Source organism: Erwinia sp. ErVv1, assembly GCF_900068895.1.
Lineage (GTDB): Bacteria > Pseudomonadota > Gammaproteobacteria > Enterobacterales > Enterobacteriaceae > Erwinia.
The window spans coordinates 161,888-218,951 of record NZ_CDPK01000002.1; the positions used below are offsets into that span (position 1 = coordinate 161,888).

General features: G+C 54.6%; 54 protein-coding genes and 7 pseudogenes (1 of these 61 only partly in view). 30 read left to right on the forward strand and 31 right to left on the reverse strand.

Annotation, left to right across the window (positions count from 1 at the left end; all coding sequences use genetic code 11):
- Positions 1–706: 706 nt before the first annotated feature.
- The 6 genes from A1830_RS02215 to A1830_RS02240 all read right to left on the reverse strand — a co-directional run bounded on the left by A1830_RS02215 (position 707) and on the right by A1830_RS02240 (position 5,854).
- Positions 707–1,804 (reverse strand): glycerol dehydrogenase, encoded by a 1,098-nt coding sequence (locus A1830_RS02215; protein ID WP_067701108.1) that lies wholly within the window; start codon positions 1,802–1,804, stop codon positions 707–709.
- Between the two features lie 249 nt (positions 1,805–2,053).
- Positions 2,054–3,022, reverse strand: coding sequence for a tRNA 5-methoxyuridine(34)/uridine 5-oxyacetic acid(34) synthase CmoB (gene cmoB / locus A1830_RS02220; protein WP_067701110.1), 969 nt, complete (start codon positions 3,020–3,022; stop codon positions 2,054–2,056).
- Positions 3,019–3,759: a carboxy-S-adenosyl-L-methionine synthase CmoA gene (gene cmoA, locus A1830_RS02225; protein ID WP_067701113.1), complete on the reverse strand. Its 741-nt coding sequence runs from the start codon at positions 3,757–3,759 to the stop codon at positions 3,019–3,021. The genes cmoB and cmoA overlap by 4 nt, the downstream gene beginning before the upstream one ends.
- Positions 3,760–3,876: 117 nt before the next feature.
- Entirely contained in the window at positions 3,877–4,272 is a 396-nt protein-coding gene (locus tag A1830_RS02230; RefSeq protein ID WP_067701116.1) for an MAPEG family protein, read from the reverse strand.
- A gap of 105 nt (positions 4,273–4,377) precedes the next feature.
- Positions 4,378–5,202 carry a DUF72 domain-containing protein gene (locus A1830_RS02235; RefSeq protein WP_067701119.1) on the reverse strand — a complete coding sequence of 275 codons (825 nt, stop codon included), beginning with the start codon at positions 5,200–5,202 and terminating at the stop codon, positions 4,378–4,380.
- 88 nt (positions 5,203–5,290) lie between these two features.
- Positions 5,291–5,854 carry a hydrolase gene (locus A1830_RS02240; protein WP_067701122.1) on the reverse strand — a complete coding sequence of 188 codons (564 nt, stop codon included), beginning with the start codon at positions 5,852–5,854 and terminating at the stop codon, positions 5,291–5,293.
- Between the two features lie 282 nt (positions 5,855–6,136).
- Here A1830_RS02240 and aspS point away from each other — a divergent pair, with 282 nt between their 5' ends.
- The 6 genes from aspS (at position 6,137) to ruvB (ending at position 11,502) form a co-directional block, all read left to right on the forward strand.
- Positions 6,137–7,936 (forward strand): aspartate--tRNA ligase, encoded by a 1,800-nt coding sequence (aspS, locus tag A1830_RS02245; protein ID WP_067701125.1) that lies wholly within the window; start codon positions 6,137–6,139, stop codon positions 7,934–7,936.
- Entirely contained in the window at positions 7,937–8,383 is a 447-nt protein-coding gene (nudB, locus tag A1830_RS02250; protein WP_067701128.1) for a dihydroneopterin triphosphate diphosphatase, read from the forward strand.
- Positions 8,384–8,472: 89 nt separating this feature from the next.
- Complete coding sequence (locus tag A1830_RS02255; protein ID WP_067701131.1) at positions 8,473–9,216, forward strand: YebC/PmpR family DNA-binding transcriptional regulator; 744 nt, start codon at positions 8,473–8,475, stop codon at positions 9,214–9,216.
- Positions 9,217–9,259: 43 nt separating this feature from the next.
- Complete coding sequence (gene ruvC / locus A1830_RS02260) at positions 9,260–9,784, forward strand: crossover junction endodeoxyribonuclease RuvC (RefSeq protein WP_067701134.1); 525 nt, start codon at positions 9,260–9,262, stop codon at positions 9,782–9,784.
- A gap of 87 nt (positions 9,785–9,871) precedes the next feature.
- Positions 9,872–10,489 (forward strand): Holliday junction branch migration protein RuvA, encoded by a 618-nt coding sequence (ruvA, locus tag A1830_RS02265; protein WP_067701137.1) that lies wholly within the window; start codon positions 9,872–9,874, stop codon positions 10,487–10,489.
- An 8-nt stretch (positions 10,490–10,497) separates the two neighbouring features.
- Complete coding sequence (ruvB, locus tag A1830_RS02270; RefSeq protein WP_067701141.1) at positions 10,498–11,502, forward strand: Holliday junction branch migration DNA helicase RuvB; 1,005 nt, start codon at positions 10,498–10,500, stop codon at positions 11,500–11,502.
- Positions 11,503–11,662: 160 nt separating this feature from the next.
- On the opposite strand, the gene znuB is transcribed toward ruvB, so the two are convergent.
- The gene (znuB, locus tag A1830_RS02275; protein ID WP_067701144.1) at positions 11,663–12,448 is read right to left on the reverse strand and encodes a zinc ABC transporter permease subunit ZnuB; all 786 of its coding nucleotides are present in this window, start codon (positions 12,446–12,448) and stop codon (positions 11,663–11,665) included.
- Positions 12,445–13,197, reverse strand: a complete 753-nt coding sequence (gene znuC / locus A1830_RS02280) for a zinc ABC transporter ATP-binding protein ZnuC (protein WP_067701147.1) — start codon at positions 13,195–13,197, stop codon at positions 12,445–12,447. Before znuC ends, znuB begins: the two co-directional genes overlap by 4 nt.
- Before the next feature lie 77 nt (positions 13,198–13,274).
- On the opposite strand from znuC, the gene znuA reads away from it, so the two are divergent.
- From znuA to lpxM, 3 genes are all read left to right on the forward strand, one after another.
- Positions 13,275–14,222, forward strand: a complete 948-nt coding sequence (gene znuA, locus A1830_RS02285; protein ID WP_067701150.1) for a zinc ABC transporter substrate-binding protein ZnuA — start codon at positions 13,275–13,277, stop codon at positions 14,220–14,222.
- A 13-nt stretch (positions 14,223–14,235) separates the two neighbouring features.
- A complete protein-coding gene (gene mepM, locus A1830_RS02290) occupies positions 14,236–15,561 on the forward strand; it encodes a murein DD-endopeptidase MepM (RefSeq protein WP_067701153.1) in 1,326 nt (441 codons plus the stop codon).
- Positions 15,562–15,690: 129 nt separating this feature from the next.
- Entirely contained in the window at positions 15,691–16,659 is a 969-nt protein-coding gene (lpxM, locus tag A1830_RS02295) for a lauroyl-Kdo(2)-lipid IV(A) myristoyltransferase (RefSeq protein ID WP_067701156.1), read from the forward strand.
- Positions 16,660–16,749: 90 nt separating this feature from the next.
- Here the strand turns inward: lpxM and pyk are convergent, their stop codons facing one another.
- Both pyk and A1830_RS02305 read right to left on the reverse strand, forming a co-directional pair.
- Complete coding sequence (pyk, locus tag A1830_RS02300; protein ID WP_067701157.1) at positions 16,750–18,192, reverse strand: pyruvate kinase; 1,443 nt, start codon at positions 18,190–18,192, stop codon at positions 16,750–16,752.
- A 111-nt stretch (positions 18,193–18,303) separates the two neighbouring features.
- Entirely contained in the window at positions 18,304–19,164 is an 861-nt protein-coding gene (locus A1830_RS02305) for a MurR/RpiR family transcriptional regulator (RefSeq protein WP_067701161.1), read from the reverse strand.
- 382 nt (positions 19,165–19,546) lie between these two features.
- Between A1830_RS02305 and zwf the strand changes: the two genes are divergently transcribed.
- A complete protein-coding gene (gene zwf / locus A1830_RS02310; protein WP_067701163.1) occupies positions 19,547–21,022 on the forward strand; it encodes a glucose-6-phosphate dehydrogenase in 1,476 nt (491 codons plus the stop codon).
- A gap of 129 nt (positions 21,023–21,151) precedes the next feature.
- Here zwf and purT read toward each other — a convergent pair whose 3' ends face one another.
- Positions 21,152–22,330 (reverse strand): formate-dependent phosphoribosylglycinamide formyltransferase, encoded by a 1,179-nt coding sequence (purT, locus tag A1830_RS02315; RefSeq protein WP_067702194.1) that lies wholly within the window; start codon positions 22,328–22,330, stop codon positions 21,152–21,154.
- Between the two features lie 138 nt (positions 22,331–22,468).
- On the opposite strand from purT, the gene A1830_RS02320 reads away from it, so the two are divergent.
- Positions 22,469–22,894: a YebG family protein gene (locus tag A1830_RS02320; protein WP_067701166.1), complete on the forward strand. Its 426-nt coding sequence runs from the start codon at positions 22,469–22,471 to the stop codon at positions 22,892–22,894.
- Positions 22,895–23,028: 134 nt separating this feature from the next.
- On the opposite strand, the gene A1830_RS02325 is transcribed toward A1830_RS02320, so the two are convergent.
- The gene (locus A1830_RS02325) at positions 23,029–23,856 is read right to left on the reverse strand and encodes a sugar phosphate isomerase/epimerase family protein (protein WP_067701169.1); all 828 of its coding nucleotides are present in this window, start codon (positions 23,854–23,856) and stop codon (positions 23,029–23,031) included.
- A gap of 220 nt (positions 23,857–24,076) precedes the next feature.
- Here A1830_RS02325 and A1830_RS02330 point away from each other — a divergent pair, with 220 nt between their 5' ends.
- Positions 24,077–26,143 (forward strand): prolyl oligopeptidase family serine peptidase, encoded by a 2,067-nt coding sequence (locus A1830_RS02330; RefSeq protein WP_067701172.1) that lies wholly within the window; start codon positions 24,077–24,079, stop codon positions 26,141–26,143.
- Here the strand turns inward: A1830_RS02330 and exoX are convergent.
- The 3 genes from exoX to A1830_RS02345 all read right to left on the reverse strand — a co-directional run bounded on the left by exoX (position 26,140) and on the right by A1830_RS02345 (position 27,888).
- The gene (gene exoX / locus A1830_RS02335) at positions 26,140–26,802 is read right to left on the reverse strand and encodes an exodeoxyribonuclease X (protein ID WP_067701175.1); all 663 of its coding nucleotides are present in this window, start codon (positions 26,800–26,802) and stop codon (positions 26,140–26,142) included. The genes A1830_RS02330 and exoX overlap by 4 nt on opposite strands.
- A gap of 27 nt (positions 26,803–26,829) precedes the next feature.
- Positions 26,830–27,573, reverse strand: coding sequence for a carbon-nitrogen hydrolase family protein (locus tag A1830_RS02340; protein ID WP_067701178.1), 744 nt, complete (start codon positions 27,571–27,573; stop codon positions 26,830–26,832).
- An 84-nt stretch (positions 27,574–27,657) separates the two neighbouring features.
- Complete coding sequence (locus tag A1830_RS02345) at positions 27,658–27,888, reverse strand: DNA polymerase III subunit theta (protein ID WP_067701181.1); 231 nt, start codon at positions 27,886–27,888, stop codon at positions 27,658–27,660.
- A gap of 157 nt (positions 27,889–28,045) precedes the next feature.
- Here A1830_RS02345 and yobA point away from each other — a divergent pair, with 157 nt between their 5' ends.
- From yobA to A1830_RS02360, 3 genes are read left to right on the forward strand one after another with little or no spacing between them, the layout of a single operon-like run.
- Positions 28,046–28,414: a CopC domain-containing protein YobA gene (gene yobA, locus A1830_RS02350; RefSeq protein ID WP_067701184.1), complete on the forward strand. Its 369-nt coding sequence runs from the start codon at positions 28,046–28,048 to the stop codon at positions 28,412–28,414.
- Between the two features lies 1 nt (position 28,415).
- Entirely contained in the window at positions 28,416–29,291 is an 876-nt protein-coding gene (gene copD / locus A1830_RS02355; protein WP_067701187.1) for a copper homeostasis membrane protein CopD, read from the forward strand.
- A 56-nt stretch (positions 29,292–29,347) separates the two neighbouring features.
- Complete coding sequence (locus A1830_RS02360) at positions 29,348–29,686, forward strand: YebY family protein (RefSeq protein ID WP_067701190.1); 339 nt, start codon at positions 29,348–29,350, stop codon at positions 29,684–29,686.
- A 427-nt stretch (positions 29,687–30,113) separates the two neighbouring features.
- Here the strand turns inward: A1830_RS02360 and A1830_RS23840 are convergent.
- The 3 pseudogenes from A1830_RS23840 to A1830_RS21045 form a co-directional block, all read right to left on the reverse strand.
- Positions 30,114–30,233 (reverse strand): annotated as a pseudogene (locus tag A1830_RS23840) (integrase); the annotation flags it as partial.
- Positions 30,234–30,408: 175 nt separating this feature from the next.
- Positions 30,409–30,931 (reverse strand): annotated as a pseudogene (locus A1830_RS02365) (transposase); the annotation flags it as partial.
- Positions 30,932–31,005: 74 nt separating this feature from the next.
- Positions 31,006–31,227, reverse strand: a pseudogene (locus A1830_RS21045) (DUF2931 family protein); the annotation flags it as partial.
- Between the two features lie 158 nt (positions 31,228–31,385).
- On the opposite strand from A1830_RS21045, the gene A1830_RS02370 reads away from it, so the two are divergent.
- Positions 31,386–31,874, forward strand: coding sequence for an Hcp family type VI secretion system effector (locus tag A1830_RS02370; protein ID WP_067701193.1), 489 nt, complete (start codon positions 31,386–31,388; stop codon positions 31,872–31,874).
- Between the two features lie 247 nt (positions 31,875–32,121).
- Here A1830_RS02370 and A1830_RS02375 read toward each other — a convergent pair whose 3' ends face one another.
- Positions 32,122–32,640 (reverse strand): DUF2778 domain-containing protein, encoded by a 519-nt coding sequence (locus A1830_RS02375; RefSeq protein ID WP_067701196.1) that lies wholly within the window; start codon positions 32,638–32,640, stop codon positions 32,122–32,124.
- Positions 32,641–32,878: 238 nt separating this feature from the next.
- Between A1830_RS02375 and A1830_RS22460 the strand changes: the two are divergent.
- A pseudogene (locus A1830_RS22460) lies at positions 32,879–32,962 on the forward strand (IS6 family transposase); the annotation flags it as partial.
- A 3-nt stretch (positions 32,963–32,965) separates the two neighbouring features.
- On the opposite strand, the pseudogene A1830_RS02380 reads toward A1830_RS22460, so the two are convergent.
- From A1830_RS02380 to A1830_RS02390, 3 genes and pseudogenes are all read right to left on the reverse strand, one after another.
- Positions 32,966–34,093, reverse strand: a pseudogene (locus tag A1830_RS02380) (IS256 family transposase); the annotation flags it as partial.
- 240 nt (positions 34,094–34,333) lie between these two features.
- Positions 34,334–34,648: a DUF1493 family protein gene (locus A1830_RS02385; protein ID WP_067701203.1), complete on the reverse strand. Its 315-nt coding sequence runs from the start codon at positions 34,646–34,648 to the stop codon at positions 34,334–34,336.
- A gap of 7 nt (positions 34,649–34,655) precedes the next feature.
- Positions 34,656–35,099 carry an STM2901 family protein gene (locus tag A1830_RS02390; RefSeq protein WP_067701206.1) on the reverse strand — a complete coding sequence of 148 codons (444 nt, stop codon included), beginning with the start codon at positions 35,097–35,099 and terminating at the stop codon, positions 34,656–34,658.
- Between the two features lie 224 nt (positions 35,100–35,323).
- Here A1830_RS02390 and A1830_RS21055 point away from each other — a divergent pair.
- Positions 35,324–36,434, forward strand: a pseudogene (locus A1830_RS21055) (IS3 family transposase).
- Between the two features lie 433 nt (positions 36,435–36,867).
- On the opposite strand, the gene mchS3 reads toward A1830_RS21055, so the two are convergent.
- Positions 36,868–37,275: an MchS3 family protein gene (gene mchS3 / locus A1830_RS02405; RefSeq protein ID WP_067701211.1), complete on the reverse strand. Its 408-nt coding sequence runs from the start codon at positions 37,273–37,275 to the stop codon at positions 36,868–36,870.
- Between the two features lie 506 nt (positions 37,276–37,781).
- Between mchS3 and A1830_RS02410 the strand changes: the two are divergent.
- From A1830_RS02410 to A1830_RS02420, 3 genes and pseudogenes are all read left to right on the forward strand, one after another.
- A pseudogene (locus A1830_RS02410) lies at positions 37,782–38,437 on the forward strand (IS6 family transposase).
- A gap of 257 nt (positions 38,438–38,694) precedes the next feature.
- Complete coding sequence (locus A1830_RS02415; protein ID WP_067701214.1) at positions 38,695–38,994, forward strand: hypothetical protein; 300 nt, start codon at positions 38,695–38,697, stop codon at positions 38,992–38,994.
- Positions 38,995–39,261: 267 nt separating this feature from the next.
- Positions 39,262–39,909, forward strand: coding sequence for a metallophosphoesterase (locus A1830_RS02420; protein ID WP_067702197.1), 648 nt, complete (start codon positions 39,262–39,264; stop codon positions 39,907–39,909).
- A gap of 4 nt (positions 39,910–39,913) precedes the next feature.
- Here the strand turns inward: A1830_RS02420 and rsmF are convergent, their stop codons facing one another.
- The 3 genes from rsmF to yebS form a co-directional block, all read right to left on the reverse strand.
- Complete coding sequence (gene rsmF / locus A1830_RS02425; RefSeq protein ID WP_073980936.1) at positions 39,914–41,353, reverse strand: 16S rRNA (cytosine(1407)-C(5))-methyltransferase RsmF; 1,440 nt, start codon at positions 41,351–41,353, stop codon at positions 39,914–39,916.
- 87 nt (positions 41,354–41,440) lie between these two features.
- Positions 41,441–44,074, reverse strand: coding sequence for a PqiB family protein (locus A1830_RS02430; protein WP_067701218.1), 2,634 nt, complete (start codon positions 44,072–44,074; stop codon positions 41,441–41,443).
- Positions 44,043–45,287, reverse strand: a complete 1,245-nt coding sequence (gene yebS / locus A1830_RS02435) for a membrane integrity lipid transport subunit YebS (RefSeq protein ID WP_067701221.1) — start codon at positions 45,285–45,287, stop codon at positions 44,043–44,045. Before yebS ends, A1830_RS02430 begins: the two co-directional genes overlap by 32 nt.
- Positions 45,288–45,514: 227 nt before the next feature.
- Between yebS and A1830_RS02440 the strand changes: the two genes are divergently transcribed.
- The 4 genes from A1830_RS02440 to htpX all read left to right on the forward strand — a co-directional run bounded on the left by A1830_RS02440 (position 45,515) and on the right by htpX (position 49,968).
- Complete coding sequence (locus A1830_RS02440; RefSeq protein WP_067701224.1) at positions 45,515–46,015, forward strand: GAF domain-containing protein; 501 nt, start codon at positions 45,515–45,517, stop codon at positions 46,013–46,015.
- Between the two features lie 96 nt (positions 46,016–46,111).
- Entirely contained in the window at positions 46,112–46,786 is a 675-nt protein-coding gene (gene proQ / locus A1830_RS02445; RefSeq protein ID WP_067701228.1) for an RNA chaperone ProQ, read from the forward strand.
- Between the two features lie 19 nt (positions 46,787–46,805).
- The gene (gene prc / locus A1830_RS02450; RefSeq protein ID WP_067701232.1) at positions 46,806–48,845 is read left to right on the forward strand and encodes a carboxy terminal-processing peptidase; all 2,040 of its coding nucleotides are present in this window, start codon (positions 46,806–46,808) and stop codon (positions 48,843–48,845) included.
- A gap of 241 nt (positions 48,846–49,086) precedes the next feature.
- Positions 49,087–49,968: a protease HtpX gene (gene htpX, locus A1830_RS02455; protein ID WP_067701234.1), complete on the forward strand. Its 882-nt coding sequence runs from the start codon at positions 49,087–49,089 to the stop codon at positions 49,966–49,968.
- A 98-nt stretch (positions 49,969–50,066) separates the two neighbouring features.
- Here htpX and A1830_RS02460 read toward each other — a convergent pair whose 3' ends face one another.
- Positions 50,067–51,440 carry an MFS transporter gene (locus A1830_RS02460; protein WP_067701237.1) on the reverse strand — a complete coding sequence of 458 codons (1,374 nt, stop codon included), beginning with the start codon at positions 51,438–51,440 and terminating at the stop codon, positions 50,067–50,069.
- A 103-nt stretch (positions 51,441–51,543) separates the two neighbouring features.
- The gene (locus tag A1830_RS02465) at positions 51,544–51,780 is read right to left on the reverse strand and encodes a YobH family protein (protein WP_067701240.1); all 237 of its coding nucleotides are present in this window, start codon (positions 51,778–51,780) and stop codon (positions 51,544–51,546) included.
- A 245-nt stretch (positions 51,781–52,025) separates the two neighbouring features.
- On the opposite strand from A1830_RS02465, the gene A1830_RS02470 reads away from it, so the two are divergent.
- From A1830_RS02470 to rlmA, 5 genes are all read left to right on the forward strand, one after another.
- A complete protein-coding gene (locus A1830_RS02470) occupies positions 52,026–52,298 on the forward strand; it encodes a YebO family protein (protein ID WP_067701243.1) in 273 nt (90 codons plus the stop codon).
- Positions 52,299–52,316: 18 nt separating this feature from the next.
- Complete coding sequence (locus A1830_RS02475) at positions 52,317–53,327, forward strand: MBL fold metallo-hydrolase (RefSeq protein ID WP_067701246.1); 1,011 nt, start codon at positions 52,317–52,319, stop codon at positions 53,325–53,327.
- A gap of 553 nt (positions 53,328–53,880) precedes the next feature.
- Positions 53,881–53,949 carry a DUF2627 domain-containing protein gene (locus A1830_RS23155; RefSeq protein WP_231877563.1) on the forward strand — a complete coding sequence of 23 codons (69 nt, stop codon included), beginning with the start codon at positions 53,881–53,883 and terminating at the stop codon, positions 53,947–53,949.
- Between the two features lie 81 nt (positions 53,950–54,030).
- Positions 54,031–54,240 (forward strand): transcription antiterminator/RNA stability regulator CspE, encoded by a 210-nt coding sequence (gene cspE, locus A1830_RS02480; RefSeq protein WP_001062678.1) that lies wholly within the window; start codon positions 54,031–54,033, stop codon positions 54,238–54,240.
- A gap of 169 nt (positions 54,241–54,409) precedes the next feature.
- Positions 54,410–55,243: a 23S rRNA (guanine(745)-N(1))-methyltransferase gene (rlmA, locus tag A1830_RS02485; protein WP_067701249.1), complete on the forward strand. Its 834-nt coding sequence runs from the start codon at positions 54,410–54,412 to the stop codon at positions 55,241–55,243.
- 16 nt (positions 55,244–55,259) lie between these two features.
- Here rlmA and A1830_RS02490 read toward each other — a convergent pair whose 3' ends face one another.
- The 3 genes from A1830_RS02490 to A1830_RS02500 all read right to left on the reverse strand — a co-directional run.
- Positions 55,260–55,730: a DUF986 family protein gene (locus A1830_RS02490; protein WP_067701252.1), complete on the reverse strand. Its 471-nt coding sequence runs from the start codon at positions 55,728–55,730 to the stop codon at positions 55,260–55,262.
- A gap of 89 nt (positions 55,731–55,819) precedes the next feature.
- Complete coding sequence (locus A1830_RS02495) at positions 55,820–56,683, reverse strand: PTS mannose transporter subunit IID (protein WP_067701255.1); 864 nt, start codon at positions 56,681–56,683, stop codon at positions 55,820–55,822.
- Positions 56,684–56,699: 16 nt separating this feature from the next.
- On the reverse strand, positions 56,700–57,064 hold the end of the coding sequence (locus tag A1830_RS02500; RefSeq protein WP_067701258.1) for a PTS mannose/fructose/sorbose transporter subunit IIC. It continues 436 nt past the right edge of the window; 365 of the gene's 801 nt are visible here — the last part of the coding sequence; its start codon lies beyond the right edge, outside the window; its stop codon occupies positions 56,700–56,702.

The window sequence follows — 57,064 nt, forward strand, 5'->3', positions numbered from 1 at the left end:
GCGTCCTGCCCGCCGCTCCCTGAGTGCAGCATCCCTGCTGCCCTCGCCTGGCCCTCCGTCTCTGCCGCAGCGCTGCGGAATGCCCGTCACCCGCTGGGATTGTCCACCTCTCAGGCTTCTGAGTCGTTTCAGATAAGACCTTTTATCAATACGCAGGGTTCTTTCCACAATAAAACCGGGCAAGGAGTTTCCTGTCACCCCGGAACCGCCCTTACCCTCAGCCAGCACAATGTAGTAAGCCGGCGGGTGGGGCCCGGTGACAGGCAATCCGCAGCGCTGAGTGGAGGGAGGAAGACCCGGATGGGCCAGCAGGGATGCTGGCCCAAGGGCATGCCGGGACAGGGATGTCACGTCATGCCCGGTCCGAAAGGTCGACGAGCGGAGCGAAGGNCGGATGGGCCAGCAGGGATGCTGGCCCAAGGGCATGCCGGGACAGGGATGTCACGTCATGCCCGGTCCGAAAGGTCGACGAGCGGAGCGAAGGGACCGCGCCATGCGCGGCGCGAGGACCGCCAGGCACCGGGCCCCACCCGTAGGCGACGGCCCCAGACCCGTAGGCGACGGCACCAGACCTGTAGGCGACGACACCAGACCCGTAGGCGACGGCACCAGACCTTTAGCCAGCCGGGCCCCACCCCCAGGCGACACCTCCAGCTTTTGTAGCACCGGGCCCCGCATGCCAGCGACGGGCTTAACCTAAAGGACGCTATTTAACCGTCTGACTGAAGGCATCAACGGCCAAAATGGCGCTGGCGATATCCTCTGCGCTGAGATTCGGATTGAGATTCTTAAGCGTATCCCCTTCGTTATTGGCCAGTGCGCCAATCTTCACCAGATTCTCCCAGCTCTCATTTTCCAGATGCAGCTCCTTCAGCGTAACCGGCATCTTAATCGCGCGATAAAAACGAATATAGCGGGCAATCTCCTCATCCGGACGCTGCTCAAGCACCATCTGCGTCAACGTGCCATAGGCTACCTTCTCACCGTGGGTAAGATGATGAATATCGCCTTCGATGGCGGTAAAACCATTATGGATCGCGTGTGCGCCTGCCAGTCCTGCATTCTCAAACCCCAGTCCGGAAAGCAGCGTATTCGCCTCAACCACGGCCTCCACGGCGGGCGTCACCAGCTTTTTCTCGACGGCCTGGTAAGCGCTGAACCCATAGGTCAGCAGCGTTTTTTCACAGGCCTCGGCAATAGCCATGCCCGCAATGGTCGGATCGCCATTGACCATCGACTTACTGTGCGAGCGTTTTACCGCCTGCGCCTCAACAAAGGTCGCCAGCCCATCGGCGATACCGGAAGCGAACAATCTGACCGGTGCGCGGGCGCAAACCTGAGTATCTACCAGCACCAGGTCAGGGTTTTTACTGTAGAAACGGTAGCTTTCAAACACGCCGCTATCCGAATAGATCACCGACAGTGCGCTACAGGGGGCATCCGTTGATGCAATCGTCGGAACGATAACCACAGGCTGCTTCAGTTCATCCGCGACGGCTTTCACGGTATCCAGGGTTTTCCCACCGCCGAGACCGACGACCAGGCTGGCTCCGCCGTTTTTTGCCAGTCCTGCCAGGCGGGTAATTTCATTACTGGAGGCTTCACCATTGAACTGCTGATAGTGAAACGCAATGTTGTTCTGCTTCAGTGAGATTTCGACATCTTTTCCAATCAGCCCCCAGACGATGTCGTCCGCGACCACAAACGCGTTATTGCCAAGCTCAGCGACGTACTCGCCCAGCTGGGCCAACACGCCTGCACCCTGAACATATTTCCGCGGTGAAGAGAATACAAACTTACTCATGCAAGACTCCTTGTAATGAAATAAAACAGAAGTGTGTCTCCTTTATCCTGGTCTTTTTATCGCGTCGTGGCTTGTTAAAAAACGCTTTTCGGAAAGTTTCACATAAGTTGAAACTGCTGAAAACTACGCCAGGGTGTCGGAGCGAAATCGAACGAGGGTTGAAGGGCAACATCACCCGGAATAGCCTTAATCTGAGGCGGCACAGGGCGTGCCGCCTCGACGGGTACGGGGCAAAACGCGGGCGCGGGCTTAAGGCTTGCGCGCCACCAGTACCGCGCGCAGCGGAGCCGGGTAGCCCTCGACGGTTTTAGAACTGTCATCGGGGTCAAGGAACTCCGCGAGTGAGCCGGTCACCATCCAGTCGGTACGGCGCTGTTCGTCCGTCGTGGTACGCGAATAATCCACAATACGCACATCCTCGAATCCGCACTTCTCCAGCCACCCTTTCAGCGCACCGGTAGAGGGAATGAAATAGACGTTGCGCATCTGCGCATATCGCTCGCCCGGCACCAGGACATCCCGCTCGCCGCCCTCAATCACCAGCGTCTCCAGCACCAGCTCACCGCCGCTCACCAGCTGGTTTTTCAACTGGAGCAGATGATCAAGCGGTGAACGGCGGTGATACAACACGCCCATAGAGAAAACGGTATCAAACGCCTTGAGTTCGGGAAGCTGCTCAATACCTAACGGCAGCAGATGCGCGCGCTGATCGCTGCCCAATAGCTTACGTACCGCCTCGAACTGGCATAAAAACAGCTGCATCGGATCGATGCCCACCGCCAGGCTGGCGCCAGCACCCACCATCCGCCACAGGTGATAGCCGCTGCCGCAGCCCACGTCCAGAATTGTCCTGCCTGCCAGCGGTGAAATGTGCGGCAGCACGCGCGTCCATTTCCAGTCCGAGCGCCACTCGGTATCAATGTTCACGCCGTAGAGCGAAAACGGACCCTTACGCCAGGGCATCAGATTACGCAGCAGTTTCTCAATACCGTCGCGCTGGCGATCGCTCAGCTGGCTGCTGTCAGCGCTGACGCCGTGCAGCAAATCCAGACTCTCGGGCGTCAGCGCAGGCAGGTACTCCACCGATCGATCCCAGTATTTGAAATGACCGTGCAGCTGCTCGCGTTGCCAGGCGGCAAGCTGGGCAGGGAGCGTTTCCAGCCAGTGGGCCAGTGGACCTTTGGCAATAAGCTGGTAAAAATTTCCAAAATCCATCAGGCAGATCCTGCTTTAAGCGCGATCAGCGAGCCGAAATTAAAACACTGGAACCAGAGTTCAGCATGTTCAAAACCGGCGGTACGCAGCCGCTGTTTATGGGTTTCCACGCTGTCCGTCAGCATAACGTTTTCCAGCATACTGCGCTTCTGGCTGATCTCGAGCTCGCTGTAGCCATTGGCTCGTTTGAAATCGTGATGCATGTTAAACAGCAGCTCACCGACGTCCTGGTCGGCAAAGCTGAACTTCTCCGACAGGACCAACGCGCCGCCGGGACGCAGCCCCTGCCAGACGTTGTTCAACAGCTGCTGCCGCTCGGCAGGCTCCAGAAATTGCAGGGTGAAGTTCAGCACCACCATTGAGGCATTTTCAATGGTGATATCACGGATATCCGCTTCGATAACCTCAACCGGCGTGTCGGCCCGGAAAGCATCGATATGGCGGCGGCAGCGCTCAACCATGGCCGGCGAATTATCAACGGAGATAATCTTACAGCCATTAACATGAATATTACGGCGCACGGAGAGCGTCGCCGCGCCCAGCGAGCAGCCCAGGTCATAGATCTGCGTGTCGGGCTGGACAAAACGTTCGGCCAGCATGCCGATCATCGAAATTATATTCGAATAACCCGGCACCGAGCGCTGGATCATATCGGGAAAAACTTCAGCCACGCGCTCGTCAAACGTCCAGTCACCCAGTTTGGCAATTGGCGCGGAGAACAGCATATCGCGGTTAGACATAGTGGTAAGTCCGAAAGGAAAACGGAAAGGCGGTATTCTGGCAGAAAGCAGCGCAGGCTGCACCCTTTCTGCCACGCGGGGCGATCGGCGGGGCGGTACCGCCTGCCCGTTTTAGCGTTAGCGCAGCGTCAGAACCAGGTCCCAGGGCAGATAAATCAAATTGATAATCACCATTCCCAGCAGCGAAAGGATGGAAATAGTGGTGCCATTTTTGCGCCACAACCGGGTGCTGGTGCGCAGGCCATAGATATGCAGCAGGCGGCCCAGGAAAAAAAACAGCGCGGTAAGGTGCAGCAGCCAGATATCAGCGCCGTTCATTTCCATACTAATTAGCAGCAGGGCAGCGATCGGGATAAATTCCACCGCACCGCTGTGAATGCGCAGCGCGATTTGCAGCTCGTAAAACCCGCCGTCACCCCAGGCAACCCGATACTGCTGACGCAGCCGTGAAACGTTTAAAGACAGCTTGATAAGAAACAGGGCACCAAGCACAACATACAGGGCGCTGACCATTCCAACTCCATCGTTTTATTAAAAATATCTGGCAACATCATAGCGATGAAAGTGCAATCTGTCAGGGAAAGGCGACAGGTTGAGGATGATTTCGGACGTTCAGCGTCAGAACAGCTGCGCCTGCTGCGGCCAGTCCGGCGCTTCTCCGCACTGCGGCAGGATCGCCTGCAGGGTGGGCCAGAGAGCCTGAACCAAGTCGGGTGCAAAGCCAATGTCGGGGGTATGGATGAACAGCCAGGGCTGGCCCTGTTCGGCCCATCGCGGCAGCAGCGCCCGCCAGGATTGAAACCAGGCCAGATTAGCCCCGGGATCGTCACCGCCGATAAACCGAATCATCGGCTGATCGGCGGTCTTCACCGCATGTACCGGCAGTACCGGTTTCTTGCGCTGTGCTTCGATAATGGCTGGATTACTCGGTTTTGCCGAATGTACGCCGCGCGTATCGAGGATCACCCGGTTAACGCTACGATCGTGCAACCCACGGTTAAGCGCCCGTTCAGCGTCTCCCTTGGTGAAAAATGCCGGATGACGGACCTCCACGCCGTAGCGAAAGCCAGAGGGCAGGGTATCCAAAAATGCCCAGAGTACCGGTAGCTCATCCGGGCCGAAAGCCGGAGGCAGCTGCAGCCAGTACTGACCCATGCGCGTATCAAGCGGGGCGAGCAGGCTAAAAAATTCTGCGGTGAGATCCTGACAGTTGCGCAGAGCCGACTGATGGCTGATGGTCGCCGGGAATTTAAAGCAGAAACGGAAGTCGTCGTGCGTCATGTCGTACCAACGCTGCACGATCTCCGGCCTCGGCAGGGCATAAAGCGTGGTATTACCCTCTACGCAGTTAAAATAGCGGGCATAGTCCGCAAGGGTAGCAATACCCAGCTTCTTCCACTGAGGATGCTGCCACTGCGGCAGTCCAAGATAAAAAGGCTTCACCGGCGTTCCCTCTCGTATCGTCCAGCAGGAAATGTAACGAGGCCAGCAGCGGAGTGCAACCCGTCAGCAGGCGTGACGGGCTGTCAGCTTATAATGCGGCGATAATGTCCGCGGAGTGACGGACACGGCCCAGGCGCGGGAAAATATTTTTCATGCTGCCCTCGTGCTGGTCGGTGCTGCCCGCGCTGCAAACGTCCTCAGCGACGATCAGGTTGAAACCCAGCTCCCAGGCGTTACGCGCGGTGGACTCCACGCCAATATTGGTGGAGATACCGCCCAGCACGATGGTATCAATACCCCGGCGGCGCAGCTGTAACTCCAGGTCGGTGCCGTAGAATGCGCCCCACTGATGCTTGGTTACTTCGATGTCGCTCTCCTCTTTGCCCAGCGCGGCGGGGTAGACCCACCAGTTCTCGGGCAGGGCACCGCCGTGGCTGACATCGACCGGCTGCTTCGGCGCGTCGCCGAAGTCTTTGGCCCAGCCCACGCGCACCAGCACTACCGGGGCATTGACGGCGCGAAACTTCGCGGCAAGCGTTGCGGCGCGGGCGACTACCTCAGATGCGCTGTGTGGTCCACCGGCAAAGGGCAGTATCCCTTCCTGAAGGTCGATTAATACCAGTGCGGTTTTGGCTGTATTTATCTCTAACATCGTCTCTCCGGTGCAAAAGGGAAACCATTGAGAATACAGCTAATCCTGCTTTTTCTGCGATAAGAACAATGTTCGCAAAGGGTGAAATTTGTTAGCGTTTATGAGAGGCGGGGTGTCTGCGGGCTATTTTGCCCGCTTTCGGGGGCGTTGATGCGGTTACGGCTCTTATCGCGCCGGGCTTTTTCAATTATAATGGCCGCCATTTTTCGCGACAGCATCGCCTGCATGGGCAGAGACAACAAAACTGCTGCGCGTGAGCGGCGAAGTTTAAAGGATATCGTTATGCGTACTGATTATTGCGGACAGCTCAATCTGTCCCACGTAGGCCAGCAAGTGACACTGTGCGGTTGGGTCAACCGCCGCCGCGACCTGGGCAGCCTGATCTTTATTGATATGCGCGATCGCGAAGGTATCGTACAGGTATTTTTCGATCCGGACCGTCAGGAAGCTTTCCAGCTGGCCTCTGAACTCCGTAACGAATTTTGCATTCAGCTCACCGGCACCGTCCGCGCTCGCGACGATAAAAATAAAAACAGCGAGATGCCGACCGGTGAGATCGAAGTGTTTGCCACCGACCTGAGCATTATCAACCGCGCCGAGCCGTTGCCGCTGGATTCCAATCAGGTCAACAGCGAGGAAGCCCGTCTTAAGTACCGCTACCTCGATCTGCGCCGCCCGGATATGGCTCAGCGCCTGAAGGCGCGCGCTAAAATCACCAGCTTCGTCCGTCGCTTTATGGATGACAACGGCTTTCTGGATATCGAAACGCCGATGTTGACCAAGGCCACGCCGGAAGGCGCGCGCGACTACCTGGTACCCAGCCGCGTGCATAAAGGCAAGTTCTATGCTCTGCCGCAGTCGCCTCAGCTGTTTAAACAGCTGCTGATGATGTCGGGCTTCGACCGCTACTATCAGGTGGTCAAATGCTTCCGCGATGAAGATTTACGCGCCGATCGCCAGCCTGAATTTACCCAGATCGATGTTGAAACCTCGTTTATGACCGCCCCGCAGGTGCGTGAGATCATGGAACGTCTGGTGCGCGAGCTGTGGCAGGACGTGAAGTGCGTTGATCTGGGTGATTTCCCCACAATGACCTTCGAAGAGGCGATGCGTCGTTACGGCTCTGACAAGCCGGACCTGCGCAATCCGATGGAGCTGGTGGACGTTGCTGACCTGCTGAACACCGTTGAGTTTAAGGTGTTCTCCGGGCCGGCTAATGACCCTAAAGGTCGCGTGGCGGCGCTTCGTGTGCCGGGCGGCGCTCAGCTCAGTCGTAAACAGATTGACGAATACGGCAAGTTTATTGAAATCTACGGCGCGAAAGGCCTGGCTTATATCAAGGTCAATGAGCGCGCGAAAGGCCTGGAAGGCATCACCAGCCCGGTGGCCAAGTTCCTGAATGCGGACATCGTTGAGTCCATTCTGGCCCGGACCGACGCCGCCGACGGCGATATGATCTTCTTCGGCGCTGACAGGGCGAAAGTGGTGGCTGATGCGCTGGGTGCGCTGCGCCTGAAGCTGGGCCGCGACCTGGCCATCACCGATGCTGCCGCCTGGAAGCCGCTGTGGGTTATCGACTTCCCGATGTTTGAGGATGACGGTGAAGAGGGTCTGACCGCGATGCACCATCCGTTCACCGCGCCGAAAGAGCTGACGCCGGACGAGCTGAAAGCGGCTCCCGAAGCGGCTATTGCCAACGCGTACGATATGGTCATTAACGGCTATGAAGTCGGCGGCGGCTCCGTGCGTATTCATAATGGGCAGATGCAGCAGACGGTGTTTGGCATTCTCGGCATTACCGGGCAGGAACAGCGTGAGAAATTTGGCTTCCTGTTGGATGCGCTCAAATACGGTACGCCGCCGCATGCGGGTCTGGCATTTGGCCTCGACCGTCTGGTGATGCTGCTGACCGGTACGGATAACATCCGTGACGTGATCGCGTTCCCGAAAACGACGGCGGCAGCCTGCCTGATGACCGAGGCCCCAAGCTTCGCGAACCCAGCATCGCTGGGCGAACTGGGCATTGAAGTCGTGAAAAAACAGCAGGCCCGCGCGTCTGATTCGTCATCAGAGAGCGAGTAAATGGCTTTTAAGCATCCGGTATCGGTGCTGGTGGTGATTTACGCCAGCGATACCCGGCGGGTGCTAATGCTGCAGCGGCGGGATGACAGCAGCTTCTGGCAGTCGGTTACCGGCAGTCAGGAGCCTGCGGAAACGCTGGCCGAAACCGCCGTGCGCGAAGTGTGGGAGGAGACGGGAATTAACGTCAACGCTGAGCAGCTCACAGTCAGCGACTGCCAGCGTCAGATAGAATTCGAAATCTTCGCGCATTTCCGCCACCGCTATGCGCCTGATATCACGCATAACGCCGAGCACTGGTTCAGTCTTGCTCTGCCAGCGGAGCGGGATATCGTGCTGAGCGAACACCTGGCGTTTTGCTGGCTGCCCGCCGAAGAGGCCGCGCAGCTGACGAAATCCTGGAGTAACCGCCAGGCAATTGAAGAATTTGTTGTATCACTTTTGGATTAACTTTCTGACCGCAAGACGGTTTTAAATTATCTGACTATCCAGGCGTTATCATTGAGGTAGCCTGTGAGGGATCGAGGAGAGAGGAATTAATGGCTGGTCACAGTAAATGGGCAAATACCAAACACCGCAAAGCGGCTCAGGATGCCAAACGCGGTAAGATTTTCACCAAAATTATCCGCGAGCTGGTCACGGCGGCCAAGCTGGGCGGCGGCGATGCCGCCTCCAACCCGCGCCTGCGTGCGGCAATGGATAAGGCGCTGTCAAACAACATGACGCGCGACACCATGAATCGTGCGATTGCGCGCGGCGTGGGCGGTGAAGATGACAGCAACATGGAAACCATCATCTATGAAGGTTACGGCCCCGGCGGCACGGCTGTGATGGTCGAGTGCCTGAGTGATAACCGTAACCGTACCGTTTCCGAAGTGCGTCACGCGTTTACCAAAACCGGCGGCAACCTCGGCACGGACGGCTCCGTCGCCTACCTGTTTACCCGTAAAGGTGTGGTGTCATTTGCGCCGGGTCTGGAAGAAGACAGCGTAATGGACGCAGCGCTGGAAGCGGGTGCGGAAGATGTGGTGACCTATGATGACGGCGCCATTGACGTGTTCACCGCCTGGGAGTCGCTGGGTGAGGTGAAGGATGCGCTGGAAGCGGCGGGACTGGCCGTGGAATCCGCCGAGGTCACCATGATCCCATCAATGAAGGCCGATATGGATGCTGAAACGGCACCTAAACTGCTGCGCCTGATTGATATGCTGGAAGACTGTGACGATGTGCAGGAAGTCTACCATAACGGTGACATCTCTGATGAGGTGGCGGCAACCCTTTAATGGCGTTGCACTCACTTAAAATCCCTCTGGCCGGAGACGCGTGATGGCGATCATTTTAGGTATCGATCCAGGTTCACGCATAACCGGCTATGGCGTTATTCGTCAGGTCGGACGGCAGCTGACCTATCTGGGCAGCGGCTGTATACGCACCTCGGTGACTGATTTACCCACCCGCCTGAAGCTGATTTATGCAGGAGTCAGCGAGATTATTACCCAGTTCCAGCCGGAATATTTTGCCATTGAGCAGGTGTTTATGGCGAAGAATGCGGACTCCGCGCTAAAGCTTGGTCAGGCGCGCGGTGCGGCAATCGTGGCGGCGGTAAATCAGGACCTGCCGGTGTTTGAATACGCCGCCCGGCAGGTGAAACAGACCGTGGTCGGCACGGGCAGCGCGGAAAAAAGCCAGGTGCAGCATATGGTCAGAACGCTGCTTAAGCTGGCCGCTAATCCCCAGGCGGATGCCGCCGATGCGCTGGCCATTGCCATCACCCACTGTCACGTTAGCCAGAATGCTAACCGCATGGGAGAAGGGCAGCTTAACCTGGCGCGTGGTCGCCTGCGTTCCTGAGAGGCTGGATATCCATCCAGCTTTTTTTATGCTATAACCCCGCACTGATGCTCATCAGCAGGTAGCCTAAAAGATAAGGGGTAAGATGTGATTGGTCGTTTACGAGGCATTATTCTTGAGAAGCAGCCGCCGCAGGTATTGCTGGAAGCCAACGGCGTGGGCTATGAAGTACATATGCCGATGACCTGCTTTTATGAGCTTCCCGAACTGAACCACGAAGCGGTGATCTTCACCCACTTTGTGGTGCGCGAAGATGCCCAGCTGCTGTTTGGTTTTAACAGCAAGCAGGAGCGCGCGCTGTTTCGCGAGCTGATCAAAGTGAACGGCGTGGGGCCTAAGCTTGCGCTGGCTATCCTCTCCGGCATGTCTGCCCAGCAGTTTGTGACCGCCGTAGAACGGGAAGAGATTGCCGCACTGGTTAAACTGCCTGGCGTGGGCAAAAAAACCGCCGAGCGGCTGGTGGTGGAAATGAAAGATCGCTTCAAAGGTATGCATGGCGATCTGTTTGCTGCTGATGCACCTTTCGCACTGACCAGCGAAGTGCAAAACGCCGCAGTATCCAATGATGCGGAAAGTGAAGCGGTTGCTGCGCTGGTATCGCTGGGGTATAAACCTCAGGAAGCCAGCCGGATGATCGCAAAAGTGGATCGCCCGAATGCCGACTGCGAAACGCTTATTCGCGAAGCCCTGCGCGCAGCTATCTGAGGTAAAGCATGATTGAAGCCGACCGCCTGGTCTCGCCGGGAACCATCAATGAAGAAGAGGTCATTGATCGGGCTATTCGCCCCAAACTGCTTGAGGAGTATATCGGCCAGCCGGTCGTTCGCGAGCAGATGGAGATTTTTATCCAGGCAGCCAAAATGCGCGGCGATGCGCTCGATCACCTGCTGATTTTTGGCCCGCCGGGGCTGGGTAAAACCACGCTGGCGAATATCGTTGCCAACGAGATGGGCGTAAACCTGCGCACGACCTCCGGGCCGGTGCTGGAGAAGGCAGGCGATCTGGCGGCCATGCTGACCAACCTTGAACCGCACGACGTGCTGTTTATTGACGAAATCCACCGGCTGTCACCGGTGGTGGAAGAGGTGCTCTATCCGGCGATGGAGGACTACCAGCTGGATATTATGATTGGCGAAGGCCCTGCCGCGCGCTCAATCAAGCTGGATCTGCCGCCCTTCACCCTGATTGGCGCCACCACGCGGGCGGGATCGCTAACCTCACCCCTGCGCGATCGCTTCGGCATCGTGCAGCGGCTGGAGTTCTACCGCGTTGAGGATCTCCAGTATATCGTGGCGCGCAGCGCGGCCTGCCTGGGTCTGCCGCTCAGCGAGGAGGGGGCGCTGGAAATTGCCCGTCGCGCCCGCGGCACACCGCGTATCGCAAACCGACTGCTGCGGCGCGTACGGGATTTCTCGGAGGTGCGCGCCGCGGGCAGCCTGAGTGGCGAGGTGGCATCCCGCGCGCTGGATATGCTGAGCGTCGATACCGAAGGGTTTGACTATATGGACCGTAAGCTGCTGCTGGCGATCATCGACAAATTTACCGGTGGTCCGGTGGGGCTGGATAACCTTGCTGCGGCAATTGGTGAGGAGCGCGAAACCATCGAAGACGTACTGGAGCCTTATCTGATCCAGCAGGGATTTATCCAGCGTACCCCGCGCGGGCGCATCGCAACTCAGCATGCTTATAAGCATTTTGGCATCACCCGGGAAGAGTAGATCCCGGTTCCGGAGAGTGCGAGAGCGGGCGCGACGGTGATAAGCCGACCGTCGGGCGCATCAACGTGGAGCGGTATTGCGCGCATGCCCGGGTCAGATGAGACCGAAAAAAAACACCCTGACAGCATAACGCTGGCAGGGTGTTTTTTTGTGTGTTATCTCAGACGCGGGGTTTGACCGCCATGCTGAGTAAAAACATCAGTGAGGCCCCAAGAACCACCGACGGCCCCGCCGGAGTATCCCAGGTAGCAGAGAAGCTCAGGCCCGCCGACACGGCCACTATCCCCACCAGCACGGCAACGCCGGCCATCTGTTCCGGCGAACGCGCAAAGCGACGGGCGGTGGCCGCCGGGATGATCAGCAGCGACGTGATGATCAGCGCGCCGACAAACTTCATTGCCACGCCGATGGTCAGCGCGGTCACCAGCATTAACACCATTTTGCTGCGCTGGATATTCACGCCATCCACCTGCGCCAGTTCCGGGCTAATGGTCATTGACAGCAGCGAACGCCAGTTAAATGCCAGTACCGTAAGCACCACGGCCACGCCCGCCGCAATGCTGTAGAGATCGGTTGGGGTCACCGACAGCAGATCGCCAAACAGATAGGCCATTAAATCCACCCGCACGTTTGACATCAGGCTGACCACCACCAGCCCCAGCGACAGCGCGCTGTGCGCCATAATGCCCAGAAGCGTATCGATCGCCAGGTGGGGACGACGCTCCAGCCAGACCAGCACCATCGCCAGTAACAGCGTGACCGCGATAACCGCATAAAACGGACTGACGTTAAGCAACAGGCCAAACGCGACGCCCAGAAGGGAGGCGTGGGCTAAGGTATCGCCAAAATAGGACATACGACGCCAGACCACAAATGACCCCAGCGGGCCAGCCGCCAGCGCCAGTAACACTCCAGCCAGCCAGCCGGGTAAAAGCAGTTCAATCACTGACCTGTTCCTCTGCGTAGAACGATACGTCCCTGGAGATCGTGCCGATGGTTATGATGGTGGCGATAAATTGCCAGCTGCTGGGCTCCCTGAGAGCCAAACATGGCGATAAATTCAGGATGCTGTGACACGGCTTCCGGCGTGCCGGAGCAGCAAATATGCTGATTCACGCACAGCACCTCGTCGGTCTTGGCCATCACCAGATGCAGATCGTGCGATACCATCAGCACGCCGCAGTTCAGCTCATGACGCAGCTGGTCTATCAGATCGTAGAGGGCGACCTGACCATTAACGTCAACGCCCTGAGTCGGCTCATCCAGCACCAGCAGCTGCGGATCGTTGAGCAGGGCGCGGGCAAGCAGTACGCGCTGCATCTCCCCACCAGAGAGTTTTTGCAGCGGGTAGTTCAGCAGCTGGGCGGCCTGGACACGGCTAAGCGCCGGGACGATATCCGCGCGCCGCACACCGCCGCGCAGCAGCATAAAGCGCTCAACCGTCAGCGGTAGCGTGGAATCCAGATGGATCTTTTGTGGAACGTAACCGATACGGAGCTGGGCAGGGCGGTGGATGCTACCCTGGTCGGGTTTTATTAACCCCAGCACTACGCGAACCAGGGTAGATTTCCCTGCCCCGTTAGGGCCGAGCAGCGTCAGAATACGCCCCGGCTTAAGCGTAAGCGACACATCGGAGAGGACGCGACGAGCACCAAAGCTGACCGAAATTTTTTCAAGACTTATCAGTGAGGTCATAGTGATTACAGGTTGCAGAAGTTTTAGAATGTTATAATATCACATTCCATCGACCCCTCACGATGGAATGACGCATTATGTTACATAAAATTAAGCCCGCCTTCGCCTCCCTTGCGGGGCTTGCTTTTGCCGCTTCGCTGACCCTGCCTGCCCAGGCGGCGGTTGTCGCCTCGGTTAAACCCCTTGGCTTCATTGCTGCTGCCATTGCTGACGGCGTGACGCCTGTCCAGGTTTTGCTGCCTGATGGCGCATCCGAGCATGATTATGCCCTGCGGCCTTCTGATGTCAAACGCCTGCGCAGCGCGGATTTGGTGGTGTGGGTGGGGCCGGAAATGGAGGCGTTTATGCCGAAAGCGGTGGGACAATTGCCCGCCGGGAAATCCATTGAACTGGCCGCGCTGCCGGCGGTAAAACCCCTGCTTATTCGCGGTGCCGATGATGACGATAGCGGGCATGAAGAGGGGTCACAAGCCCATGAAGAGTCGGGACATTCTCATCATCATGGCGAGTACAATATGCACCTGTGGATGTCCCCAGAAATCGCAAGGCAATCTGCGGTTGCAATCCACGCAAAATTGTTGGAACTTATGCCGCAAAGCAGAGACAAACTAGACGCGAACCTGCAGCATTTTGAGGCAGAATTGGCTACCGCCGATTCGCAAATCCAGTCTCAGCTTGCTCCGGTGAAAGGAAAGGGTTATTTCGTTTTTCACGATGCCTACAGCTACTTTGAAAAACATTTCGGATTGACCCAAACGGGACATTTTACCGTTAACCCTGAGATCCAACCCGGCGCGCAGCGACTACATCAAATACGAACAGAGCTGGTTGAGCGTAAGGCCGTTTGCGTCTTTGCTGAACCACAGTTCAGGCCAGCCGTGATTGAGGCCGTTGCCCGCGGGACTGACGTACGTTCTGGTACGCTGGACCCACTGGGCACCGCCATCACTCCGGGCAGAGACAGCTATGTGAAATTCCTCTCACAGCTGTCCACCCAGTACGCGAGCTGCCTGAAAGGAGACTAGAGGAATATAATACGTGCAGCAGATTGCCCGCGCTGTCGCCATGGCGTTCAACACATTGCCAAGAACCCACCGCATTATGCTGGGTTCACTTACCGCTGTTACTCTGGCCGTCTCTGTCTGGCGGCCTTATGTCCATCATCCCGCTGATGAAAATCCCATCGTAAAAACGATTGAGATGGATAAAAATCAGCTGCGTAAGCTGTTGCCGGAGGCCAGTGAACCTCTCGATCAGGATACGCCCGCCCCTGAAGATGACGTACCTAAAGATGAAATAGATGAAGACGTGCAGAATGAAACCGGTACGCACGACTATGTCGTGTCCTCCGGCGATACCCTGAGCAGTGTTCTGAATCAGTACGGCATTGATATGGGCGACATCGCTCAGCTGGTTAAAGCCGATAAAGACCTGCGTAATTTACAGGTAGGCCAGCAAATTTCCTGGACGCTGACCGATGACGGCCAGCTACAGCGCCTCACCTGGGAAGCCTCCCATCGCGAAACCCGCACCTACGATCGCTCGGGCGATACCTTTAAAGTCAGTTCTGAAATGCTGAAAGGCGAGTGGAAAAGCAGCGTACTTTCCGGCACGGTTGAAGGCAGCTTCGTCACCAGCGCCAAACAGGCAGGACTGAGCAGTGGTGAAATCAGTGCGGTGATCAAAGCCCTCCAGTGGCAGATGGACTTTCGCAAGCTGCGCCACGGTGACAAATTTTCGGTATTGATGTCCCGCGAGATGATGGATGGCAAGACCCAGCAGAGTCAGCTCAAAGGGGTACGCCTGGAGAGCGGCGGCAAGGATTATTATGCCATTCGTGCCGATGACGGTAAGTTCTACGATCGCAGCGGCGCCGGGCTTGCCCGCGGCTTTATGCGCTTCCCCACGGTGAAACAGTATCGCATCTCCTCAAACTATAACCCCCGTCGTCTGAACCCGGTAACGGGGCGCATTGCGCCGCATAAAGGCGTTGATTTCGCGGTGCCAATCGGCACGCCAGTGCTGGCGGTGGGCGATGGTGAAGTTATCGTCTCTAAGCGCAGCGGTGCGGCAGGGAACTACGTTGCCATCCGTCACGGTCGCCAGTATATGACCCGCTATATGCACCTGAAAACGCTGCTGGTGAAGCCGGGTCAGAAGGTCAAGCGCGGCGATCGTATCGCCTTAACCGGCAACACCGGACGCTCAACCGGCCCCCATCTGCATTATGAAATCTGGATCAATAATCAGGCGGTCAATCCACTGACGGCGAAGCTGCCAATGATGGAAGGCCTGACCGGCAGTGAGCGCAGTGCTTATCTGGCCCAGGTCCGGGAAGTGATGCCGCAGCTGCGCTTCAAATAGGCTTAGCGGATTTTTCTTAAGCCGACGGGATGCTCCCGCCGGCTTTTTCGTTTTATCCGTAAAATGATGGGGCATTGCATTATCGCCCGTCGGCACTATCATAGGCCGGTTATTGTTTGAGGCGAGTGCATGGAAAAGAGCAAAAAAAGCAGCATTGAATTTATCCCCGTTTTTCAGAAATCCTTTCTGATGCCGCGCTACTGGGGCAACTGGCTGGCGATTGGCTGCTGTGCCGGACTGGCCTGGGTGCCAGCCCGCCTTCGCGATCCGCTGCTGGGCGCGCTGGGGCGGCTGGCGGGAAAATTTGCGAAAAGCGCACGACGTCGGGCACAGATTAATCTGTATTACTGCCTGCCTGAGCTTCCTGAAGCAGAAAGGGAAAAAATCATCGACGATATGTTCGCCACTGCACCACAGTCAATGGTGATGATGGCAGAGCTGGCGTTGCGTCCTGCGCATACCCGTCCGCGCATTAAGTGGCATAACCGCGAAATCATTGACAGCTGTCGCGATGCGGGGGAGAACGTGATTTTCCTTGTCCCGCACGGCTGGGCGGTCGATATTCCGGCTATGGTGCTGGCCTCGGAAGGGCAGAAAATGGCGGCGATGTTCCATAACCAGCGCAATCCGCTGATGGACTACGTCTGGAACGCGATCCGCCGTCGCTTTGGTGGCAGAATGCATGCCCGTAATGACGGCATCAAACCCTTTATCAGCTCGGTCCGTCAGGGATACTGGGGCTACTATCTGCCCGATCAGGATCACGGTGCTGAACACAGTGAGTTTGTCGATTTCTTTGCCACCTACAAGGCGACGCTGCCTGCCGTAGGGCGGCTGATGAAGGTATGCCGTGCCAGAGTGGTGCCGCTGTTTCCGGTTTATAACAGCAAAACGCACCAGCTGGACGTCCTGCTGCGGCCACCGATGGATGACCTGCTGGAGGCCGACGATACCACGCTGGCCCGGAGGATGAACGAAGAGGTGGAGGTGTTCGTGCGCCCGCATCCCGAGCAGTACACCTGGATCCTCAAGCTGCTGAAAACGCGTAAAGAGGGGGATATCGAACCTTACCGGCGTAAGGACCTCTATCCTAAGTAGTGCGCAGTAAAAAGGGCGGAAATTCCGCCCTTAATCGTCTCCAGCGCCGTGCGGGTTAAAGCTGCACGACATCGCCTGGCTATCGCGCCGCTACTCCACGCGCAGCACACGGCTGGTATTGGTGGTACCGGTCGTGCTCATCACGTCGCCCTGGGTAATAATCACCAGATCCCCGGACATCAGAAAGCCCTTATCGCGCAGCAGGTCGGTGGCGTCATGCGCTGCGGCGACGCCATCCTTGTCACTGTCGAAAAACACCGGCGTCACGCCGCGATACAGTGCGGTCAGATTCAGCGTGCGTTCATGGCGGGACATGGCGAATATCGGCAGGCCGGAGGTAATGCGTGAGGTCATCAGCGCGGTACGCCCCGACTCGGTCATGGTGATAATGGCCGTAACGCCCTGGAGATGGTTAGCGGCATACATCGCCGACATGGCGATGGCTTCTTCGATATTATCAAACTGCACGTCGAGCCGGTGTTTGGACACGTTGATGCTGGGGATCTTTTCCGCCCCCAGGCAAACTTTTGCCATTGCGGAGACGGTTTCCGCCGGATACTGTCCGGCAGCCGTTTCGGCGGAGAGCATCACCGCATCGGTGCCATCAAGCACGGCGTTGGCCACATCCATTACCTCTGCGCGGGTCGGCATCGGGTTGGTGATCATCGACTCCATCATCTGGGTGGCGGTAATTACCGAGCGGTTAAGCTGACGGGCGCGGCGGATCAGGGCTTTCTGGATACCGACCAGCTCGGGATCGCCGATCTCTACCCCTAAATCGCCACGGGCAACCATCACCACGTCTGAAGCCAGAATGATATCGTCCATCGCCTCCTGGCTGGCAACGGCTTCGGCACGCTCCACTTTGGAGACGATTTTTGCATCACAACCGGCATCACGCGCCAGGCGGCGGGCATAGTTGAGGTCTTCACCACAGCGCGGGAAGGAGACGGCCAGGTAGTCACAGCCGATTTTGGCCGCGGTCAGGATGTCCGCTTTGTCTTTTTCGGTGAGGGCTTCCGCTGACAGGCCGCCGCCCAGCTTATTGATCCCCTTGTTGTTGGAGAGGGGGCCGCCCACCGTGACTTCGGTAAAGACCTTCATGCCCTGGACCTCGCGCACTTTAAGCTGCACGCGGCCGTCGTCCAGTAGCAGAATATCCCCCGGCACGACGTCGGCGGGCAGACCTTTATAGTCGATACCCACCTTCTCGCTGTCGCCTTCACCTTTCCCCAGGCTGGCGTCGAGCAGGAAGCGATCGCCAATGCTCAGGAACACCTTGCCCTCTTTGAAGGTGGAGACGCGAATTTTTGGCCCCTGCAGGTCGCCGAGGATCGCCACATGACGCCCCAGCTTCGCGGCGATTTCACGCACTTTATTCGCCCGGAGAAGATGATCTTCAGCCGTACCATGCGAGAAGTTCAGACGGACAACGTTGGCACCCGCGGCGATGACTTTTTCGAGGTTATTATCGCGATCGGTAGCGGGACCCAGCGTGGTAACGATCTTGGTTCTTCTGAGACGTCTTGACATGTATAACTCCATTGACGTTATAAGGGGGTGTTGCAGCAGCAACCCCGGTAAAGGTGAGCGCTTGTTATCGGGCGGGCCACGGATGATTAACCTCTGTGCCTCTTCGGGCGGTTAACCCGGCGTGAGCGGCTCTTTTTCAAAACGTGACTCTTTTAGCGCCGACTTTACCCGCTTGAGGTTATCACGAAAACTGGCTCCCCGACGCAGCGTAAACCCCGTCGCCAGCACGTCCACCACCGTGAGCTGTGCCAGCCTGGAGACCATCGGCATATAGATGTCGGTGTCCTCCGGCACGTCCAGCGTCAGTGCCAGCGTGGCTGCCAGCGCTAAGGGCGACCCCGGCGAGGTAATAGCCAGCGCGGTAGCATCATTTTCCCGCGCAAGCTGCGCCAGTTCGACTAAATTTTTAGTACGCCCGGTGTGCGAGATAAGCACAATCACGTCGCCTTCCGCACTGTTAATGCAGCACATGCGCTGCATCACAATATCATCGGAATAGATCACCGGTACATTGAAGCGGAAAAATTTATTCATGGCATCGTGAGCCACGGCGGCGGACGCGCCAAGACCAAAAAAGGCGATCTTTTTCGACTGCGTAAGCAGGTCGACGGCGCGATTGACGGCCACGGCGTCCAGGCTGTTTTTCGCTCTGTCGAGACCGGCCATGGCCGATTCAAAAATCTTTTGCAGATACGCTCCGGCGCTATCATGTTCTTCGACATGCCGGCTGACATAGGGGGTACCGTTCGCCAGGCTTTGCGCCAGTACCAGTTTGAAGTCGGGAAAGCCTTTGGTACCCATTCTGTGACAAAAGCGGTTCACGGTCGGTTCACTTACCGCCGCCTCGCGGGCCAGCAGGGCAATACTGACATGGATGGCCGATTCCGGGGCGGCCAGAATCACCTCCGCGACCTTACGTTCGGATTTGCTCAGGTGGAGCAGGGTGACCTGAATTTTTTCCAGCATATTCATGGCGTGCTTCGCTCATCTTTTCTGACGATTTCATTCAAAGGAGAAATCGATGTCAATTTGTAGAGAATATACAATGGGCTAAACAGGCAGCGGCAGCATTGAGACGGCAATCGCAGTTTATTTTGTCAGAGTTTGAGCTACATCGTATTTTTAGCGCGGACAACAGACACAAAACCGTTGAAAAGAACGAATGAACTAACCGACCTGAGGGCGGTATCGTCGATATAATCGGCTTAAATGGCATACTCTGTGCTGTTACAGAGCGGTCAGGTTTACGTGGACCGGCCAAAAGCAGTACATTGTATTGAAAGAGAATGATAATAAGAGCCTGGATGTTTATGGAATCAGCAGGTCAGGCTCGTCCTGCAACGAGGAGATTATAATGGCGGTTACACAAACGGCTCAGGCATGCGATCTGGTTATTTTCGGTGCCAAAGGCGATCTCGCGCGCCGGAAACTATTGCCTTCCCTGTATCAGCTGGAAAAAGCCGGCCAGATCCACGAGGAGTCGCGCATTATTGGCGTGGGTCGCGCTGACTGGGATAAGGCCGCTTATACCAAGGTGGTTCGCGAAGCGCTTGAAACCTTCATGAAGGAGAAGATTGACGAGGCGCTGTGGGACAAGCTCAGCAATCGTCTGGACTTCTGCAACCTCGACGTTAATGACTCTTCGCATTTTCCTAAACTGGGTAAAATGCTCGACCAGAAAAACCGCGTCACCATCAACTACTTCGCCATGCCGCCAAGTACCTTTGGGGCGATTTGTAAAGGCCTGGGCACCGCGAAGCTCAACGCCCAGCCCGCTCGCGTGGTAATGGAAAAACCGCTGGGGACGTCGCTGGACACCTCACGCGAAATTAACGACCAGGTTGGCGAATATTTCGAGGAAAACCAGGTGTTCCGTATTGACCACTACCTGGGCAAAGAGACGGTTTTAAACCTGCTGGCGCTGCGCTTTGCCAACTCGCTGTTCGCGTCTAACTGGGACAACCGCACCATCGATCACGTGCAGATCACCGTGGCGGAGGAAGTGGGAATAGAAGGGCGCTGGGGCTATTTCGACAAAGCTGGCCAGATGCGGGATATGATCCAGAACCACCTGTTACAGGTTCTGACGATGATTGCCATGTCGCCGCCGGCCGATCTCTCGGCTGACCGCATTCGTGACGAGAAAGTGAAAGTTCTGCGCTCGCTGCGCCGCATCGATCATACTAACGTGCGCGAGAAAACCGTGCGGGGCCAGTATACCTCCGGCTTTGTGCAGGGCAAAAAAGTGCCTGGCTACCTGGAAGAAGAGGATGCTAACAAATCCAGCAGCACCGAAACCTTCGTTTCTATCCGCGTGGATATTGACGACTGGCGCTGGGCAGGCGTGCCTTTCTACCTGCGTACCGGTAAGCGTCTGCCGACCAAGTGCTCCGAAGTGGTGGTCTATTTTAAAAACCCCGCGCTGAACCTGTTCAAGGAGTCCTGGCAGGAGCTGCCGCAGAACAAGCTGACCATCCGTTTGCAGCCCGATGAGGGCGTGGATATTCAGATCCTCAACAAGGTGCCAGGGCTTGATCATAAGCATAACCTGCAAACTACCAAGCTGGACCTGAGCTTCTCGGAAACCTTTAACCAGTCGCACCTGGCAGATGCCTATGAGCGGCTGTTACTGGAAACCATGCGGGGTATTCAGGCGCTGTTCGTGCGCCGTGATGAGGTGGAAGAGGCCTGGAAGTGGGTAGATTCCATCATGGACGCATGGGCAGCCGATAAAGAAGCACCTAAGCCGTATCAGGCAGGAACCTGGGGGCCCGTTGCTTCTGTCGCGATGATCACCCGCGACGGACGCTCCTGGAACGAGTTCGAGTAGCGCCTCTTCGCGCAGCGTCATGGCACGCTGCGCGAGTTTTACGGGGCAGGCCCTTTATGGGGGCTATCCGACTGGCTCCACCAACGGCTATCAGGGACTGCCCTGCGCCGCCGGAATCTGTTTGATGTATCAGCCGCTAACCTTAATGCCTGCCGCACAGGCGACAGCGCGCTGAACGGCATCGTCGCAATCCTGACCCGTCGCCAGCGCGACGCCCAGCCTGCGCTTACCCTGAATCTCAGGCTTACCGAACAGGCGGATCTGCAAACCGGCCCCCAGTACCGCGCCGAGATTTGCAAACCGCACATTATCGCTCTCCAGCTCCCGAAGGATCACCGCAGAGGCCGCGCAGCCATACTGGCGGATCCCGCCAATCGGCAGGCCGAGGAAGGCGCGAACGTGCAGGGCGAATTCGGAGAGATCCTGAGAAATCAACGTCACCATGCCGGTATCGTGTGGCCGCGGTGACACTTCGCTGAATACCACCTCATCGCCGCACACAAACAGCTCCACGCCAAACAGGCCGTGGCCGCCAAGGGCGCTAACCACTTTTTCGGCTATCTGCTGCGCGCGCTGCAAGGCCAGATCGCTCATCTGCTGCGGCTGCCAGGACTCACGGTAGTCGCCGTCTTCCTGACGGTGGCCAATGGGGGCGCAAAAATGGATGCCGTCAACCGCGCTCACGGTCAAAAGGGTGATTTCAAAATCGAACTTAACCACGCCCTCCACGATGACGCGTCCGGCACCCGCCCGTCCACCCTGTTGAGCATACTGCCAGGCAGCGCTCAATTGTGAGGCATCGCGGATAAAACTCTGACCTTTACCCGATGAGCTCATTACCGGCTTAATGATGCACGGGAAGCCAACTTCATCGGCGGCCTGCAAAAAAGCGGCTTCACTGTCGGCAAAACGATAGGAAGAGGTGGGTAAGCTGAGCTCTTCCGCAGCCAGACGACGAATACCTTCACGATTCATCGTCAGACGCGCCGCGCGGGCGGTTGGCACCACATGCTGACCCTGTTTCTCCAGCTCAACCAGCATATCCGTGGCGATGGCTTCAATTTCCGGCACGATATAGTCAGGGCGCTCCAGCGCAACGAGTGATTTTAGCGCCTCGCCGTCCAGCATATTGATCACATGGCTGCGATGGGCCACGTGCATTGCGGGCGCATCGGCATAGCGATCGACGGCAATCACCTCGACGCCAAGACGCTGGCATTCCAGCGCGACTTCCTTACCCAGTTCACCTGATCCTAACAGCATTACGCGGGTTGCGGCAGGGCGCAGCGCGGTTCCGAGAGTGGTCATAGTTGCTACCTGATTGGAGGAAAAAAACGCGCGCAGTATAAACGAAAACGTTTGCGTATTCATCTGCTTTTCCGGGCTTGAGCTAAAAATAGCCTGCTGCTATACTGTATAAAAATACAGTTAAATGAGGTGAGCGGAATGGCTGTTGAGATAAAATACGTTGTCGTTAGAAAAGGTGAGGAAAAGATGACATTCGCCAGTAAAAAAGACGCGGACGCCTACGATAAAATGCTTGATATGGCTGAAGTCTTCAGCGACTGGCTGAGTGAAGGGCCGGTGGCGCTTGATGAGCAGCAGCGTGAAGCCTTTGGCCTGTTCCTGGCAGAGAACAAGGATGCCGTACAGCATATTGTGAAGACCAGCAAAATGCCGGAAGGGGCAAAAACAGAGGCGAATCACGCTTCTGCCCGCGCAGAGGCTGATAGCGCTGACCCTGTTGAAGTGAGTGAGCAGCAGCCTACAGACGTGCAGGCATCCGCGGATGAATTGGATGAAGAAACCGCTGAGGGTGCATCCGCTAACGCGAGCAAACGTAAGTCTGCCCGTACGCCAAAAGCGGCATAACGGTCAGTCGCCCCAGCGGCAGGCCGGGGCGAATAATCATACGAGGTCGTGCGGCGAACCAACCGGCATCGGAAGGGGTTTGCAGCCGTTATGCTACCCTAAGCGGTTACGCGACCCGCCGGGCTGAGCGGGTTTTACTGGCCCCGCTGGGCAATACAGCGTTTCAGGGCGTGCATCGCCTCTTTCGCAACTTCATCAGGAGCCTGCTGGTGGTAGCTGTCGTTAAAGACCTCCAGTCCAAGCGGGCCTGCATAACCCTGAGTTTCCAGGTAGTCCAGCAGCGTGTAGAGCGGGAAATTTCCCTGGCCAGGCAGCAGTCGGCTGTGGCGGGCGGTATCTATCAGCTGGTCCTGCCCGGGTAGGGTGCTAAGATCTGAAAGCTGGACGAGGAAAATCTTTTCCATCGGGATCCCCGCAAGATCGGCAATGGTACGGTTGCGGGCAAAGATATGAAACGCATCGACGACCAGCCCGAGGTTGGGCGCATTGATTCGCTGCACCATCTGCCATGCCTGAACGGTGGTATTGATATGCGTGCTCCACGCCATCGCTTCAAACGCCACGCGCAGCCCACGTTTATCTGCCTCCTTCACCAGCCAGCGCAGGTCATCTTCTTCCCGATGGGCCACGCAGGCATGATGCGTAGATGCCGGGGTGAGTAGCGTGGTTGCGCCCAGGCTGACGGCCGTATCCAGCATCTCAAGGGCCAGCCTGCGCTTATCTTCACGCTCGCCATCCGGCGCACCGTCAAAATCCAGCAGCACCTGGTAATCCGTCAGAGAAAGTTTTTGTTCCCGGGTAAACGTCCCTACGTCCTGTGCATTGCCTTTCGCGTTTTCCACGTCCTGACGCCAAAGCTCAACCTGCTGAAAGCCAGCTTTAGACGCAGCAATCAGCTTCTCTTCAGGCGTGCCACCCAGCAAAACAGTGTTGATAAACAGTGGGTTATTACTAAAGCGCATATCTGCTCCCTTTTAAAAATGTGCAGTAAAATCTGCGGGCCGTCGTCAGGCCTCGCATCTGCCTGATATCGCCCTGGCGAGGGTCTGAGGTTGCTGGCAGAGTAATGAGTATAGTCATCGCTTCAGAACGTGCTTCAGATCACACTTTATCGTTACCTGGCATTCATCGCAGCAACATGCCACCCTTAGTGCATATGTTTTAGTGAGCGGAACAGATGTGATGAAAACACCACCGATAGCCAGAAAAAAACCTTTCGAGATGACGCTGCATGGCGATACGCGAACAGATAATTATTACTGGCTGCGCGATGACCAGCGTGACGATCCCGACGTGCTGGACTATCTTCATGCCGAAAATGATTACGGCAGGGCGGTGATGCAGTCGCAGCAGGCGCTTCAGGACCGGCTGTTAAAAGAAATTGTCGATCGCATTCCACAGCGCGATCGCTCGGTGCCCTATATCAAAAATGGCTACCGCTACCAGCGCCGCTATGAAGAGGGGAATGAGTACGCTATCTATACCCGCCAGCCTGAAAATACTGATGCGCCCGACGTATGGCAGACGTTGATAGACGGTAACCAGCGCGCCGCACGCAGTGAATTTTACACGCTGGGCGGGCTGGGTATTTCTCCGGACAACACCATTATGGCGCTGGCTGAAGACTTTCTTTCCCGCCGCCAGTACGGCATCCGCTTCTGCAATCTGGAAACGGGGCACTGGTACGATGAAGTGCTGGAAAATGTGTCATCAAGCTTTGTCTGGGCCAACGACAGCACGACGCTTTACTATGTCCTGAAGGACAAGCAAACCCTGCTGCCCTGGCAGGTATGGCGACACAGGCTGGGCACCCCGCAGCAGGAAGATGAGCTGGTGTATGAAGAGAAGGATGACACGTTTTACGTCAGCGTGCATAAGACCACCTCCGAGCACTTTATCCTTATTGCGCTGAACAGCAGTACCACCAGTGAAATTCTGCTGCTGGATGCCGAATATGCGGACACCGCACCCCAGGTGTTCAGCCCGCGCCGCAAAGATCACGAATATACCCTCGACCATTATCAGCATCACTTCTATGTGCGGTCGAATCGTGAAGGAAAAAACTTCGGGCTCTACCGCACCGATCACTTCCGTGAAAATAGCTGGGAAACGCTGATCCCCGCACGCGAACACATTGTGCTGGAGGATTTCAGCCTGTTTCGCGACTGGCTGGTGGTGGAAGAGCGGCAGCGCGGCCTAACCAGCCTGCGGCAGATCGACAGGAAAAGCGGCGAGTCCTTTGGTATCGCCTATGACGATCCGGCCTATGTGACCTGGCTGGCCTACAACCCCAACCCCGAGACTAACAGACTGCGCTACGGCTACTCCTCGATGACCACGCCAGACACCCTGTTTGAGATGGACATGGACAGCGGCGAGCGTCGGGTGCTTAAGCAGGCTGAAGTGAAAGGGTTCGATGCCAGCCACTATAAAAGCGAGCACCAGTGGATCAAGGGGCGCGACGGCGTGGAGGTGCCGGTTTCGCTGGTCTACCACCGGGAGCATTTCCGTCCCGGTAAAAACCCGATGCTGGTTTATGGCTATGGTTCCTACGGCAGCAGTATGGATGCCGACTTTAGCGCCAGCCGCCTGAGCCTGCTCGATCGCGGCTTTGTGTTTGTACTGGCGCATGTTCGCGGCGGCGGCGAATTGGGGCAGCAGTGGTATGACGATGGCCGGCTACTGAATAAGTTGAATACCTTCCACGACTTTATTGATGTCACCAACGCGCTGGTGGATCGCGGCTATGGCGATCCACAAAAGCTCTATGCCATGGGCGGTAGCGCGGGTGGCCTGCTGATGGGGGCCGTTATCAATATGGTGCCGGACCGTTTCCACGGCGTTGTGGCGCAGGTCCCTTTTGTCGATGTCGTCACCACCATGCTGGACGAGTCCATTCCGCTCACCACCGGTGAATATGACGAGTGGGGCAACCCAGCGGAGGAGCAGTACTATCGCTACATATCTCAGTACAGCCCCTACGACTGCGTTAGCCGTCAGGCCTATCCGCATATGCTGGTGACCACCGGTCTGCACGACTCACAGGTTCAGTACTGGGAGCCTGCTAAATGGGTGGCGAAGCTGCGCGAGCTGAAAACGGATGACAACCTGCTGCTGCTGTGCACGGATATGGATGCCGGACACGGCGGGAAATCAGGCAGGTTCAAATCTTATGAAGGGGTGGCAATGGAGTATGCCTTTATCATTGCGCTGGCGCAGGAGACGCTCAGCGCGGGTAATGCACACTAGTCTGCTGACAACGCCCGTTCCATCGCACCGCGAAGGTCGGGCTTCAGGTCGGGGATGTTTTTCAGCATCCATTTAAGATAGCCGGGGTCGCGCTTTGCCACCTCGTCGATTTTACTGCCGCGATATTTGCCAAAAGGGAAGGTGCTGCTCGAGCCGCGAACGTTCATCCGGCGAACCAGTTCCGCCTCATCCCAGCCGGAAAAATCCATGATGCGGACCAGCAGTGCCGCCGTTACATAGCAGTCATACAGCGCCCGGTGGGCATGCAGGCCCGGCGGCGTCTCCACCTCCAGCTGCAACGATTCGCGCAGTGCCTGATTACCATACTTACGCCCCGGCCACAGGCCGCGTGCCAGCGTCATAGTGCAAATCCATTCTCCGTGCATCTCCGGCAGCATTCTGCGGTCAAAGCTGGCGTTATGCGCTACGTAAAACGCGCTGCCGTGATAGCGGCTGATAACCTGCTCAATGGGTGGTTTATCGGCAACCATCGCTTCCGTAATGCGATGAATCGCCATCGCCTGGCGGCCGATGGGGCGATCCGGACAGACCAAATCGCTCATGGGATTGATAATGGTTCCACCCACCACATCCACGGAGGCTATTTCAACAATCCCGCCCTGCAATCCACAGGTTTCAGTATCTATTACGCGCAGCATAATGCGTCCCTTTTGAAAATCTGACCGTTAGCCTACAGAATGCACTTCGCCTTGCCAATCTTTACCCTGTCTGCGGGCAATGACCAGCTCTTCGCCGCTGCCCCCCAGCACAATCTGTTGTCCGGCTTCATCCCACAGCGCACTCTGACCGGCGCTCTGGTAGCCACCCGTGGGCAGGGCGTGGTTAGCCATTAAGACCGCCATTTTGTATTCGCGCGACCAGCGGGCAAGAAAGTCACAGTCCTTCTGGTAGCCCTGCTTAGAGACCAGCACCCCGGTGGCATATAAATTTGCCCCGCGCTGTGCCGCCTCGCGGGCGAAGGCCTCCACGCTGATGTCGGCGCAGATTGCCATCGCCACCTGATGCCGGGGATAACCGAACAGGGGGATGCTCTCACCGATCTGAAATATCTGCTTCTCATCGCCAAACAGATTGCGCTTACCGTAGGCGATGCGTGTTCCTTCCGGTAAAAAAGTGATGGCGGCAAGCAGCGTACGGTTTTCGTCCCTGAGCGGCAGGCCGACGATAATCGTCATGTGGTATTGGCTGGCCGCATCGGCAAAAACCTGCAGGCGGGGATCGTCCAGCGACATCGCCAGGGTTGCTGCCAGCGCTAACTCGTAGCCAGTGAGAGAGAGTTCAGGGAAGATCAGGACGTCGACGTTAAGTCGGGCGGCCTGATGTATAAATTCAAGATGGCGCGAAATGTTCCACTCGGTTTGACCGGGACGCGATCCTGACTGTGCAGCGGCAATACTCCACACGGACATAGGCTTTCCTGCTGGGGCTGTGATGAAGCGCTATATCAACCGAAGCGACCGGGAAAAACAAGCGGGGAAGCCATAAATTTAACGCTATTTTAGTTTGGGTTCATAGGGCAGACGGGAAAGGCTGAGCGATGCCTGCCGGTACTGCACCAGTCGCTGACGAAACCAGTCACGCAGCGCTTCTGGCTGTTCGCGCTCAACCATTTCAGCAATGACCGGCATATTATACCGCTCTTTAAAGGCCACACCTGCGGCGGCAAGGTCCACGTTAACCTTATCTTTCTCTTCCTGGGACACTTCAGCCAGATTGTATTTCATGGGGATCTCCTGATATCCGCGCCAAAAGTAAAGCAGTTGCGCGACTTTCGCAAGCCTCACGGCGGGAATCGCCCTTATCGGCTCGACACCTTATTTTAAGCGGAGTATTCTTTCGGCCTTAACGCAGCCAACAGGTTGCCAGGCAAAGGATAATAGGATGATGATGCGTAAGTTCTCAATGGTTTTTACGCTGGCACTCGCGGCCGCGTGCTCGCAGCAGGCTTCTGCTCATGCCCACCTGAAAAGCCAGTATCCGGCAGCGAACGCCAACGTGGAGGCTTCTCCGCAGGCCCTGACGCTGACCTTCTCTGAGGATATCGAACCCGCCTTTAGCGGCGTAGACGTGCTCAATGCCAGCCAGCAGGCCGTGCCGCTGGAAAAGGCCGAACGCGCGCCAAAACAGCACAACCAGCTGATTGTCCCCCTGAAGCAGCCACTGCCAGGCGGCCAGTACCAGGTCAACTGGCACGTGCTGTCGGTTGACGGGCACAAAACCAATGGGAACTACACCTTTAGCGTGAAGTAATATGTCTGTCAGCCTGTGCTGGGTGCTGTGCCGCTGGCTGCACTTTATGGCGCTGCTCACGCTAACCGGCGCCAGCGCCTTTACTGTCTTCCTGGCGCCCGCCCAATTCAGGGCGCATATGTCGGTGCGACTCTCTCCACTGCTTAAGTCAGGCGCTATCGCCTCGCTGCTAACGGCGGTGCTACTGCTGGTGATTCAAACCGGCATGATGGGCAACGGCTGGCCAGACGTGAGCAATGTCGACGTCTGGCGCCTGGTGCTGCAAACCCGCTTTGGCGTGGCCTGGCAGTGGCAGCTTATCGCCGGCGTGGTCGGTGTCGCAGCGCTGGGGCTAAAGGGCAGGGGGCAACAGTGCCTGCTGCTGCTAAGTGGTATTGGACAGCTTGCCGGTCTGGCATTTACTGGCCACGCCGCCATGCTGGACGGCGCGCTCGGGTTTTTACAGCGCAGTAATCACGCCGTGCATTTGATTTCCGCTGCCTTCTGGGCGGGCGGGCTGCTGCCGGTTCTGCTGCTGATGGTGGATGTGCGACAGCCCGCCCGCAATGACGCGATCCATACGCTGATGCGCTTCTCACGCTATGGGCATCTTGCCGTGGCGCTGGTGCTGCTGAGTGGGGTGGTTAACGCGTGGCTGCTGCTCGGCTGGCCGCCGGGCCATTTTCAACTCTACAGCCGGCTGCTGCTGATAAAAATTGCGCTGGTGGGGCTAATGTGCGGCATCGCGCTGTTTAATCGCTACTGGCTGGTCCCAAGCTTCAAGCACAGCGGGGAGCAGGGCCAGCGCCGGTTTATACAGGCGACGCTGGCTGAACTGCTGCTGGCGGCCATTGTGCTTCTGCTGGTAAGCCTGTTTGCCACGCTTGAACCCGCCTGATTATCATTTTCTACCGTCTGCGCGGCAGACGTTTTCTTAAGAGGAATTGAACCACCATGAAGAAGTTAGCCAGTCTGATGATTGCGTTAAGTTTTTGTTCCAGTGCGATGGCGGCAGAGATTATTACCGTCAGTCGTTTCCAGGTCGGCAAAGACAAATGGATGTTCGATCGTGAAGAAGTGATGCTGACCTGCACCAAGGGCAACGCGCTGTTCGCCATCAACCCCAGCACGCTGATGCAGTATCCGCTCAATGACAAAGCCGAGGCGCTGGTAAAAAGTGGCAGCGCTAAGGGCCAGCCGATTAGCGTTATCCAGATTGACGACCCGCAGCATCCGGGCCAGAAGAAAAGCCTGCAGCCGATTATCGATCGCGCCCAGAAGCTCTGTGATTAAATACGAGTAAAAGCTTCGTGACGAAATAGCGCGTTGTAACAGCTATTTAGAAATCTGTATAACGCACTCAGACGGCGCTGGTATCGGGTTTTCACTTTATGCCAGCACGTTAACTGTTTTTCCCGCCCCTTTTTCAGATCCATTCGCAATTGTTCCGTTACGATCACAAAGCGAACATCTTCTTTATGCTCGGTTTACAACTGGCTGGATTATCCCCGCACCTGTACTACCTTTTAAAGTGCAAGGCGACATAGCCTGCATTAATGCCAACTTTTAGCGCAAGGCTCCGTTAAAAGAGCCATTTCCCTGGACCGAAGACAGGAATCGTCTTCGGTCTTTTTTTGTTTGGGTTTTAAAAACAGTGACTTACATTAAAATCAATCATTTATAGCGCACCCTGTTGTACCTTATTGCACCCTCCAGGAACCTATGTAGACAATTTGTAGTCACTTTTTTTGGAGATTCTCGCTAGCGGATTGTTAGTTACGGCCTCTTCCAGATGATGAGGCGCGAAGTGCGCATAACGCATGGTTACGCGGATGTCGGAGGGCACTGTTGCAAAGTTCACGATGAGGTGGCCTTTTGTATTATTGAAAGACCTTACGTTTCAAAGACCCGGCTCACCAGACGCATCTCGCCCAGGGGAGCACCATAATAAAATGTTGAGGCCTGACCTCTACGAGTGCACGTATAACCTCAATACCTTTGATTGTGGCGTANACCAGACGCATCTCGCCCAGGGGAGCACCATAATAAAATGTTGAGGCCTGACCTCTACGAGTGCACGTATAACCTCAATACCTTTGATTGTGGCGTAAGCCGTCTTCATGGATTTAAATCCCAGCGTGGCGCTGATTATTCTTTTCAGTTTCCCGCGATCGCATTCAATCACGTTATTCCGGTACTTAATCTGTCGGTGTTTAACGTCAGGCGGACACCGGCCTTCACGTTTAAGCAGAGCGAGGGCCCGGTAAAGATAAGCCCAGCGACCATTGACCTTCATGTACGTTTTATCAATGTGCCACGGGTTGAGATCGGAAGGGTTACGCCAGTACCAGCGCAGTCGTTTTTCCATTTCAGGCGCATAACGCTGAACCCAGCGGTAAATAGTGGAGTGATCGACATTCACACCACGCTTAGCCAGCATCTCCTGCAGCTGAGGGTAGCTGATGCCGTATTTGCAATACCAGCTTACCCCCACAGAATGATGTCACGCTGAAAATGCCAGCCTTTGAATGGGTTCATGCGCTGCTCCGTCAGCAAAAGGTGGCCATAATTTTATTACCTCCAGATTTTTGCAACAGTGCCCAATAGGTTGCTTACCAACTACCGTAAGGATATTTTTTCCCTTTGATAAAATCCTCGGTATCTTTTCCGTACTCATAGCTGTTAGAAAACCGCATTATTCCTTTGCAAATATCTAATTTATCCCCTGATAAGGTTTTCAGGACTGACGGGGTGACGCGGTAATTAGACTCAGAACCACTTCCCTGTGACCAGACGGCCACTTTCCCCTCCGGAGCCAGACCAATCTGCACTCGGAGTTTAAGGTCCAATCATGTAAAAAACCACGCTAGTGAATTAAATTAATGATATATAAGAATTTCCTTTTGTTTTGACGGTTTGATTGATCTAAGCCAACGTCAGGTTCACTTAATCAGAACAAAATACGATATTTATCAAACAAAAGGATATATAGATGCCAATCCCTGCTAATATGTGGCTCAAGGACGACGGCGGTGCAGACATTAAAGGCTCTGTTGATGTTCAGGATCGTGAAGGCAGCATTGAAATTATCGGTTTATCACACGGTTTAACGCTGCCAGTTGATGCTGCGAGCGGTAAAATCACCGGTACCCGCCAGCATTCATCTATGATGCTTGAAAAAGAAATTGATAGTTCTTCTCCATATCTCAATCGTGCAGCTGCTACAGGGCAGGCGCTGCAAAGCGCTGAAATCCGTTTTTATAAAATCAATGATGCGGGGCAAGAGGTTTGCTATTACATCATACTTCTGGAAAACGTTAAGGTAACGAGTGTAAACACCTCTATTCCTAACACGAAGCTATCCAGTTCACAGCTAAACCATGTAGAACACGTCAGCCTCAATTACGAAAAAATCACCCGGCACTACGTAGACGGTAACGTGAAATTTGCCGATGCGTGGAACGAGCGAAAAACTGTTTGAAAAAACATGCAGCTATCGGCGTATTTTTCTGATTATTCGAATTGTGGCTATGTAGCCGACCATGGCGAATGCTAGCGAGCAAATAACCCAAGCCAGGACCCATAAATCATCAAAGTTTTCCTGGCTTACATTCCCATCCATCCACTCTGCAAAATGTTGTGTAGTTTCGAGGCTGATAAACTTAGCAGGATCTATTAATCTCGCACCGATGTAGCACAACAGCACAAACCAAACCAGATAGGCAATTCTACGAGCAAATGTTATAGCCATTACTGACAACCTCGATCATGCCGTAGGCCATAAGGTCTTTCATGCATGGGACATGAATCTGCGGGGTATTGATCAGGGCATTGCGGAGTGTGCGGAAATCAGCGTTACTAACAAGTGTTATACAGCCGTCTGATAAAACGCCCGGATGTAGCCTGAAATGCTCGCGTTTGACTCCTTCTATCCATGTAGAATCATCAATACTCCAGTCATTGGGGTAAAGCGCGAACCATTCTGAACGGGCAAACTCCGCGCCGCTATGGTATTTGTTGTAAGTGTCTTTAAAAAAAGCAATTATTTTCGAAACGGGGCCACCGCTGCCTCGTCCTAGGATCCAATATCGCCCCTCGGGGATTGGACCATCTCCCGGATGTTTCCCACAACCGCCTCGATTTTTATAAGCACCATTACCGGAGAATGCCATGAATGTACCTACGCCGGGAAAAGATAATGGCGCTATATCTGCTCCGTTGAGTAAAAAATTTCCATTTAAAGTCACTGAAGTTCCTTGATATTTTTTATATTCGCCTATAGTAGTGCCAACTACGATTCAATAGATTGAGCTACAGCAAGGAATTTTTCATTATTCTGCTTGCTCGAAAGAGCCTTATGGCAGAAGAACAGACCTTTTTTTCAGCCGAAAATACGTGGCGCGGGATATACCCGTTTTCTCTGGCACTGTTGCAAAAATTTGGAGGTAATAAAATTATGGCCACCTTTTGCTTACGGAGCAGCGCATGAATCTATTCAAAGGCCGGCATTTTCAGCGTGACATCATTCTGTGGGCGGTACGCTGGTACTGCAAATACGTCATCAGCTACCTTCCATTTTTTTGAAGCATCCCTGATCGCCAGATAAATCACTTTCCGCACCGAGTCATCCGTCGGGAACACCTTGCGTTTCTTTATTGCCTGACGGATCACGCTGTTCAGCGATTCGATGGCGTTCGTAGTGTAAATAGCTTTACGGATATCCGGTGGATAATTGTAAAACGTATTGAGATTTTCCCAGTGTGCATACCAGCTTTTACTGATTTGCGGGTATTTATCGTCCCAGCCCCCTGCGAACTGCTCCAGAGCCATTAACGCCGCCTCTTCTGTTGGAGCCTGATATACCGCTTTCAGCCCGCCAGTCACGGCTTTGTAGTCCTTCCACGACACGTATTTCAGGCTGTTACGCACCATGTGAATAATGCACAGCTGGATATGCGTTTGGGGATAAACGCTGTTTATCACATCCGGGAAGCCCTTCAGACCGTCCACGCAGGCAATCAGGATATCCTGAAGGCCCCGGTTTTTAAGCTCTGTCAGCACGCTGAGCCAGAACTTTGCGTCTTCGTTTTCTGCCAGCCACATGCCCAGGAGCTCTTTCTGGCCTTCGGTATTAATGCCCAGTGCGAGGAAGACGGCTTTATTAATCACGCTACCACCGTGGCGAACTTTTACAACAATACAGTCAAGATAAACAATGGGATAAAGTGCATCCAGGGGGCGATTCTGCCACTCTGTGACCTGCTCTTTAACCGCATCGGTGACTTTAAAAATCAGCGTGGGTGAAACATCCGCGTCGTACATCTCTTTGAAGGTGGCGACGATTTCTCGCGTGGTCATGCCTTTGGCGTACAGGGACAAAATCTGGCTGTCCATCCGGGTGATACGCGTCTGGTTTTTCTTTATCAGTTGCGGTTCGAAGGTGCTTTCACGATCGCGTGGCGTACTGATTTCAATCTCACCATCATCACAAAGCAAGGTTTTTGACGAGTAGCCATTACGGGTATTGGAGCCTGTTTTGGGGGCGTTCTTCTCGTGGCCGATGTGATCAGTCAGCTCAGCATTGAGCGCTGTTTCAACGGTAAGCTTTGTCAGCATACGGGAAAACTGATTGAGATCGGCTTCGGTTTTAAGGCCTTTAGCCAGTTCAGTCGCAAGGGCTCTGAGTTTCTTTTCGTCCATAAATTGCCTGTCTCCGTTGTTGGAGTGAAGATATCAAAAACAGGCAGATACACAATTTAAATTACAGGCTCTAAGAAATTTTTCAATAAAAACAATTTGTTGATCTCTTATCGTGGTTTTTTACATGATTGGAGCTCAACCCCCTTTGCTGAAGGATCAGCGGGAAAACGACGACTCCAGCCAGTTGATATCTGTTTTGCTAAAGCTTTTAACGTCTCTTACAAATGGTCTATGTTACAGCTATGAGTAAAGCCAACGCCCCGCCTCAGCAGATTCAATCAGCATATGAACTGTTAATGGCTCGGGCTGATTATCATCACTGCGCATAAATTTTGGCAAAATAGCATTAGGTAAAAAACGTACGCCCTCATTAGGAAAATACTTGCTGAAGTCGAAATTTTTCATATCAATCTGAAGTGAGGAAGCATACTCTTCAATGAAATCACTGGCCTCTTCAGGCAATACGCTTTTCTTACCTGTACTCAGGGATGCATCATCGGACATCACCCAAAAATATTTAGCAATCAGGTTGCGTACAACTTCAGCTTTATTCATACCGTCGTTATCCTCTTACCCCTGTGATTAATTTATATCGGTGAATAACATTCCGGGTAATGATAGAGAGATCGTAAGCTGTTATCGCAGCTCCAATCCACGGAACCCAGCGCCCAACGTAAGCTCCGACGCTGGTCGTATATGCCCACTCGCCACGTAACATTTTCTTCCAGGTAATTGTTCGCCGTGGCTTCTTAAATCTCTGACGAATATACATCCGGCTCATCATTGAAAGCGGACTTGTTCCCTTGGTCGCTTTTTCGACGTCCAATTTCCCCCTGACAGGGATAACAGGAAAACTTGCTAATATCGAGGCAACAGCCACAATATCCGTGATTTCACTAAATCTTTTTCTGAATTCATCGAGTATTAACCAGAGCAAAAGCTCATCGCCATCAACGCTCATTCCATCGAAGAAATATTTTCCATTCAACTGCTCTACCGTATCCATACCTTTCCTCGCTATTCTCAATAAACAAGGTATCCTAACGCCTACTTATTACTCAGTCTATACTAAAGCAAAACTTTATAGATCTTCCTGAATACTTCACCAGAATGACAAACACAAACGGGCTTAATCACCAGGACTTGTCGGCCATACTGTAGTCCCCCCTGAATTTAGTCTTACCGCGTAATGGAGTTCTCTGGTTAAAATACAACCAACGGAGGCTCATCATGAAGAAAGCGCGTTTCACTGAAACTCAGATCCTGCGGGTTCTGAAAGAAGTTGAAGGGGGGCGGCATGTGAAGGATGTGTGTCGCGAAAACGGTGTGTCGGAGGCCAGCTATTACAACTGGAAATCTAAATACGGCGGCATGGATTCCTCTGATATCAAACGAATGAAAGAGCTGGAAGAAGAGAATCGCCCCGATTAAAGCAGATGTACGCACCCCTGAGCTTAGATCATGAAATTCTTAAGGATGTTGTGTCAAAAAAACTTTAACGGTGTCTGAGAAGCGTGAACTGGTGCATTACGTTATGACGGAACATCAGGCCAGCGAACGACGCGGGTGCCGGATTATCGGTATCAGTCGAAGCCTGTTGCATTATTGCCCGAACACAGCACGGGACCGGTCTGTAATTGAGGTACTACAAAAACTGGCGCATCACTATCCGGCCTATGGTTTTGGACTTATGTTCAAAAAGTTACGCCAGGCAGGATTACTGTGGAATGCAAAACGGGTTTACCGGATTTATCAATTGTTAAAACTCAACTTTCGGCGCAAAGGAAAAAAACGCTTACCGGGCAGGCATCCACAGCCGTTGGTTATTCCACATAAAATGAACCACTGTTGGTCAGTTGATTTTATGAGTGATGCCTTGAGCGACGGGCGGCGATTCAGGTTATTTAACATAGTTGATGACTTTAACCGGGAAGCACTGGCAATCGAAGTTGACTTGAATATACCGGCTCATCGTGTTGTACGCATCCTGGAGCGATTAAGTGCAGAACGAGGCTATCCGGCTTTTATACGAAGTGATAATGTGCCAGAACTCACTGCCGCCGCCTTAGGTGAATGGGCAGAGATGAACGGCGTGATACTCGATTTTATTCAGCCCGGTAGGCCCATGCAGAACGGATTTATTGAGCGATTTAATAAAACACTACGAACAGAAATACCTGATATGTATCTGTTCAGAACGCTGTCAGAAGTCCGCGTGCTAACAGAAGAATGGCGTACAGAATATAACGAAGAACGCCCGCATAGCTCACTGTGTGATATACCACCTGTTATCTATGCGAGGGAAAAACTGGCCGGAGATCCTCATTGGCGGTGGTACTAAAAACCGGAGGGACTACAAGCAGGCAGGTACAGAGTTTGAGCGAGCAATTAAGTCGCTTGAGCCGGTAGTGCAGCAGCAAGAGTACGAGGTGACGACAGCGCGTGTCCGGGTGGTGCAGGAGCAGTGCCAGAAGGAACTGCTCAAAGAGAGGAAATGTCCGGGACTATCTTTCGATTTGTGAGTAAAAAGCCCACATGGGATGGGCTTTTGATCAACATTAAAAGCGGATATTAGGTATGAAAAATCCACCAGGATACATAATATTTGATGGTGTACCTGGCTTCCAGCAGGTATTTGCTGCATCTATCCACGAACCCATATCCTTTCCGCGAAGGTCTATGATATTTGTTGATCCCCCAAACCATTTAGATTCATTGCACCAGAAACGCATTCAGTTTCTTTCTTTTCTAACAGTTCCATTTATTACTCTCCTTTATTTACAACCATGCTTCTTGATGTTACCAATAAACTTCCCTAAGGATTCTTGCCTAAGGATGTCACCACTTAATATTGTTACATTTAGGTCACCGTATTCATCTTTTAATTTTATTTTTTCTGGTTCTTTATTTTCCCAGAGGCCACATGCAGAATATGCCTTACCTTCTGGTGTAGATTCATGGCTTTCCATAACGTTTTTAAAAATTGATACTGAATTGGTATTTTCTAGTACTTTTTCGTATATTATTTGTTGTGGCATTTTTTTTGCCACAAATCCATTAAGTCCAATAGAAAAAAATTTAACGGTTGATAATTCCTTTTCTATTTCTGTATCGTTTTGAACTGATGCTTTTGTTGACCAAGCGATCCCAAGAAAAAATAAAAATAGTGTTTTCCATTTCATTTAATACTCCAACTTTTGCGGTGAATATAACAGCTTTAATGATCGCCGTTTGTGAAGTTGGTCACAATAATTTTTTAACTTTAATGAGCTTTTTCTTGATATGGCGGAAAGGTAACAGTAGTCTCTTGGGCTGCAAACAAAAAAAACCACCGCTACCAACGGTGGTCTGTTTGCCGGAATTCAGAGCTACCAACTCTTAGTTCCGAAGGTAACTGGGTATACGAGACCGCAGATACCAAAACTCTTCTGCCAATGTAGCCGCAGTCAGGCTCTACTCCAAGACCTTCTAAATATCTCTCTCGTATACCTCAGTTACCAATGGCTACAGCCAATGGAGATTTGATGTGCCTGTAAGGGTTGGACTAAAGACGATAGTTACCTTACATGACGCGGTAGTCGGACTGAACGGGGGGTTCGTGCATACAGTCCAACTTGGAGCGAACGGCACTGTTGCAAAAATTTGGAGGTGATAAAATTATAGCCACCTTTTGCTGACGGAGCAGCGCATGAACCTATTCAAAGGCCGGCATTTTCAGCGTGACATCATTCTGTGGGCGGTACGCTGGTACTGCAAATACGGCATCAGCTACCCTGAGCTGCAGGAGATGCTGGCTGAGGGTGTGAATGTCGATCACTCCACTATTTACCGCTGGGTTCAGCGTTATGCGCCTGAAATGGAAAAACGACTGCGCTGGTGCTGGCGTAATCCTTCCGATCTCAACCCGTGGCACATTGATGAAACGTACGTGAAGGTCAATGGTCGCTGGGCTTATCTTTACCGGGCCCTCGCTCTGCTTAAACGTGAAGGCCGGTGTTCGCCTGACGTTGAACACCGACAGATTAAGTACCGTAATAACGTTATTGAATGCGATCACGGGAAGCTGAAAAGAATAATCAGCGCCACGCTGGGATTTGAATCCATGAAGACGGCTTACGCCACAATCAAAGGTATTGAGGTTATACGTGCACTCGTAGAGGTCAGGCCTCAACATTTTATTATGGTGCTCCCCTGGGCGAGATGCGTCTGGTNTACGCCACAATCAAAGGTATTGAGGTTATACGTGCACTCGTAGAGGTCAGGCCTCAACATTTTATTATGGTGCTCCCCTGGGCGAGATGCGTCTGGTTAGCCGGGTCTTTGAAATGTAAGGTCTTTCAATAATACAAAAGGCCACCTCATCGTGAACTTTGCAACAGTGCCCCTGCTTTTGCAGGCGATGATCATTTACCCAGCCAGCTTGCATGTCAGCACAATCCGCCGCATTTACCTCAGATTTAAGACTATAGTCAACGAGTTTCCGATTATTCCGCACGAAATATGCGCTTTCTCTTGTTAATCGTGCGTCAAGGCTCTACCCTCAGGAGGCAAGACCGATACACGACAATTGCGTCCGTACGTAATGGCCTGGAGCCAACCTGATGAAAAGTGACAAAGAAATTTCGATTGACCAGTTTACTGATGCCGAGAAAGAGCTGGTTCAAGCCAAAGTGAAGCATCTGACGCTTAAACTGGCGCATATCGCCAGCAAGAAAGAGGAAAAAGAGATCCTGAAGGAAGCTAAGCGTTTGGTGATGAAAGATCGCGTAGTGAAGGAGACGACTAAAGCGGTTATCGCCAGCAAGCCTCGCAAGCCTGCCTCTGCGAAAGAGAGTGAGATTAAAGAGTATAACTGGTCGGCGTCGCTGCGCAAAAACCCGCGGGCCCTGAAAGCCAGGTAATCCCGTTATCGTTGCGTCAGGCGTGAATCACATTGATTCACCGCTGACGCTGCCCCTGGCTTTATCCCACAATAATCAGGTGCACCAGTCTCGCCAGCCCCTCAATCACCAGCACGCTCCCCACGGTAATGACCGCCAGCAGGCAATAAAACTGTTTACGGCTGCTCATAAGCTCATACTACCCTCGTCGGTAAACTGCCTACACTGTAGGAGGTTAATCTTAAACATACAGTCAATATTTCCCGGAAATGTTTGGGCGGTCTCATTATGATCTATCAGTCTCTTAACGGTGAAAGCTGGCGACATATCTATATCGTCGGCGACCTGCACGGCTGTCGGCAACTGCTGGATGAAAGGCTGCGTGAGGTGAATTTTGATTATTCTCAAGACCTGCTGGTCGCCGTCGGCGATCTGATCGACCGGGGGCCGGACAGTCTCGGCTGCCTGACGCTGTTGACTGAGCCGTGGTTTCGCAGCGTAAGGGGTAATCATGAAGAAATGGCGATCGCTGCGCTGACCGTCGGACAGCACAGTTCGTGGATTCGAAACGGTGGCGACTGGTTTTATGAGCTGAGCGGGCCGGGCATGATCGAGGCAAAGCATGCGCTGAGCCAGTGCCGCCTGCTGCCGCTGATCCTGCATATCGTGCAGGGCAGCCGCATTGTCGTGGTCGCTCATGCCGATTACCCCGCCGCCGTTTACGCCTGGGGGGCCGCGGTGGATACCACCGACGTGGTCTGGAGCAGGACCCGTCTTGAACGCCTGCAAAACGGAACGGGTGCGGAGATCCGTGGGGCGGATGCCTTTTATTTTGGTCATACGCCCCTTGATACGCCGCTTCACGCTTTCAATCAGCACTATATAGATACCGGTGCTGTTTTTGGTCACTCGCTGACGCTGGCGCAGATACAGTAAGCCATCAGGATGAGAAAAGTTTTCCGTCGCGCACCAGATCGCGCGGATAATTATTTTTTATCCGGCTTCCCACCTTTTTAGCTATGCCGACAGGCTGATGCTGGCAGGTGACCAAAATTTCACTTCCCGGCAGGTCCCGTTCCGGGTAGATATCCCGTCCTCTGTACCACTCTTCGGCTTCGGCAAGCGTCAGTTCGAAGCGGTTGGTGGCGTGCGGGTCCGCCAGCGCAATCACGGCTTCATGCTGCCAGCGCCAGCCTTTAGGGAAGGTTTCTGCCAGCTTGATGCCGATACGTGAAAACCGCACTTTACCCAGCAGAGATTCTATCGCCTGCGGAAAGAGCCACAGCTCCTTATCGCGCTGCCACAGGCTGTGTGTCGCACTGTTCCATACCAGTCCCGCTTTTGCTGCTGCCGCGCTGATCTCCTGCTGCTCCCGGTTTTTGACCGGGGAGAAGGGGAGTTTGCCGACTTTATAGCCCGGCGCGGGCATCGGCGGAACGCTTTGCAGCTTGCGCAGGCGCGCCACAAAAAAGCCCTCACTGTCGAAAATCTGCGGGAAGACGTGCAGAAAACCCTCCGGCGTAGCGGCGCGCTCTGCGCCCGCGAACAGCCCGTTGAGCGGCTCAATCGCCACCGCGTCGGGATATTTGGCCATCAGCCAGGCGATGACCTGTTGGTTTTCACTCTGATTCAATGTGCAGGTGGAGTAGACCAGCGTGCCGCCCGGACGCAGCGTATGGAAAGCGCTGTCGATTAAATCGTACTGGGTGGCAGCAATGTCAGCCGTGCTTTCGGGCGACCAGTTGCGCAGTGCATCCGCATCCTTACGGATAACGCCTTCACCCGAGCAGGGCGCGTCCAGCAGTACCGCGTCGAAGCTTTCAGGCAGGGCCGGGCCGTATACGCGACCGTCGAAATGGGCAATCGCGGTATTGCTGACGCCGCAGCGGCTGAGGTTGGCATGCAGCACCTTCACCCGGCTGGCAGAGTACTCGTTGGCCAGCACGGCACCCCGGTTACCCATGCGGGCGGCAATTTGCGTGGTTTTGGAGCCGGGCGCAGCGGCAACGTCCATCACTCGCTCGGGCTCCGGCATGCCGTCAAACAGCGCGGTGACCGGCAACATTGAGCTGGCTTCCTGAATGTAAAACAGGCCAGCGAGATGTTCCGCCGTGCTGCCCAGCGGCAGGGCATCGGCGTCTTCCCGTGCGATCCAAAAACCTTCTTTACACCAGGGAATGGGCGTCAGTGCCCAGCGGTACGGTTCAACCAGCAGCAGAAATGCCTCGACGGTGATTTTTAACGTATTGACGCGAATGCTGCGACGCAGCGGCTGCTGGCTGATAGCGATAAAGCGCTCATAATCCGCTGCATCGGGCAGCAGGGCGCGCATCTGGTCGAGAAATGACTCGGGGAAATAGACTCGGGAAGATTGGGACACTGAAAAATTCCGCTGGGATAAAGTGCAGGGAGTTTACCACAGGCGGAGGACGTAAAAAAAACGGGCAGCCAGGCTGCCCGTTATGACTTATTTAGCGGGAACCGCGGTCCCCCATTTACGCCAGTCTTTCGGCTCTTCGTCCTCCAGCAGATAGTGCTTGCCAGAGGTGGCCTGCGGCGCCAGTGGGATCGTTGGCGGCGTGGCAAACGCAATGCCGCCCTGAATGAACTGCTGGAAGGTGCCGGTTTTCNCCCCGCCGATCAGACCGAATTTCAGGTTATAGCCCGAGGCCAGCCAGAAGACCGAGTTATTACGCACCAGATGCTGGTACTTTTTACTGATCCGCAGGGTTATCTGCACCCGGTCAGCCATTGCGCCCAGAGAGGTGCCGGTCACGGTACCCACTTCAATTCCGCGGAACAGCACCGGTGTACCCACGGAAAGCGAGCCGCCCTCAGGTGCGTCCATTACCACGTTCAGGCCATCAAGATAGCGCGCGTCGGTGATGGTGGACTCCTGAAGTTCAAAGGTGCGCTGCGCCTGGCCTTTACCCGGATCGACATTGATATAGGGCTGCAGCAGCGTATCAAGATGATTAACCCCGGCCGCGGAGATAACCGGCGAGACCACCGAGAAGCGGCTGCCATAGCGCGCAAAATCATTCACGTATTCAGGGTAAAGCACGGCTTTTGCGATCACCTGGTTTTTATCCTGATTCAGCGCCAGCGATTCAAGCTGCCCAATGGTTATGCCAAGGTAGCGAATCGGCATACCGGGTGAAAGCTTACTGGCATCAAAGGTGTGCAGCATAATCTGGCTACCTACCGCACGCGCCATCGTCTCAGAGGCGTAGAGCACGCGTTTGTCTTTACTGGTCAGACCGATGCCCGCGCCGGTCAGGTTATCAAAGCTGATCGCTCCTTTTATCGCACGGTTAAGCGGTGAAGCCTGGACCGTCAGTCCGCCGCCGTTAAGCTGTACGCGCGCGCCGCCCTCAGCCCAGAACACGCTGTTCGCCGTGAGCAGATTGCGATACTCCGGCTTGATATGCACGCGCACGTCAAACTGGCTGGCTTTCGGAATGACATCTACGATCTCGCCCACCTGGAACTTGCGGTAGAGCACCACGGAACCGGCCTGAATATCGGGCAGGCTGTTGGCTGTCAGGGTGAGGGTGGTGGGCAGCTGATTGGTGGTAATACCCTCCGCCGCCTTCTCCGCATTGGCATAGAGCGGGTAGCTGGATTTCACTTCACCCTTGTTACCAGGCTCCAGCCGTATGCCGCCGTTGACCCATTCACTGGCGCTGGCACCCAGCACCTCCATCCCGTCCAGTCCCAGCTTCACGTCCAGCCGGCTGTTGATGATAAACTTACTGTCACCATGTACCAGATGGCGGTATTTAGCCGCGATGGCCACGCTGAAATTAACCCCTTTGTCGGTAAGATCGCGGCTGACAACCTGGCCAATCTGCATACCGTGCAGCATCAGGGGTTGCCCTGCATCAATGCCGTAGCTTTCGGGGGCGGTCAGCTTCACCGCAATGGCGTCCGGCTGCTGGAGTAGCGCAGCGTTGCTTTGCAAGACGGTAAAGCGATCCTGCGGCTCACCGTCGCCGGGGATCAGCTCCAGCGTATTGCCGGTCAGCAGGCTGCTGAGGCTGCTGTCGGTCAGGCTGATTTTAGGGCTGCGCATTTCAATACGCGTGCCGGTACGCATCAGCCCGGTAACGGACGGATCCAGCGTCAGTTCACCGGTTACCTTGCCGCCCGGCTGCAAATTGAGTGCGGTCAGGGTGCCTACTTCCAACCCCTGATACATCAGCGGCGTACTGTTGGCGCGCAGATTTTTACCGTCAGGCAGATCCAGCGCAATCACCACCCCACGATGGCTGTGCGCCAGGTCGGGATAGAGATCGTAGTTATCATCCGTTTTTGCCTGGGGCGAGGCATCCGGCGAGTCAAAGGCGATGGCACCGTTCACCAGCGCCGCCAGACTCTCCAGCTGCACTTTCGCCCCGCTTAACCCAACATCTGCCTTAAGCCCGGAGACATTCCAGAAGCGGCTGTCCTTTTTCACCAGATTAGTGAAGCGTCGCTCAATCAGCACATCGACAGTAACGCCCCGATTACCCGCATTAATGCTGTAGTCGTAAACGCGGCCAACGGGAATTTTACGGAAATAGACCAGCGAGCCGCTGTTCAGCGATCCCAGATCGGCCGTATGCAGATGAATGAGCATTTCGCCGGTGTTAACGCGGTATTTAGGCTGCGTATCCAGCGCGACGAAATTCTCACGCGGCTTGCCCTTGCCCGGCATCATACCGATGTAGTTGCCGCCCACCAGCGCATCCAGACCCGATACGCCTGCCAGTGATGCTTTGGGCGTCACCAGCCAGAACTGCGTTTCGTCGCGCAGCGCATCGCGCATATCGCTCTTGATACTGGCCTTGATTTTGATGGTGCGCAGATCGTCAGTCATGCTGATGCCCTGCACAAGCCCGACCTCTACGCCCTGATAGCGCACCGGCGTACGGCCTGGGACGATGCCGTCAGCCGTGGCAAAATCAATGGTGACCGTGGAGCCGCGCTCCTGGTAATTCGTCCAGACGAGCCAGCCCGCGATAAGCAGCGCAATAAAAGGCAGCAGCCAGAACGGTGAAATTCTGCGCCGTCTCTTTATACGTGCGTCAGTCGGTGTAGTCGGCGTTTCCTGTTGCATGAGCATCCCAAAGTAAACGGCTATCCAGCCACTCAACGGCAAGGATAGTAAGTATGACCGATGAGCCAAAATAGAAGGCCGCCGGTCCCATAGTAAAAGCCAGAAGCTGATCGCGATTGACCAGCGACATGGTTAACGAGATGACAAACAGGTCCAGCATAGACCAGCGCCCAACCCAGGTAACCACTCGCAGTAGCCGGATACGGGTTTTAAGACCCTGTTCACAGTTAAAATGTATGCTGATCAACAACGTCAGCAGGACAATCACTTTAGTAAAGGGTACTAAAATACTGGCAATAAAAACCACTGCCGCGACGGGCACATTCCCCGATCCCAGCGAGAGTATCCCTGACAGTATGGTGTCCTCTTTACGGGCACCATTCAGATAGATAACAGAAATGGGCAGCAGGTTGGCCGGAATGAGCAGAACTATCGCCGCTATTAGCGCCGCCCAGGATTTTTGCAGGCTAAAGCGGCGACGGTGGCGCAGCGGAGTATGACAGCGGGGACAGCGTCCGCGTTCGTCAGGTAGCCCGGTATGGTGGCAACTCAGGCATACCCTGAGCTTATCGGGTGAAACCTGCGGCTGCGGCTGTGGATAAAAACGGTGCCACAGCTGCTCAATGTTCATATGAATCAGGGTGACCAGACTGAGCACCGCCAGCGAGATAAAGGCCACTAGTCCGGGGCCGGGTGTGATGCTGGCGTAGTCCTGCACTTTAATTGAGGCGACGGCAATACCCACCAGGTAGATATCCAGCATGACCCACTCTTTCAGCCGTTCGAGCATTAAGAGTACCGGGCGAAGATTCATCCCCAGCTTTTTGCCGAAATAGAGGTAAGCAATTGACGCCACCAGCGTCGCCGGCGCACCAATGGTGCAGAACGCCACCATAGAGGCGGTGATCACGTTGCCCTGCTGGGCCATCTGATAAATGCCCCCAATCAGGGTTGCGCTGATATTGGTGCCGAGCAGCCGAATAGAAACCAGCGACTCACTAAAGGCGAACGGCATAAGCAGGAGCATGGTGACGGCCATGGCGGTCAGACGGGTCATTGACCAGTCGCGACCGTTCAGGATGCGTGCATTGCAGCGCGGGCAGTGCGCAGACTCGTTTGATTTCACATCCGGCAAGGAAAAAAGGGTATCGCATTGTGGACAACGCTGATAACGTGCCTGAGGCAGAGCATGACTAATGGTGAGTATTTTCATAATCCTGACTATGCTGATTGACCCGGCAGTGCGTATGCAGGGCAGGGTTAGGCCTGGTCGTACACCATGATGTCAGATAACACATCGGGTCATGCTTAAGGTCCAGACGGTACTAAGGGTATATTAACTCTTGAGATGATTCACCTTATCGATCTGAACATATCATGCTTATTTTATCAGGTGCGGTCATCATCCACCGCGCGACAAGTTTCCACAATGGTTAAAAAATGACAAAAACAGAATTTTATTCGGACCTCAACCGCGATTTGCGCGCGCTTATCGCCGGTGAAACCAGCTTCCTGGCCGCAATGGGTAATTGTAGCGCGCTTTTATTCGAGCGTCTTGAAGGCGTCAACTGGGCAGGGTTTTATCTTCTGACCGAGCCAGACACGCTGGTATTAGGGCCGTTTCAGGGCAAAATTGCCTGCGTACGTATTCCTGTGGGTAAAGGGGTGTGCGGTACGGCGGTAGCCGAATGCACGATCCAGCGCGTTGCGGACGTTCACGCCTTCCCGGGCCATATAGCCTGTGATGCGGCCAGCAATGCTGAAATCGTCCTGCCGCTGGTGGTGAATGGCCAGACAATCGGCGTTCTGGATATCGACAGCGTGGAATATAACCGCTTCGACAATGATGATGAAGTCGGACTGAAAACATTGACCGACGGGCTGTGTGAAGTGCTGGCCGGATCGGATGTGGAAAAATTTATTCACATCAAACGCAGCTAAAGCGCTGGATCACGTAGCATTTGCTGACGGTGTCATTATAATGACGCCTGTTCATGCCTGCGCTGATTGGCAAACCCGTTGTAATCAGGAAATTTCATGGAAAATCAACCTAAGTTGAATAGCAGTAAAGAAGTTATCGCCTTTCTGGCAGAGCGTTTTCCCGAATGCTTTAGCGCTGAAGGTGAAGCAAAACCCCTTAAGATCGGCATCTTTCAGGATTTAGTTGATCGTGTTCAGGGCGAAATGAACCTGAGTAAAACTCAGCTTCGTTCTGCTTTGCGTCTTTACACGTCAAGCTGGCGTTATTTGTACGGCATCAAGGCAGGCGCAACGCGCGTTGATCTTGACGGCAATGCGTGTGGCGTCCTTGAAGAGCAGCATGTTGAGCATGCCCGTAAGCAGCTCGAAGAGGCGAAAGCCCGCGTACAGGCCCAGCGCGAACAGCAGCAGGCAAAAAAACGCGAAGCGGGTGAAGAAGGTGCTCCACGCCGTCCCCGTAAGCCGGTGCGTAAACCTGGCGCTGAAGGTGAGCAGCCGCGTAAAGTCCGCAGCAAACCTGCCGCCGAGCGCGCACCTTCCGCAGAGCGTCAACCACCGCGCAGCAAACCCGTTACCGATACCACAGCACTGCAAGTCGGCCAGAACATCAAAGTCACCGCAGGCAAAAGTGCGATGGATGCCACCATTCTTGAAATTACCAAAGATGGCGTCCGTGTACAGTTAGCTTCCGGCATGGCAATGATAGTACGCGCAGAACACTTGCAGTTCTGATACGGAGGCCAATCAGGGCATGAACAACTTTTTTAAAACGACCGCACTTGCGGGACTGCTTCTGGCAGGGCAGGTCTTTGCCGCCGATACCATCGTGCGCGCAGACCAGATCCCTCAGCTTCATCAGGAGCCGCAGCATGCCACAGTGAGTGAGCGCGTAGCTTCTCGCTTTACGCGATCTCATTATCGCCAGTTTGATCTTAATAAAGATTTTTCGGTTAAGATTTTTGAACGCTATCTTAATCTGCTCGACTACAGCCATAACGTGCTGCTGACCTCTGATATCCAGCAGTACGACAGCAAGAAGAGCACCCTGGGTGACGAGCTAAAATCCGGTCAGCTGGACGTGTTTTACGATTTATACAATCTGGCGCAGAAGCGTCGTTTTGAGCGCTATCAATATGCGCTGTCGGTACTCAATAAGCCGATGAATTTTAATGGTCATGACACCGTTGATATCGACCGCAGCAAAGCGCCGTGGCCGAAAACGACGGACGAACTGAACCAGCTGTGGGATGCGAAAGTCAAATATGACGAACTCAGCCTCAAGCTGGCCGGTAAAACGGATAAAGAGATCCGCGATGTCCTGACCAAACGCTACCAGTTTGCCATTCGTCGTCTGGCCCAGAGCAACAGCGAAGATGTGTTCCAGCTGGCGATGACCGCGTTTGCTCACGAGATCGACCCTCATACCAACTACCTTTCTCCACGCAACACCGAGCAGTTCAATACCGAAATGAGCCTGTCGCTTGAAGGGATCGGTGCTGTGCTGCAAATGGATGACGATTACACCGTCATCAACTCTATGGTGGCAGGCGGACCGGCGGCGAAAAGTAAATCAATCACCGTCGGCGACAGAATTGTCGGCGTAGGCCAGCCGGGCAAGCCAATCGTGGATGTGATTGGCTGGCGACTTGATGACGTTGTTGCGCAGATCAAAGGCCCTAAAGGTAGCAAGGTGCGCCTTGAAGTGCTGCCGGCAGGTAAGGGCACCAAAACCCGCCTGGTTACGCTGACGCGTGAAAAGATCCGTCTTGAGGATCGCGCGGTGAAAATGACCGTGCATAACGTGGGCAAGCAGAAAGTCGGCGTACTGGATATTCCCGGCTTTTACGTTGGGTTGACCGACGATGTTAAGGTTCAGTTGCAGAAGCTGCAAAAGCAAAACGTTGACAGTATTGTCATCGATCTGCGCACCAACGGCGGCGGGGCACTGACCGAGGCGGTTTCGCTCTCTGGCCTGTTTATTCCAGGCGGTCCCGTGGTTCAGGTGCGTGACAACATCGGCAAGGTGCGTCAGGACAGCGACAACGACGGGATCGTTTATTATAAAGGTCCGCTGGTGGTACTGGTCGATCGCTTCAGCGCCTCAGCCTCGGAAATCTTTGCCGCTGCCATGCAGGATTATGGCCGGGCACTGATTGTGGGTGAGCCGACCTTCGGGAAAGGGACGGTGCAGCAGTATCGCTCGCTGAACCGCATTTACGATCAGATGCTGCGCCCTGAATGGCCTGCGCTGGGCTCCGTCCAGTACACCATTCAGAAGTTCTACCGCATCAACGGCGGCAGTACGCAGCGTAAAGGCGTGACGCCGGATCTGATGATGCCTACCGGGGTGGAAGCGATTGAAACCGGTGAGAAGTTTGAGGATAACGCGCTGCCATGGGATAGCGTGACGGCCGCGAACTATACCAAAACCGGCGACGTTAAAGCGCTGGTACCGCAGCTGCTGAAGGATCATCAGGAACGTATTGCGAAGGATCAGGAGTTCCAGTACATCCTCAAGGATATCGCGCGGTTCAACGCGATGAAGGAGAAGCGCAACATTATCTCTCTCAATCTGGCCGAGCGCGAGAAAGAGAATCATGAAGATGATGCACTGCGTCTGGAGCGCATTAACGCGCGTCTGAAGCAGGAGGGCAAGAAGCCGCTGGCTAAGCTTGACGATCTGCCTAAGGACTATAAGGAACCCGATCCTTATCTGGATGAGACGGTGAATATTGCCAATGACATGGCGCAGCTTGAGAAAGCTCAACCGTCAGATTCCGCAGCAAAATAACGTCCCAGGGCACAGCACAGTCTGTGCCCTTGTTTTTACTGCCAGCCCCCTCCAGCGTATTCCAACCCTCCTCAGCACCACCAAAGTGCATCTCTTACCGATCCGCTATCGGGTTCATTCACAGTGTAAAGTTATGTTTTTTTAGGTACTTAACGATTAAGAGCGCTTGAAATGTTTTCCGGAACCCATACGATAGCTATCCGCGTTGTGCGAATCCGTTAACTGAGGAAGATGAAATTATATGATGCGTATTGCGCTTTTCCTGCTGACCAACCTGGGTGTAATGTTGGTTTTCGGGCTGATACTCAGCCTGACGGGGATCCAGTCGAGCAGTGTTTATGGCCTGATGATTATGGCGGGTCTGTTTGGCTTCGGCGGTGCGTTCGTTTCACTGCTGATGTCGAAATGGATGGCCCTGAAATCCGTTGGTGGCGAAGTGATAGAGCAGCCGCGTAATGAAACTGAACGCTGGCTGATGCAGACCATATCGCAACAGGCTCAGCGTGCCGGCATCGCCATGCCGCAGGTGGCCATTTATCACGCACCGGATATTAACGCGTTCGCCACCGGCGCGCGTCGTGACGCGTCACTGGTCGCGGTATCCACCGGGCTGCTCCAGAATATGAGCCGGGATGAAGCTGAAGCGGTGCTGGCACATGAAATCAGCCATATTGCTAACGGTGACATGGTCACCATGACGCTTATCCAGGGTATCGTGAACACCTTTGTTATCTTTATTTCACGCATACTGGCCCAGCTGGCCGCAGGTTTCCTCTCCGGCGATCGGGATGAAGGGGAGAGCAACAACGGCAACCCAATGGTCTACTTTGTCGTTTCGATGGTGCTGGAACTGGTCTTTGGTATTGCTGCCAGCATTATTACCATGTGGTTTTCGCGTCACCGCGAATTTCACGCCGATGCCGGATCGGCTAAGCTGGTGGGGCGTGAGAAGATGATTGCCGCACTACAGCGTCTGAAGACCAGCTATGAGCCGCAGGAGGCCAGCACCATGCAGGCATTCTGCATCAACGGTAAGTCGAAATCGCTCAGCGAGCTGTTTATGTCCCACCCACCTCTGGATAAGCGCATCGAGGCGCTGCGCAGCGGTCAATATCTGAAATAGCGGTAGGTTTGAGTCAAAACCGGGCCTGTGCCTGATGCTGAGCACCTTTAAGTGACAGGCATCAGCACAGGCCCGGTTTTTTTATGCCGCAGAAGGCATCAATCGGGGTCGGGCTGGCGGATGCGCATTGCGCTGACCACCGCCGCCGCGACGGCGAAACTGCCTGCCAGCACCAGCGAGGCGTGCGTGCCACGATCGCCAAACAGATTGAACATCAGCGCCACCAGCGCCGCACCGCTGGTCTGGCCCAGCAGGCGCGCGGTTCCCAGCATACCGCTGGCCCCGCCGCTTCGCTGACGCGGAGCCGATGAGATGATCGTATGGTTATTTGGCGACTGAAACAGCCCGAAACCCGCGCCGCACAGCGCCATGCGCCAGATAATATCCATATCACCCGGTGAGGCGGGCAGCAGCGCCAGCGCAAACAGGCCGGAGGCAAACAGGGCAAGCCCAATAGCGCCCAGCAGACCGGCGTGGTAGCGCTCAATCAGTCTGCCTGCGATGGGTGCCACGATCATTGTTGCCAGCGGCCACGGCGTCAGCAGCAGGCCGGTGGCGACCTCACCCCGCATCAGTACCGATTGCAGAAAGAACGGCAGTGAAACCATGGCCAGCATTTGGGCACAGAAAGAGCAGACCGACGTCCCAATGGAGAGGGAAAAGATCGGTATACGGAAGAGATCAACCGGCAGCAGTGGGAAGGGTAAACGCAGCTGGCGACGGATAAAGAAAAAGCCGATAACCACCAGCGCAGCCACTTCAGCCAGAATTAGCCGGGTGTTCTGCCCCTGTGCAAAGCCGCTGAGGGCCGAGATGAGCAGGCCGAAGGTCAGCGCATTCATCATCGCACTGATAACGTCAAAGCGCTGCCCCTGGACTTTCTGCGCGTTGTCCGGCAAAAAACGCAGGGCCAGAGCCAGCGCCGCAATTCCTATTGGCACATTAATCAGAAACAGCCATTTCCATGAGGCGACCGAAAGCACAGCCGCCGCAACGGTTGGACCGGCGGCGGTGGACACGGCGACGATAAGAGAATTGATGCCCATTCCGCGCCCGAGAAACCGCTGCGGATAGATGATCCTGATCAGCGCCGTATTCACGCTCATCAGCGCCGCGCCGCCGAAGCCCTGTAGCACGCGCGCCAGGGTAAGCATGCCCAGCGTACTGGAGAAGGCGCAAAACAGCGAAGTACAGGTGAAAATGACCAGTCCTGCCTGATAAATGCGCCGGTAGCCGATAATATCGCCGAGGAAGGAGAGGGAGAGTAGCGAGACGATTATCGCCATCTGATAGGCGTTAACAATCCAGATAGATTCAGCCGGACTGGCCAGCAAATCGCGGGCGATGGTCGGCAGGGCGACGTTGGCGATAGCCCCGTCCATCACCGCAACGGTAAGGCCGAGCGCAATGGCCAGGATAGCGCCATAGCGCTGGGGAACGGGCAGTCCGTCCATTGGGGGAGTTTTCGGCATCGACCTTACTGTGCAGGAGGGGTGAATATCACCATGCTAATGATTTTTTGGCGATCAATCCAACTTAACCGCGCGGATCTGCATGGCGCAGACCCGCTTTGTATCAGTTATCGACCACTTCGGCGCTTTTTTTCAGTAGCGGACAGTCGGTTACGCCCACAATACCGCTATCGGTGTGCAGGTACTGAGCCGTTATCATCCCCCTTGCGGTGAGGTACTGACACTGAAGGCCCATGCCCGCAACATTTTTCGTGCTGCCAGCCAGTACGCCATAGCCGGTCACCAGCAGGGCCAGCCAAATGATGATTAACAGCGCAACGAGTCGAACTAAAAATCTCATGTTTTCTCCTTAAGATTGTTTTAACAGCAATCCTGACGTTACCGCCTCGCTGCTGGCACTCATAATAGCAGCATACTGCGGCGCGGCCCGCATTTCGTAATGAAGCATACACAAAGGGTCGTCACACGCCTTCGCGAAGGTTCTTAAATAACAGTGATGACGCTATCATTTCCAGGCGGAGCGGGTAGAATTCGGCTAAGTCTGCATTGGCAGATAATGTATTACATTAGCTTTTAGAGGCCTTTATGAATGAATTAGCAAATGGCGCGGCAGGGCTCGCTTCCACAGGCTTTATGCTCGCGCTGGTTATCCTCGGGCTGATAGTCTGGTTTTTTGTCAATCGGGCCAGCGTGAAGGCCAGTCAGCATATCCGCCTGCTGGAGTCGCTGCTGGAGGAGCAAAAACGGCAAACCCTGCTGCTTCGCCGCCTGAATGACGCATTGGCCGGTAATGAGAAGGGCGATCCCGCCTCCGACAGCCAGAACAAAGAATTTATTCGCCTCATTCCTGAACGTTAATTATTCCAAAGGAAACGCATGGCCTGGAAAAATCCCTGGTACGATCCTGCCAAGGCGCATCATACGCCTGAAGGTTTTCGCAATCCCGAACCTGACCTGCGCCAGAATGGCGATCTCAGGCGCTGGCGAAAAGAGCGCAAAGCCGCCGGACTACCCTTTCCGCCCGCGCAGGGTTACGACGGATTTATCGGGCAGTGGTGGCGCCGGGCCGAGCTGGGCGGCAGTGAAGATGCCGTCTGGTGGCTGGGCCATGCCTGTCTGCTGCTGCGACTGGAGGGGAAATACATCCTTATCGATCCCGTTCTCTCGCCGCGCGCATCGCCCCTCAGCTTTTATGGGCCGAAGCGTAAGACCCCGGCCGCGTTGAGCATCGAGGACTTACCCGCGCTGGACGGTGTGCTGATCTCTCACAGCCACTATGATCATCTTGACCGCAAGACCATCAGACAGATCCTGCGTCGCTTCCCCGACGTGGAATTTGTTGTTCCGCTTGGGCTTGAACCCTGGTTCCGCAAGCGCGGGGCGGTGAAGGTAACCCAGCTTGACTGGTGGGAAAGCACCCAGACCATGGGTATCACGGTGCATGCGGTTCCGGCACGCCACTGGAGCATGCGCACGCCCTTTGATCGGAATCGTGCGCTCTGGTGCGGCTGGACCGTTAAATCATCGGCGGTGAATTTCTGGTTTACCGGCGACAGCGGGTACAGCGATAACCTGCTGGAGATTAATCGTCGGCTGGGCCCCTTTAATCTGGCGGCGCTGCCGGTGGGTGCCTATGCACCAACGTGGTTCATGCGCGGGCAGCATATGGATCCCGAACAGGCGGTTTCACTGCATGCTGCGCTGGGAGAGCCGCTAAGCATTCCTATTCACTGGGGCGTATTTGAACTGGCAGATGAATCACTGGACGAGCCGCCAGCCGTGCTGGCAGCGGCTATGCAGGCTGCTGGCCTGGATGCCGCACGCTTTCAGGCGTGGAAAATAGGCGTAAAAAGGTCGCTGAATAATATCAGCCAGGAAAATTCTTAAAACGCTGTGTGGGCTAACAGGCAGGGAAAGCCTGATATTCCAAATAAAACAAAATCACTGATGGTACGACCATTATTAATTGTTGTCTCTCACTGCCTGCTAATGGGGCAGTGAGAAATATAGTCTCCTGATTTTGGTGCAATTTAAATTGCTACTTTTAAATGTGACTTTTTTTTGTACCAGACGGGCAGCGGGGTAATCACTTACTCACCCCAATTTAAATGAATTTTTTTGAGTAAGCTTTGCCATAAAAGTGCAATATCAATGATTAGTATTCACTTAATGTTTTAACAGGTAATAGACTTAAGCACGACGGCAGGATAAGCTTGGTTTCAGGATACGGAAATCAGTAACAGGCTGTCTGTACAGGCGTTAATCCCTCATCCGGCGTAAAACCTGTCTGACATGGCGTGCGCACTTCGCAGAAATGTGCATTCGCTCCTTGTTCTGTTTCAATCCTGAGCGATATCTCATATACCGTTTAAAAATGACTTGCCATTAATAAACGAATATGTGATAACGCTTTTAGTTAAAACGAGGTACAGTTCTGTTTATGTATGGCATCTTCAGTAAAGAAGTTTCGAGTAAAGACGTTGAATACCGCTTCCTTGCCGAGCCTTAATCCGTGCCTCATGCAGTAATGTCTCTGGTTTTTCTGTACGTTAAGCCCTCGGGCGAATAAACACTCTAAGGAATTTGCAAAATGGCAAAGATTAAAGGTCAGGTTAAGTGGTTCAACGAGTCTAAAGGTTTTGGTTTCATCACCCCTGCAGACGGCAGCAAAGACGTGTTCGTTCACTTCTCTGCAATCCAGGGCAATGGCTTCAAAACTCTGGCTGAAGGCCAGAACGTTGAGTTCGAAATTCAGGACGGCCAGAAAGGCCCTGCTGCTGTGAACGTCACCGCTATCTAATTTCGATCTTAGCCTCTGACTCGCCGTGCGCGGTGAGTCTTTCAGGCCAAAATCTTAATGCTAAAGCCCTGCCAGCACCGGCAGGGCTTTTTCATGCACGCCAATAAATTCTGCCCTCGCTTCCCGTTTCCGGTAAACTGCCGCCGTCAATACTATCCGGAGAGTCGTTATGTCCTACCAATGCCCACTTTGCCACCAGCTTCTGCTGCCTGATGCGTCTGGCTGGCGCTGCGAGAACAGGCACCAGTTTGATCGGGCAAAAGAGGGCTACGTTAACCTGCTGCCCGTGCAGCATAAGCGCTCGAAGCAGCCCGGGGACAGCGCAGAGATGATGCAGGCAAGACGCGAATTCCTTGATGCCGGACATTATCACCCGCTCCAGCAGAAGGTCTGTGACATGATTGCGCGTGTTCTGCCTGAAGGGCCGGTCAGGGTTCTGGATATCGGCTGCGGAGAGGGGTATTACACCCATGCCGTGGCGCTTCGTCTGGCGGCCCAGGGCGAGGCGGACATACACGGCCTTGATGTTTCCCGGGTGGCGGTAAGGATCGGTGCTAAGCGCTACCGTGACGTCTCATTCTGCGTGGCATCCAGCCATCGTCTGCCCTTTGCCGAAGGTACCTTTGATGCCGTATTACGTATCTATGCGCCCTGTAAAGCCCAGGAGCTGGCCCGGGTGGTGAAAGAGCAGGGATACGTGCTGACGGTCACGCCCGGTCCGCGTCACTTGATTCAGTTTAAGGCGCTGATCTACCAGGATGTGCGGCTGCATGACGACACCCCGGAGCAGATGGAAGGGTTCGAACTGGTGGAGCAACACTCTCTTAACTACCCGATGCGGCTTAACAGCGAAGAGTCCGCCGCCCTGCTGCAAATGACGCCGCTTGCATGGCGCGCGCGTCCGGAAGTGTGGGGCGTACTGGCGACCACGCCTGAGTTTGAGTGTGAAACCGACTTTACGCTGCGCCTGTGGCAGCGTAATAGCCACTCTGCCGTAGTCTGACGGATAGCGGCGTAGTTCAGGTATCTGCCAGGTGCTGCCGGACCATAAAATGGTAAATGCTCTCCAGGTCGTCGAGCTTACTGACGTGGACGTGGAGTGGGCGCTGCTCAAGCTGGATAACCAACACCCCGTCCTCTGAAAGATTCATGCTCTGAATACGCTGATATTCAATAAATACCGGGCCATAGAAAAAACCTTCTGCCTTAAACAGCAGTTTAGGCTGGCGCAGCCAGAACAGATAGACAGAAAAAAAGGCCAGCACCATCAGTAAAGTGGTGGTGACCTGCGTCCCCTGACTGGTGATATTCCTGTAGATGAGGATGGCAATCAGCCCGGTAAAAATAGCGCTGTCCAGTCCATTGCGACGCTTGAGGGGAACCCTCAGCCGGGTGTCACCCCGTCTTCGAGCCGTAATCAGCTCATCATAAATCGCATACATCATAAACAGTGCGATAAAAAGCACGATGAAATAATCAGTCAGTGACATCTTTTAATATCCCCACAAAAGGCCGACCGGAATGATAAACCCGGGTTCCGGCCGACCTTTTAAGTTCGCCGGGTTACCCCGGCGACGCGTTACACGCCAAGCAGGCCAATCCAGTAGCCAAAAATACCAATGACAAAGAAGCCCATGATAATCCACAGCGCATTGACTTTACGACGGAGCAGCCACATACAGCCGAAGGTCAGCAGCAGCGGTATCATGCCTGGCATAAGCTGATCCAGGATCGACTGGACGGTGGTTACCGTGGTTTTTCCGGTATGGTCGGTAATACGGGATACCACCAGCGGCACATCCACGTGCGTCCACTTATTGACCAGCGCCCCCATCACAAAGAGGCCAAGAATCGACGCCCCCTCGGTCAGCTTTTGCAGGAAGCCGCCGCCCATATCCCCTACGATATCGACGCCCTTACGGTAACCATAGGCTACGCCGTAGTAGCGCACCAGCAGACGGACAAGGTTAAACAGGACAAAGAACAGAACTGGCCCCAGCAGGCTGCCGGTCATGGCGATGCCCGCACCCAGTGCAGCAAAAACCGGGCGAACGGTGCCCCAGAATATCGGGTCGCCCACGCCAGCCAGCGGACCCATCAGGCCGACTTTGATGCCGTTAATGGCCGCATCGTCGATTGCTGCGCCGTTCGCACGCTGCTCCTCCATGGCCATGGTGACGCCGAGTACCGGTGCCGCGACATAAGGGTGGGTATTAAAAAACTCCAGATGGCGTTTAATGGCCTGCTTGCGGGCGTCATTATTTTCAGGATAGAGCCGACGGATAACCGGCACCATAGAGAAACAGAAGCCCAGGGCCTGCATGCGTTCGAAGTTCCATGACCCCTGAAACAGGTTTGACCGCAGGAACACGCCACGCACGTCACCCGGCGTCAGTTTCTTTTGCACAGTCGTTGCTGTGGTAGTAGAAGTGGTATCAACCATTTTGCTCACCTTTTCCCTAATCTAATTCGTTATCGAGGTCATTAGCGGCTGGCCCTGAAGCCTGCGCACCTGCCACGCGATTATATTTTGGCGCCAGCTGGATATAGAGCACCGCCATCACCACGCCGATGACGCCCAGGGCAACCAGGTTGAAACTGGTAAAGGCCGCCGTGACGAAACCCAGATAAAAGAAAGGCATCAGATACCCGGCGCGCATCATGTTGATGACCATGGCGTAACCGACAACGACAATCATGCCGCCCGCGATGTTAAGACCGTTGGTCACCACCTCAGGGATGGAATCCAGCAGCCCCTGGACAACGTTGGTTCCCACGGAGACGGCGACGATGGCTGCCGGGATCGCGATACGCATTGCCTGCA

Bases quoted from the DNA above. Each gene is read 5' to 3' on its own strand.
- A1830_RS02215 (WP_067701108.1), bottom strand. From the start codon at position 1,804: ATGAGTAAGTTTGTATTCTCTTCACCGCGGAAATATGTTCAGGGTGCA.
- cmoA (WP_067701113.1), bottom strand. From the start codon at position 3,759: ATGTCTAACCGCGATATGCTGTTCTCCGCGCCAATTGCCAAACTGGGT.
- A1830_RS02230 (WP_067701116.1), bottom strand. From the start codon at position 4,272: ATGGTCAGCGCCCTGTATGTTGTGCTTGGTGCCCTGTTTCTTATCAAG.
- A1830_RS02240 (WP_067701122.1), bottom strand. From the start codon at position 5,854: ATGTTAGAGATAAATACAGCCAAAACCGCACTGGTATTAATCGACCTT.
- aspS (WP_067701125.1), top strand. From the start codon at position 6,137: ATGCGTACTGATTATTGCGGACAGCTCAATCTGTCCCACGTAGGCCAG.
- nudB (WP_067701128.1), top strand. From the start codon at position 7,937: ATGGCTTTTAAGCATCCGGTATCGGTGCTGGTGGTGATTTACGCCAGC.
- A1830_RS02255 (WP_067701131.1), top strand. From the start codon at position 8,473: ATGGCTGGTCACAGTAAATGGGCAAATACCAAACACCGCAAAGCGGCT.
- ruvC (WP_067701134.1), top strand. From the start codon at position 9,260: ATGGCGATCATTTTAGGTATCGATCCAGGTTCACGCATAACCGGCTAT.
- ruvB (WP_067701141.1), top strand. From the start codon at position 10,498: ATGATTGAAGCCGACCGCCTGGTCTCGCCGGGAACCATCAATGAAGAA.
- znuC (WP_067701147.1), bottom strand. From the start codon at position 13,197: ATGACCTCACTGATAAGTCTTGAAAAAATTTCGGTCAGCTTTGGTGCT.
- znuA (WP_067701150.1), top strand. From the start codon at position 13,275: ATGTTACATAAAATTAAGCCCGCCTTCGCCTCCCTTGCGGGGCTTGCT.
- lpxM (WP_067701156.1), top strand. From the start codon at position 15,691: ATGGAAAAGAGCAAAAAAAGCAGCATTGAATTTATCCCCGTTTTTCAG.
- pyk (WP_067701157.1), bottom strand. From the start codon at position 18,192: ATGTCAAGACGTCTCAGAAGAACCAAGATCGTTACCACGCTGGGTCCC.
- A1830_RS02305 (WP_067701161.1), bottom strand. From the start codon at position 19,164: ATGAATATGCTGGAAAAAATTCAGGTCACCCTGCTCCACCTGAGCAAA.
- zwf (WP_067701163.1), top strand. From the start codon at position 19,547: ATGGCGGTTACACAAACGGCTCAGGCATGCGATCTGGTTATTTTCGGT.
- purT (WP_067702194.1), bottom strand. From the start codon at position 22,330: ATGACCACTCTCGGAACCGCGCTGCGCCCTGCCGCAACCCGCGTAATG.
- A1830_RS02320 (WP_067701166.1), top strand. From the start codon at position 22,469: ATGGCTGTTGAGATAAAATACGTTGTCGTTAGAAAAGGTGAGGAAAAG.
- A1830_RS02325 (WP_067701169.1), bottom strand. From the start codon at position 23,856: ATGCGCTTTAGTAATAACCCACTGTTTATCAACACTGTTTTGCTGGGT.
- A1830_RS02330 (WP_067701172.1), top strand. From the start codon at position 24,077: ATGAAAACACCACCGATAGCCAGAAAAAAACCTTTCGAGATGACGCTG.
- exoX (WP_067701175.1), bottom strand. From the start codon at position 26,802: ATGCTGCGCGTAATAGATACTGAAACCTGTGGATTGCAGGGCGGGATT.
- A1830_RS02340 (WP_067701178.1), bottom strand. From the start codon at position 27,573: ATGTCCGTGTGGAGTATTGCCGCTGCACAGTCAGGATCGCGTCCCGGT.
- A1830_RS02345 (WP_067701181.1), bottom strand. From the start codon at position 27,888: ATGAAATACAATCTGGCTGAAGTGTCCCAGGAAGAGAAAGATAAGGTT.
- yobA (WP_067701184.1), top strand. From the start codon at position 28,046: ATGATGATGCGTAAGTTCTCAATGGTTTTTACGCTGGCACTCGCGGCC.
- copD (WP_067701187.1), top strand. From the start codon at position 28,416: ATGTCTGTCAGCCTGTGCTGGGTGCTGTGCCGCTGGCTGCACTTTATG.
- A1830_RS02360 (WP_067701190.1), top strand. From the start codon at position 29,348: ATGAAGAAGTTAGCCAGTCTGATGATTGCGTTAAGTTTTTGTTCCAGT.
- A1830_RS02370 (WP_067701193.1), top strand. From the start codon at position 31,386: ATGCCAATCCCTGCTAATATGTGGCTCAAGGACGACGGCGGTGCAGAC.
- A1830_RS02385 (WP_067701203.1), bottom strand. From the start codon at position 34,648: ATGAATAAAGCTGAAGTTGTACGCAACCTGATTGCTAAATATTTTTGG.
- A1830_RS02390 (WP_067701206.1), bottom strand. From the start codon at position 35,099: ATGGATACGGTAGAGCAGTTGAATGGAAAATATTTCTTCGATGGAATG.
- mchS3 (WP_067701211.1), bottom strand. From the start codon at position 37,275: ATGAAATGGAAAACACTATTTTTATTTTTTCTTGGGATCGCTTGGTCA.
- A1830_RS02415 (WP_067701214.1), top strand. From the start codon at position 38,695: ATGAAAAGTGACAAAGAAATTTCGATTGACCAGTTTACTGATGCCGAG.
- A1830_RS02420 (WP_067702197.1), top strand. From the start codon at position 39,262: ATGATCTATCAGTCTCTTAACGGTGAAAGCTGGCGACATATCTATATC.
- yebS (WP_067701221.1), bottom strand. From the start codon at position 45,287: ATGAAAATACTCACCATTAGTCATGCTCTGCCTCAGGCACGTTATCAG.
- A1830_RS02440 (WP_067701224.1), top strand. From the start codon at position 45,515: ATGACAAAAACAGAATTTTATTCGGACCTCAACCGCGATTTGCGCGCG.
- proQ (WP_067701228.1), top strand. From the start codon at position 46,112: ATGGAAAATCAACCTAAGTTGAATAGCAGTAAAGAAGTTATCGCCTTT.
- prc (WP_067701232.1), top strand. From the start codon at position 46,806: ATGAACAACTTTTTTAAAACGACCGCACTTGCGGGACTGCTTCTGGCA.
- htpX (WP_067701234.1), top strand. From the start codon at position 49,087: ATGATGCGTATTGCGCTTTTCCTGCTGACCAACCTGGGTGTAATGTTG.
- A1830_RS02460 (WP_067701237.1), bottom strand. From the start codon at position 51,440: ATGCCGAAAACTCCCCCAATGGACGGACTGCCCGTTCCCCAGCGCTAT.
- A1830_RS02465 (WP_067701240.1), bottom strand. From the start codon at position 51,780: ATGAGATTTTTAGTTCGACTCGTTGCGCTGTTAATCATCATTTGGCTG.
- A1830_RS02470 (WP_067701243.1), top strand. From the start codon at position 52,026: ATGAATGAATTAGCAAATGGCGCGGCAGGGCTCGCTTCCACAGGCTTT.
- A1830_RS02475 (WP_067701246.1), top strand. From the start codon at position 52,317: ATGGCCTGGAAAAATCCCTGGTACGATCCTGCCAAGGCGCATCATACG.
- cspE (WP_001062678.1), top strand. From the start codon at position 54,031: ATGGCAAAGATTAAAGGTCAGGTTAAGTGGTTCAACGAGTCTAAAGGT.
- rlmA (WP_067701249.1), top strand. From the start codon at position 54,410: ATGTCCTACCAATGCCCACTTTGCCACCAGCTTCTGCTGCCTGATGCG.
- A1830_RS02490 (WP_067701252.1), bottom strand. From the start codon at position 55,730: ATGTCACTGACTGATTATTTCATCGTGCTTTTTATCGCACTGTTTATG.
- A1830_RS02495 (WP_067701255.1), bottom strand. From the start codon at position 56,683: ATGGTTGATACCACTTCTACTACCACAGCAACGACTGTGCAAAAGAAA.